We start from the raw sequence: 57,671 nt of genomic DNA, 5'->3' as shown, positions 1-57,671 counted from the left end.
CAAGACTACACGCTGACCGTCACCAGTTACATTGGCGACAGCGGTGGCAATGAATTCCTGACTATTTGCCGCAACTACAGCGAAAATGCCGACGGCTTCGACGTCGACTTAAAAAGCTGCCTATTGAAAACCTACGTCGCAGGAAACAGCGATTACACCGTGCAAGCTCGCAATACTGACGACACCTTGCTGGTAAGCATCTGGAAACTCGATACCCCGGATCAGACCCAGCATCGCGTCTGGCAGCGGCAGTACCGCGATGAGGAATTTATTGACATTCGCTAAGGCCCATCACCCCTACATGACAAAAAGTTATAGCACCGGCACTTGAAGTATTTTTACACTATGGTGTAAAAATACTTCAAGGTAGAAAAACTACTCATAACAATAATTAAACGGCGGCGTATTACTGCCCGCCAATTCGCCGGAGAGTCATCGTGGATTATTTTGCACGCCCTAGCCTCAGTGCTATCGCCGGGGGCATCGCCCTCGGCCTCAGTATTAGCCCGTTTGCCAACGCGGAGCCAGCCGCTGACAACACCGTACAAAAAGGGGTACTGGAGGAAGTGCTGGTGACAGCGCGAAAGCGCAGCGAGAGTATGCAGGACATCCCTATTGCCGTTACGGCAATTAGCGCCGACAGTCTCCGCGAGCGCGGCATCAGCAACACCAGCGAGTTAACCAAGTCGGTTCCCAGCCTCGAGATTCGCAAGGGCCAAGCCAATCAAATTTACATTCGCGGCATTGGTGAACGCACCGGTTTTGCCCGTGTTGATCCCACGGTAGGCGTGTATTTAGACGATTTATTCTTACCCCGCTCAGACGGCCAGCTACTCGATACCGTCGACATCGCCAGCATTCAGGTGTTGCGTGGCCCACAGGGAACCCTCTTCGGGAAAAACACCACCGGTGGCGCCATGGTGGTCAGCCTGCAAAAGCCCGACGCCGAGCCCGCAGCGTATGTGGAAGCAGGCGTCGGCAACTACGCCCAGCGACGTTTGAAAGCCGGTGTAAACTGGCCTATCAGTGATCACTTTTTCACCCGCGCAGCGATTAACATCACCAAAGACGATGGCTACTTCGAGAATGTCGCCACCGGCCAGAACAACCCCACCAATGACCGTCAGTCGCTGTTGCTGCAAACCCGCTGGGAAGCCAGTGAGCATTTCAGTCTGGATACCCAGGCATTTCTGGGGAAAATCCGCGAAAACCTCAGTGGTATCAACTGTTCTGTGCCCAGCCAGGAGGCCCTGTATATACAGGGCCTCTGGGTTGCCCACCCCGGCGACACGGATCCCGCAAATTTGCGGGCCTTTCAGGAAAACTGCGACGCCAACTCCCGGGAGCGCCTGGGCGACTTAAAATCGAACCAGGGTCCCAACCCGCGCTTGCAGAAGGATCTTGATACCGCGCTGCTCGCGGCGACCGCTGACTGGCAGATCAGCGACACCCTGAGCCTGAAATCCGTTATCGGCCTGCGCGGTGAGAAGGAAGGCCCGATCCAGGCCAGCGATCCCGATGGCGGCCCCGCGCTGTGGAGTAGCTACATCAATACCGAGGACAGCGACCGGCGTTCCTACAGCTTTGAACTGCAGCTCAATGGTTCAGCCTTTGAACAACGCCTGCGCTATACCGCCGGCCTATTTGCCATGCAGGAAACCAACAGCGAGAACTTCACCGTCTCCAACAGTATTCGCGGCATCGACTCGCAGACCCTGGCAGAGCTTGCCCTCAGCCAGTCACCGACACGCCCCGTGCCGGGCGGCACCGTGCCCTTGGTCGGTTTTATCGGTGCCCCGCTGGTGGTTTCGGACTTCGAGTTGGAAAACACCACCCTCGCCGCCTTTACGCAAGCCTCCTTTGATATCAGCCAACAGCTAGAGCTCACACTGGGCTACCGCATTACCGAAGAGCAGCGGCAGTCCGAACTCAGCACCACCGAGGCCGACATGGCGGCAATTGAGCAGCGCCTGCTCGGCAGCGGCCTGTTTGGTAACGGCACTAACATCGGCGTGTTTGGCCCCGGTGCCGGCGGCTTTTTCCCCTACCTCGGCCCCCTGGGTTGGCGAGACGACCCAGTGAGCATTGCCGCGGCCCTGTTCCCAGACGCCAACGGCGATGCCCTGCACGATTATCCCTTAGACCCGAATACCCGCCGCAAGGATATCGGCGACGAAACCTTTCGCCAGGCCACGCCAATGGTGTCATTGGCCTACACACTGCCGGACCATTGGCTAGACGGAGAGTTGCTCAACAGCGCAATGTTTTACGCCACGTGGAGCCGCGGCTTTAAGTCGGGCTTTTTCGAGCCGCGGGGCGTCGACGGCCTGCAGCGGATCAACCCGGAGGTCGTCACCAATAACGAGATCGGCTTTAAGATCGATGCCTTTGAGCGCAGTGTTCGTATTAACGGCGCGTTCTACCACATGGACTTTGACGACCAACAACTCATTGCCGTTGGCTCAGACTCGGCGCAGAACGTTGTTGTGGTATTCGGCAATGCCGGCCAGTCTGAAATACGCGGCGCGGAGCTGGAACTGTTATGGCTTCCCAGCTCGGCACTGCAAATTAACGCCAGCCTCAGCATCAATAACTATCGGTACATAGAATTCACCGAGCTGGACCTGCAGTCGGCCATTGTTGGCCAAGAGAAGTTCGTCGATCGCAGCAATGAGACCTTTCCTGTCTCCCCGGACAAGTCAGCCTCGCTTGGCGTGCAATACACCTGGTCCGGCGACATCGGCATAGTGACCTCTCGCCTCGACCTCAGCTACAAAAGCGACGTTTTCTACGGTTTTGACCCGGCATCCTATGCCGCCTTCAAAGACTCACCGGAAAAGGCCGGCCAGCCCGCCTATGCACTCCTAGATGGCCGCCTGACCTGGCAAAACCCGGCCGGTGACTTAAGCGTATCGGCCTGGGCGAAGAACATCACCGACGAGCGATACCGCATCGGCGTCGTCGCCGTTGCCGACTCATCCGGCACCTATAACCAGGCCTGGGGCGAACCCAGAATGTTCGGCCTGGATCTTCGACAATTGTTCTAACACTGGCAACACACTATTTATAACAAGGAGAAAACCATGCAAAGCTTCAAAGAAAAAGTCGTTGTCGTTACCGGCGGCGCCAGCGGCATTGGCCGCGCACTCGCCAATGCATTTTTAGAGGAAGGCGCCAAAGTGGTGATCTCCGACGTGGAGAAAACCGCACTGGATAAAACGGCAACCGAGTTAGCCGCCAAAGGGGGTGTGGTGCGCGCTGTTGTCACCGACGTATCCAAACCCGAGTCGGTCAATGCTCTGGCCGATGCGGTGTTCAGCGAATTTGGTGCCTGCCACGTGCTGTGCAACAACGCCGGGGTTAGCGTGCCCAACAATAATGTGTGGGACACCACGCCCAACGACTGGCAGTGGGTATTAGGCGTGAATCTGCGCGGCATCGCCCACGGCGTTCAGGCCTTTGTGCCACGCATGCTGGAGTCCGGTGAAGAAGGCATTATTATGAACACCAGCTCTGGGGACGGCGGCATTTCACCGCTGGCAGACCAATCTGTCTACGCCTCGAGCAAAGCCGGGGTGTCGATCATGACGGAGTGTCTAAACGCACAGCTTGTCGGCCAGGAAAGCAAATTGCGCGCCTGCATCTTCTATCCGTCCGGCGGTATCTTGCCAACGGGCATCTGGACCACGCGCCGCAACCGCCCCGCTGAGCTCGCACGAGAAAAGCCTGCCCCCGAAGGCGCAGAAATGACCTTCGACGAGTTTATGGAGGGCATGAAGCAAATCGGCGTAGACCTGCCAGTACAAGACCTGGACGAATTGGCACGGTTTGCTCTGGATGGGCTGCATCAGGGCGACTTTGTGATTATGATTGGCCGCGAGTCGATGGAAGACACACTGGTGGAGCGCGCGCGCAAACTCGCTCGTGGGGAATGCCCGATTGAGCACGGCTTGCACGCATAGTTACTGAAACCACGCCCACCCCAGGTGTAAGAATGCCCCATGTGGATGCGCCGCCGGTGCGCCCACATGGGTAACCACAGCAACCGGGAGGGCGCCATGTTAACGCGCGTAGAACACGATTTTGGCCGCGGCCCCGCGGCCTGGCTCCACGGCGGAAAGGGCGAGCAGCCGCTGCATTTCGCTGCCGCTAACGGCTTTCCCGTTGCCAGCTACCAGTTCTTTCTACGCCACTTTGCCGACGACTTTTCTCTGCTTGGCATGGAAAACCGCGGAGCCTGGCCGCATGCGCAGCCACCACGAGGTTTTAACTGGCAAGATCACGCCGACGACCTGATTGCCTTTCTCGAGCACCAACAAACAGCCCCGGTCGTGGCACTGGGACATTCCATTGGCGCATCGGTAAGCGCCCTTGCCGCCGCGCGTCGGCCTGATTTATTCAAGGCACTGGTGATGTACGACCCCGCCACATTGCCCGGCCGCCTACTGCCTAAGTTTCCAAAGCTGATTTCCCCGTGGGTCACGCGCCATATCGGCCTCGTCAAACGCACACGCGGGCGGCGGCAACAGTGGACTGACCACCGCGAGTTCATCGACTATCACGCGCAAAAACCTATATATAAGCGCTTCTCTGAACAGGCTTTTGTCGATTACGCCAACGCTGTACTTAGCCCCGTCGACGATGGTTACCAACTGAATTATTTACCGGCGTGGGAAGCACACAACTTCAGCCATGTTGACTCCCCCTGGCAGGCGCTGAAAACCATTAAGGTGCCAACCCTGTTGCTGCGCGCCGAACACAGCTACCTCTACCCACCCAGCGTATTTGAGTTTCACGCGCGGCGGTGCTCGCCCTGCGTCGACCACTCGGTGATCGCCGGCGTCGGCCATATGGCCCTGCAAGAGGATGACGAACAAGTTGCCGCCATAACCCGGCGCTGGTTGAGCGAGCAACAATTGCTGTAGATCAACGCTGTCCGCACTCGGCATTCATTTTATCGCACTGGCCTTGCTACACTGACCCCCTTTCCACAGCGAGGTGAACCATGACGACCATCATTCCGCAGTTCATTAACGGCGAGTACCTGCCGGGACAATCCGCCGAGTCGCAGACCATTGTCGACCCCGCCACACAGCAGCACCTTGCTACCCTTCCCTACAGCAGTGAGGCCGACATTGAACGCGCTATTGAAGGCGCCGAAAAGGCCTTTGCATCGTGGCGGAAAGTGCCAGTACCCGAACGCGCACGGCTTATGTTGCGCTATCAGCACCTGCTTAAAGCCCACCACGATGAACTGGCGGAAATTCTGGCTCAAGACAACGGCAAGACCTTTGAAGATGCCAAGGGCGATGTCTGGCGCGGCATTGAAGTTGTCGAGCAAGCCTGCAATATCCCCAGCTTACTGATGGGCGAAACCGTTGAGAATGTCGCCCGCGATGTCGATACCTACAGCATCACCCAGCCACTGGGTGTGTGCGTGGGCATTACGCCGTTTAATTTCCCGGCGATGATTCCACTGTGGATGTTCCCCATGGCAATCGCCTGCGGAAATACCTTTATCCTCAAGCCCTCTGAACAAGTGCCAATGACCGCGCTGCGACTTGTTGAACTCTTTGAGGAGGCGGGCTGCCCAGCAGGCGTATTGCAAATGGTTCACGGGGGCAAACAGCAGGTCGACGCCCTGCTTGATGCGCCACTGACCCGAGCGATTTCCTTTGTGGGATCGGTTCCCGTCGGCGAGCATATTTATCGCCGCGGTTGCCACCAGCTCAAACGCGTGCAGTGCATGGCCGGTGCGAAAAACCACATGGTGATCATGCCCGATGCCGACAAAAACACCGTGATCAATAATTTGCTGGGCGCTGCTGTCGGCGCCGCGGGTCAGCGCTGCATGGCAATAAGCGTGGCGGTATTCGTGGGCGACGCGATTCAGTGGCTGGACGAACTTACTGAGAAACTTCGGGCAATTCGCCCCGGGCATTGGAAAGACCCCGAGGCCGGCTACGGCCCCTTGATCAGCCCAGCAGCCAAACAGCGCGTGGAGACCTTAATTGCCGCAGGCGTGGATGAGGGTGCAAACCTGAAACTCGATGGCCGCCAGTGCCAGGTTGCGGGCTTCCCCGACGGCAACTGGCTTGGCCCCACGGTATTTGCCGATGTCACCACCGATATGCGTATCTATCGGGAAGAAATTTTTGGCCCGGTACTGTGCGCCATGCAGGTCGCCAACCTCGACGAAGCGCTGACATTGGTCAACAGCAGCCCCTTTGGCAACGGCACGTCGATCTTCACCGCTTCTGGCGCCGCCGCCCGACGCTATCAAAGTGAGGTTGAAGTGGGCCAAGTGGGTATCAACATTCCCATTCCAGTCCCATTGCCATTCTTTTCATTCACCGGCTGGAAAAAGTCATTCATGGGCGACCTGCACGCCTATGGCAAACAAGCTGTTCGGTTTTACACCGAGACAAAAACCATTACCGCGCGCTGGCCCGAGGATGACGCCAGTTCAGGTGCGCCGAATATGACCATTTCTCTGAAATAATTAGAGGGGTCGCCAAAAAGGCGACCCCGCTAAAACAAGATGAGCTTTACTTGATTTTCAAACTCAGCGAGCAGGCGGTCGCCGTCGCTGGGTGAGTCCCGCGACACATCGAGAATATCAGGGATCAGACTAAGGCCCAGCGAGACAATGGCAGCCACGGCGGCATACTTGCTATCGAGATCGAAACGCTCAAACAGCCCGCGTCGATGAAAGTCGGTCGCCATGTCCTCAACAATTTCACGAACCTCGTTGCGAATTGCCCCTCGCAACAGCGAAGAGCTACCGGCGCGCTCCCTCGCAATAAGAATAAACAGTGGCTCGTTACCGCGGATATACCCAAAGGCCGCTTGCACAGAAGCCTCGATAACCGCCTCTTCTGACTCAGCATCGCGAACACCCTTCAAGACTTGGCGCAGCGTGCTACCTACCTCGCTAACCAAGGCCAACCCCAGCTCCTCCACCGAGGAAAAGTGGCTGTAAAACGCCGGGGGACTCAAACCACAGGCCTTGGTGATCTGTCTCAGACTGATACCAGACAAACCACTCTGATCTTCCGCCAATAGGTTCAGGGCCGCATTCATCAACTTTTCCTTGTTCCCCTTGCGACTCTGTTTGGGCTTGCTCTCGCTCATTTTCTCCTCAACTGAGAACGCATTTTTACAAATGTTAACACCATCACACGACTACCGCCCAACAACATCCACACAAACCGTTGATAACACAACAAAAATAGAACATATCAGAGAACAGTAGCGCCTGGCATAAAATCTTGACACCCGTTAAGTTAATGGACTAAAGTCCATCTTAACACATGTTAACTTCAATAAGAGGCGATTTCGGATGTCTGCAAGCACTTCACACTGGCGCGACCCCAAGCGCTATATGTGGGCCTTGGGCCTATTGGTTCCACTGTTCCCCATTGTTGGCGCCGCCATCTACATGACAACGGGACAAATATGGGGCTGGTGGTTTGCTCCCTTCATGGTGTACCTGGTGATCCCGATGATGGATTTCGTCATTGGCACTGACCGCTCAAACCCACCAGAGAGCGCTGTTGCGCAACTCGAGGCCGACCCTTATTACCGATACATTGTTTACGCGTATATCCCGCTGCAATACGTGGGCACGTTAATCGCTGTGTGGTTTGCCTGTACTGAACTTGGCCCCTGGGGTATCGCTGGCGCCCTGTTAAGCTGTGCTTACGTAAACGGCATCGGCATCAATACCGGCCATGAGCTTGGCCATAAACGCGACGCTCTCAGCCAGTTTTTGGCGAAGCTGGCACTGGCCCCCGTCGCCTATGGCCACTTTTATGTCGAGCACAACTTCGGTCATCACCGCAACGTCGCGACTCCCAAAGACCCCGCCAGCTCAAGGATGGGAGAGAGCTTTTGGCGCTTTCTGCCCCGCACCGTCATTGGCAGCTTGCGCTCAGCATGCGAAATTGAAAAACAGCGCCTCGAGCGCAAAGGCCTCAGCTTTTGGCACTGGCGCAATGACGTGCTTCAGGCATGGTCGATGACGATTGTACTGTTCGCGGCATGCACCCTCTGGCTGGGCTGGCCTGCCCTGGCGTTTCTGGTGGTTCAAGCGGCCCTCGGCGCGTCATTGCTGGAGGTCATCAACTATGTTGAACACTATGGCCTGCTGCGCCAGCAAGATGAAAAGGGTCGCTATGAGCGCTGCCTACCCAAGCACTCGTGGAACAGCAACCACATCGTTACTAACCTGTTGCTCTATCAGCTGCAGCGCCACTCCGACCACCACGCCCATCCCAACCGAGCGTTTCAGGCCCTGCGACACTTTAGTGACAGCCCACAGCTGCCCTCTGGCTATGCGTCGATGATGATCCTCGCCTACTTTCCGCCGCTGTGGTTCCGAGTGATGGACCCGAAAGTTGTCGCTCACCATCAGGGCAATCTCAGCCAGGCGCATTTGCACCCAAGTAAGGCGCAGAAGCTGAAACGCCGTTACCCAACGTCAAGCAATCAGGGCCGAGCTGCCTAATCAACGCGAAAACACCTGTCGCCGCCGCTTAGGCGGCGCCTCAGTTTGTAATGGAGAACCATAATGATAAGAAAGACTGCACTATACAGCGCACTATCTATCGGACTCTGCCAAAGCCCGCAGCTTTTTGCCGCACAGCTGGAAGAAGTTATCGTTACCGCGCAACTGCGCGAGCAAAGCCTGCAAGACGTACCGGTTTCGGTCAGCGCAATCGGTGGTGAGAAATTAATGGAAGCCGGGCTGGCAAAAATTGAAGACCTGCAGGCCTACGTCCCCAACTTTACGATGACCGAATCCAGTATCGGTACCGACATTTATATTCGCGGTATCGGCTCCGGTGAAAACCAAGGCTTTGAGCAATCGGTTGGCATGTACGTAGATGGCGTGTACTACGGCCGCGCCCAGCTGGCGCGCGCGCCCTTCCTCGACCTAGAGCGTGTCGAAGTATTGCGTGGCCCACAAAATATCCTGCTGGGTAAAAACAGTATTGCCGGCGCCATCAATGTCGGCACAGCCTCGCCCAGCCAGGAACCCGAGCTGTTTATTCAGGGCACCTACGAGCCCGACCTCGGTGAACGAGTGATCGACTTTGTTGCCTCTGGCCCACTGACCGACGCACTGAGCATGCGCTTTGCAATGCGCCAGCGCCAGATAGACGGCTTTGTGGAAAACCAGGTTCTCGACCGCGATGAGGCCGAGCGCGACGAGGCAACCTATCGACTGAAAGTCGGCTGGGACCCAGGCGATGATTTCAAGGCCATGCTGAAACTGGAAATTGGCAGCTTCGATGTGGTGGGTCGTCAGTCGGAGATTATTAACGACACTCCCTCTGACTCAGACATCTTTATCTTCACCGGGCGCACTTATGGTGAGATTCTCAACAACACTGTATTCCCTGACTTCGGCGCCGCCAGCGGTGTTTTCGCTGCCCTGCCAGCGCCGGTGCGCAACCTGCTGCAACTGCAGGACAACGGCTCCATTCTGAATATGCAGGCCGATGACTCGGTGCTCGACACCAAGGCCGATCGCAAGCGCCACGCCAATGGCGACTTCAGCTATAACGATACGCAAAACGTCACCCTGAATATGGACTGGTATAAAGACGGGCACACCTTCTCGTCGACTACCGCCTACATGGCCTACCAGTACGATGAAGAGTGTGACTGCGACTTTACCGGCTCACCCCTTTTCCAGGTGGTCATGGAAGAGGAATACGAGCAGTTCAGCCAGGAATTTCGCTGGATATCCCCGGCGGGCGAGAACTTCGACATGATCGCCGGCACGTACTTCCAGTACAACGATGTCTACTTTTTCGACTCCATTGTGCTGCCCTCCACGCTGATTCCCCAGCTGATCAATGCTGCCGACCTGCTTGAAGGCGGCGCACGCGGCGACATCGACCCCGGCGCCAATGGCAGCAGCGGCTTTGAACTACTGGGTATTGGCGATGCGGGTAACTCGCTGATCGATATTCGCTCACCGCGCGATTTCAAAAGCGACTCGATTATTGCCTCGGCCTTTATGCAAGGCACCTGGATCATCAACCCGAGTTGGCGCCTGACTCTGGGCGGCCGCTATACCTACGAGAAGAAAAGCGGCAGCAGGAAGCTAGAGTTCGGGCTGCCGGATGGCTCTCGCCTGCCGATCGGTGAAACCGATACCGCCGCTGCGGTGACCTTTGCCGCTGAGCGCCACGACTTAAAAGGTAAGCGCACCGAGTCACAGTTTGCACCGCTGGTAAATATTCAGTGGGACATCAACGACGCGGCAATGAGCTACTTCTCCGCTCGCCGAGGCTTTAAATCGGGCGGCTACGATGCCCGCTCCAACTCTTCGCCCAGTGCCGACCCCACACCGAGCAACCCCAATGCCGTTGGGCCTAACCCGCAGGTATTAATCGGTAGCTTCGAGTATGAGGAAGAGCGCGCCACGTCCTACGAGTTAGGTTTGAAAACCACCTTGTTCGACGGTGTTGCCGAGCTGAATACCGCACTGTTTTACACCCAGTTCGACGATCTTCAGGTCAGTGTGTTTGATGGCACCCTGGGCTTCAATGTCGGCAATGCCGCCAGCGCTGTGACCCAGGGTATTGAATTCGACGGCCGTATCGCACTGAGTGAAAACCTGATGCTTGCCGGTGGCTTGGCGTTTTTGGACTTTGAGTTTCAAAATCACGAATTCGGCACCTGTATTCAGGACCAGATTCCCGACAACCCCAATGGCATCAACTGCGATTACTCCGGTAAAACCAACCAGTATGCCGCCGACTTCTCGGGCAACTTATTGCTCGCGTACGAAAGCGCACTGGGTGACAGCTTAATGCTGCGGGCAAACCTGGATGCCATCTTCAGCGACGAGTACCACCCGTCGCCAAACCTGGATGAGCGCGTAAAACAAGACGCCTTTATTCAGTACAACGGCCGGGTATCACTGTCTGCGGCAGACGGCACCTGGGAGCTGGCGCTGCTGGGTAAAAACCTCACCGACGAGCTGATAGTGCTGTACGCGGTTGACACCCCCGTGGCCAAGAAAGTCATCGCAGGCACCACCAGCCACCACGGCTTTACCAACCCACCCCGGACGCTCGCCCTGCAAGCCTCCTATCGCTGGTAAGCCGCAGACAAGCTCAACGCAAACTGTCGTTGAGCTTGTCTAATACCTTCTGACCGGGGCAAAGCTCTGCCTCGGTCAAGGCCTGCAACGGTGTCTTGCTGGTACCGATAATTTCATGCAGGTCCTGAGAATCCTCATCCATATACAACAGCCCGGTGAGAATTTGCTCTTTGGCTCGGTAATCCTTTATCAAGCGCAACGCCGAGCGCCGGCTGTTTAGGTCCAGCTCTGGATCCGCCTTGCGAAGCTGCACCACTGAGCCGTCATGCAGCGTTACCGCCTTGCTTTCACCCTCGGCATAACTGGCCGAAATTTCCTGCTTAAACGGAACATAATCCACCGTCCCCGTCGCCGCCAAGTGGTCGCGCACATACTCATACCCCTTGGTCGAAGCCGGATTATTATTAAAGGTGACACAGGGTGAGATCACATCGATAAAGGCAAAACCGCGGTGACTGATCGCTGCCTTGATCAACGGCACGAGTTGCTCGCGATCCCCCGAGAAGCTCCGCGCAACAAAGCTGGCACCGAGCTGCAGGGCGATGCTGGCCAGGTCGATGGCCTCAAAGGGATTGGGCTCACCCTTTTTACTGGCCGAGCCAACATCGGCGGTCGCGGAGTCCTGCCCCTTTGTTAAACCGTAGCAGCCGTTGTTCTCGACCACGTACATCATATTCACGTTGCGACGCACGGCGTGAGTGAACTGCCCCATACCAATGGATGCTGAATCGCCGTCACCTGAGACGCCAACGTAGATTAAGTCGCGGTTCGCCAGGTTCGCACCTGTCGCGACCGATGGCATGCGGCCGTGAACCGAGTTGAAGCCGTGAGAATTGCCGAGAAAGTAGGTGGGTGTCTTCGAGCTGCAGCCAATACCGGAAAGTTTGGCCACCTTGTGTGGGGCGATGGATAACTCGAAACAGGCCTGCACAATCGCCGCGCTAATCGAATCGTGGCCACAACCCGCACAGAGTGTCGATAGCGCGCCTTCATAATCCTTGCGGGTAAAACCCAACTCGTTAATCGGCTGCTCTGGATGGCGGAAACTCGGGCGTAAATAGGTCATTACACGGTCTCCTTGGCGGCGCGCAGCGGTTGTACTTTGTTCTCGTCAAGGTGGCGACAAATATCGCTCTCAATCTGCCGAGCGGTAATCGGCATACCGCCGTAGTTTAAAATAGGCACTAAACGACGCGGCGATACCAGGCATTCGTTGACGATTAAGCTGCGCATTTGCGCGTCACGATTTTGCTCAATAATAAAAAGTTGCTTGTGGCTATCAATAAACGCGGCCACACAATCATCGAAGGGAAAGGCCTTTAACCGCAGCGTGTCGACGGCAATCCCCGCTCGCGACAAACTGTCTACCGCCTCTCGCGCTGCCTCGTGGCTGGTTCCGTAGTAAATCACCCCTACATCTGCAGCGCCGCTCGCGTTGCACTCCTCCGCTTTGGGCACCTTGGTGGATGCCGTTTGCCATTTCTTCAGCAGGCGCTGCATATTCAATTCGTATTGCGCGCTGTCTTCGGTGTACACGGCGTACTCGTCTCGGGAGGTGCCGCGAGTGAAGAATGCGCCCTTCTCCGGATGGGCACCGGGGTAGGTGCGATAGGGAATACCGTCGCCATCGGTATCGAGATACCGGCCAAAGCGCTCCGACATCGCCTCTAGTTGCTCGCCGCTGTACACCTTGCCACGACGGTATTCGCGCTGGTCATCCCAGCTCAACGGCGGCGACATACTGTCATTCATACCCAGATCCAAATCGCTCATCACAATCACTGGGGTCTGCAACTCTTCAGCTAAATCGAAAGCCTCCGCCGTCATGGAAAAGCACTCCTGCGCCGTGGCCGGAAACAACAGCACGTGTTTGGTATCGCCGTGGGAGGCATAGGCGCAAGCCATCACATCCGACTGCTGTGTTCGCGTCGGCATACCGGTAGATGGCCCGGCTCGCTGAACATTAATAAGCACACAGGGAATTTCGGCAAAATACGCCAGCCCCAAAAACTCACTCATTAGCGAAATTCCCGGGCCACTGGTTGCCGTAAATGCGCGGGCACCGTTCCAACTGGCACCAATCACCATGCCAATTGCCGCCAGCTCATCTTCAGCCTGCACAATGGCGTAGTTCTTATTGCCGCTGGCAGGATCAATGCGCAAGCGCTTGCAGTATTTATCAAAACCATCGACGACCGAGGTCGAGGGCGTAATGGGGTACCAGGCCGCAACGCTTGCGCCACCATAGATGGCCCCCAACGCCGACGCCGTGTTGCCGTCGATAAGGATCGCGTCACCCACGGCGTCGCGACGCTCCACGCGAATACCCAGCGGGCAGTCGATGCTCTCCGCAGCGTAGTGGTAACCCAGTTCCAGGGCCCGCACATTGGAAGTAATCAGCTTTTCCTTGCCCTGAAACTGGTCGGCCACCAGGCCGGTAAGCACATCAAACTCGATATCCAGCAGCGCGGCGAGCGCCCCCACATAGACCACATTGCGAAACAGCTGCTGCTGACGCGGATCGCTAAATTCCCGACGGCACAAGTCGCGAAGCGGAATACCAATGAAGGTAACATCACTGCGCAGTAAACGCAGGTCGAGAGGCTTGCTGGAGTCATAGAGGAAGTAACCTCCGGACTCTAATTCTTTGATGTCTTTCGCCATGCTCTGCGGATTCATGCAGACCATCATATCGATGCCGCCACGGCGACCGAGAAAGCCCTTCTCGTTCACCCGCACCTCGAACCAGGTCGGTAGCCCCTGAATATTAGAAGGAAAGATGTTTTTGGGGCTTACCGGCAGACCCATACGAAACAGCGCCTTGGCAAACATATTGTTGGCACTCGCCGAGCCGGTGCCGTTAACATTGGCGAATTTGATGACAAAATCATTGACCGCTTCGATACGCTTCATGGCTGTACTTCCTCGCCGGCTTTGCTGACGCTGTAATAAAACTGCTGCATATCCCAAGCCGCAGTAGGACAGCGCTCGGCACACAAACCGCAGTGCAGGCAGACATTTTCGTCTTTAACCATGGCCCTGCCAGTTGCGAGGTTGTCGGATACATAAATGGCCTGATCAGGATTGTTCGCAGGCATCCGCAGTTTCTGACGCAGCGTGCTTTCTTCGTCGTCGTTAACAACAAAGCTCAGGCAACTGGTTGGGCAAATATCCAAGCAGGCATCACATTCAATGCACAGCTTCTCGGTGAAGACAGTTTGCGCATCGCAATTCAGGCAGCGCTGCGCTTCGTGAAAGGCTGTTTCGGCATCGAAGCCTAACTCGACCTCCAGGCTGCGATCGGACAATGCCTGATCCAGGTTGGCGTGGGGAACACGATAACGGGCGTCATCTTCAATTTGATTGTCGTAGCTCCATTCGTGAATACCCATCTTCTGGCTGACCAAGGTCACCCCCGGCGGCGGGCGCTGTGTCACCGACTCGCCGCGGCAAAACAGGTCAATAGAAATCGCCGCTTGGTGGCCATGGGCAACCGCGGTAATCACATTTTCCGGACCAAAGGCGGCATCGCCACCAAAAAACACATTGGGCAGCGTCGACTGGAAGGTGTCCTTATCAACAACGGGCAATTGCCACTGATCGAACTCAATACCAATATCGCGCTCAATCCAGGGAAACGCATTCTGCTGACCGATGGCGACCAGCACATCGTCGCAGGCCATATCGACTGGCGGCTCGCCGGTGGGTATCAGTTGCCGCTTGCCGTCTTCATACACGGCCTTCACTTTTTCAAAGCGCATACCAACCAGCTTGCCGTCTTCAACAAGAAACGCCTTGGGGACATGGTTATCGTAGATCGGAATGCCTTCCTGCTGGGCGTCTTCCTTTTCCCAGGGTGAGGCCTTCATCTCTTCAAAGGGGCTGCGCACCACCACGCGCACGTCTTCGCCTCCCAAACGTCTGGCTGTTCGGCAGCAGTCCATGGCGGTATTCCCGCCGCCGAGTACCAGCACTCTGCGCCCAACTGTCTGCACATGACCAAACGCCACACTGGCCAGCCAATTGATACCAATGTGGATATTCGCGTCGGCGGCTTCGCGACCAGAAATATCTAAATCGCGTCCCATGGGCGCGCCGCTGCCAACAAACACCGCATCGTAATCGCTCTGTTCAAGCAGCGCCTTCAAACTGTCGACATAGTGCCTAAAGTGGCTGACCACCCCCATATGTAAAATGGTATCGACCTCTTCATTCAGCACCGACTCAGGGAGCCGGAACGCCGGTATCTGGCTGCGCATGAATCCGCCGCCCGCTGGCTGCTCGTCAAATAAGTCGATGTTGTAACCAAGAGGCATGAGGTCGCGGGCAACCGTCAGCGACGCCGGCCCGGCACCCACCAAGGCTATTCGCTTACCGTTTTTCTTTTTCGGGATGACCGGCAAGCGGTCCTGAATATCCGCCTTATTATCAGCAGCAACGCGCTTTAACCGGCAAATGGCAACAGGCTCTTCTTCCACCCTGCCGCGCCTGCATGCGGGTTCACAGGGGCGGTCACAGGTGCGCCCAAGCACACCGGGAAAGACATTCGACTCCCAGTTAACCATATACGCATCGGTATAGCGCTGAGCCGCGATCAGGCGAATATATTCGGGAACGGGGGTATGGGCAGGACAGGCATATTGGCAATCCACCACCCTGTGGAAATACTCCGGGTCTTTTACATCGGTCGGTTTCAATGTTCCCCCTGAATACTATTCTTATTTGGGTTTGAGGAATCAAAAAACGTCTTGTTAGTGGCGATTACAGCATAGCGATATTAAAAATTCATTAGAAAAATGGCGCCATTCCGAGAATGCTGTCGACAGTGAGGCGCCAGCTAGAAACGGGAGCCTGCTAACACGCAACGAATTGCACCTGCTGGAGGTCATTTTTGCCTCTAACGAGGCGAAGGAAGCGAGGTTTGGCGGACCCAAATAAGCCACCGACAACAGGGCTGGAGGCAATTATGGCTATCTAAAGAGACAGGCCCCGCGAGTGCAACCCGGTCGCACTGCGGGGAAAAGATTAGCTGGATTTTTTAACAAACTTACTAATGATCACAATGCGCGTGCCATTGACACGCCCTTCAATATGCTCGGGGTTGTCGCTAAGGGAGATATTGCGAACGGCAGTGCCGCGTTTGGCGGTGAAACTGGTGCCTTTGACGTTAAGGTCTTTGATCAGGGTAACGCTATCGCCGGCCTGAAGTACCGCACCGTTGGCGTCAACAGTTGCCACCTGGTCGCTATCGGCCAGCCCTGCGTCGGCCCATTTCTGCAGGGGCTCATCAAGAAACACCATATCCAGCAGGTCTTGCGCCCAGGGCTCGCTACTCAGGCGATGTAACATTCGATAGGAAAGCACCTGAACAGCGGGTTCAGTGCTCCATACACTTTGATTCAGGCAGTGCCAGCGCGCCGCTTGCAGGGCATCGTCACCGGCAATCTGCGCAAGGCATTCATCACAAACTACCACCGACGCTGGCTGCTCTGAACCGCTAACCTCATACGCGCTGAGCCCGTCACTACTGCCACACAGCTCGCACTGTCCCTGGCTGCGCTGCATTAACGCCTGATCGATTGCCATGATTGCCTCCAAGCAAAAGCCGCGCATTATAAACGATCTGCAGCCGCTGCGGTGAAGGCGCTGACAATCAGCCAGCCGCGCGGTCGTTACTGTCTGCCTCAGCACTAGCGTCGACGGGTGTCAGTACTGGCGTGTCGTGTTTTTTAACATGGCTTGCGCCGATAAACTGGCCTCCCGACTCAATGGCCAGCTCGCGCACCCGGATATCGCCATTCACCTGCCCTGACGCCACAATTTCAATGTAGTCGGCATCAACCTTGCCATCGAGCCTGCCGCTCACTAGCACACGCTTGGCCTTTATATCGCCCTTAAAATGCCCGCTCACACCGATGGTCACGTCAGCCTGCGAGGTGATATTGCCGTCTACCGAGCCATCTAAGTGAAAGCTGTCTTTTAACTCGAAGTCCCCGACGAAATGGGTCCCCGCAGCGATAATCGTCGTTCGGGCAGGGCTGTCTGATCTCTTACTGTTTTTGCTAATGAGTCCCACTTTATCCTCTCCTCGCGCTTGAAAAGCCCGTCATAGTTTTCCAGCGACCACTCCATAAAACTTCGCGGAGCCAGACGCCGATGCAAGTGGCGAACTTCGTAGTGCAAATGGGGAGCGCTGGACAAGCCCGTATTCCCGCTGTAACCAATCAGCTCTCCCTGCTTTACATAGTCGCCAACAGCCACTGTCGACTTACTTAAATGTCCGTATACCGTGGTAAAGCCAAAGTTATGACTCAACTTCACCATCTTTCCAAAACCGCCATCGTTGTACCCCGCCCACTCCACAACACCATTGGCCGTAGCATACACCGGGGTACCGATGCGGGCGCGCAGATCGGCCCCGCCATGCAATTTCATTTTCCCCAATACCGGGTGCTTTCGCATACCGTAGAAGCTCGTGACTTTGGCCTCTTCCAGCGGGTAGCCACTGGGAATGGCAGTGAGCATATAGCGCTTCTCCTGCGCTGTTTGGCTTGCGGTATCCAAGCGAAATTCGATCTCGGCATCCGGATTAGGAGACAGGCCCATCATCGCCTCAATGCTGCCTAATTCCTCGCCCATCATAGACAGGGCTGCCACTTTTTCTTCAACGGAATTTTGCAGTCGTTGCTGCTCTTGCAGTAAAGCCGTATTCTCTGCGCGAATTTCGGATTGCTGGACATGAAGGCGAGAAAGCTCTTGGTCCATTGCATCGAGCTTATTGCTGAGTACGTAAATAGCCAGCACACCGCCGGCAAATAACAGCCCAAGCACAGCAACGAAGCCCGTGGCAAGGTGCTTAATAAATTGTGGTACGCGATAATGCCGCGTTCGCTCAAAACTCGTAACGGTTATTTGGTAGTGATCCCGCATAGCCAACCTGTCATCGCTGCACCGATTTAGGGCGCAATTAGTAGGGACGCCCCGGAGTGTGCACCCGCTCAAAACGGTGAGCGAGATGCGCAAAATGAGGCAATACTACACAAAGACTGACCAACGGGACAATCTTCGCGACCACCGCCCGACAGATCCACGGCCGTTGCGGTGCGCTTTCGCCCAACAGCAACGCACGATATGTGCCAATAATGACAGAACGATTACCTCTGCCTATGAAGCAACTGCCATTGGTCACCAACCCTGTCTACAGCTATTCCTTTGATCAAAAGCACCGCTTTCCGATGGAAAAGTTTGGCCTGCTAAATCAGTATTTAGCCGGTCAACATATTCTCTCTCCAAGCAACGTCTATCGGCCGGGAAAAGCCCGACCCGAGCTGTTGCAACTCGCTCACTGCGGTGACTACATCAAGCGCTTCACCAGCAATACCCTGGACAAACAGGCCTCGCGGCGCCTGGGACTGCCCTGGAGCGAGGGCTTGGTTACGCGCAGCTGGATCTCGCCGAATGGCAGTTTCTTGACCGCTCAGTTGGCCCTGCGCCACGGCATCGCCTGCCACCTTGCCGGGGGCACTCACCACGCCCATCGCGACTTCGGCTCTGGCTTTTGCGTATTCAACGACTTGGCTGTCGCCGCTAAAGCCCTGCTTGCTCAGGGCCGGGTGAAGCGCTTGTTGATCTTTGATTGCGACGTTCATCAGGGCGATGGCACGGCCACCATTCTCGCTGACGAGCCCGCCGCCTTTACCTGCTCCGTACACGGTGCGAAAAATTTTCCCGCGCGCAAAGCCTGCAGCGATCTGGATGTTGAGGTGGCCAGCAACTGTGAGGACGATCAATACCTGAGTATTGTCAGCGACACCCTGGAAACGGCATTGGCCAGCGCCCGCCCGGAGCTGGTGATTTACGATGCTGGCGTGGATATCTATGCCGGCGACCCACTGGGCCTGCTAAAGGTCAGTGAAAACGGCATTCGCCAGCGCGACCGCATGGTCATCGAGCGCTGTCGCTCAGCGGGCATCCCAGTTGCAACAGTCATTGGCGGTGGCTACGACGATGATCGCAAGGCACTGGCCAGACGACACGCCATCGTTGTTGAAGAAGCCCAGCGCCGCTTTTTGCAAGAGCAATAAAAAGGGCGGCTAACAAGCCGCCCTGCAGGGGGTCGCCGAAACGCTTAGGGGATCAAACCACCCAGTAGACCTTTCAGGGTATCTGTCAGCAGTGCCAGCGGGTCTGCCCCCGGCTGCTGGGAGACAGCCGACTGAAGCTGATCCACTGCCGAACAGAGTACTGCTAGCGGCGTCCCCTCTAGCGGGCACCCGCCACCACTTAACGCCGACGCAATGGGATCCAGCAGCAAGTCCAGGGGCGTGCCAGTCAACCCACCATCACTACCGCCGCCCTGCAACGCCGCAGCCAGTGACTCGAGTGGAGCAAGCAGAGCATCGAGAGGCGTACCCGTGGGGCCAGCGCCAGAACCGCCGCCATTCACACTGTCGCTCAGCACCTCACCCAATGGGGTCAAAATGGTATTCACGCCAGCGAATAACTGTGCTGCGGCACCACCAAACAACTGATCAAAGGTGGGTGCCAGCACAACCGCCAAACCACCGAGAAGCTGTGAACTTAACGCTTCGACACCGCTATTGATCTGGTCGGACACAACACCCTGCTGCCCGGCCTGCTCTTCGATAAACGTGACTGGAACAATGTCGGTCAGTACATTTTTTAGCAGGTGCTCAACGGTCTGCGACACGCGAAATGCCGTCAATACGCCGTTGCCACTGTCCAGGGCCACCACGGTATTATCAAGGTCGGCGAAGGTCACACTCAGGGTTGTCAGTGCGCCACCCAAGACCGGCGCCGACATCACCTCGGCCGGCAAATTGCTCAAACCTTCTTCGAATGCATCGCTTAACTGGCCGGTGAGTACGGTCAGTGCGGTCAGGTCGAGATCGCCATCAGCGCTGCCACCACCACCGGCATTCAGCAGCGGTGCAAGGGCTTCACCCAAGGGCGCCAGGGGTGTTCCGGCAAGTGGGTTGTCACCGCCGGGGCTAGCGCTACCGTCGCAATCGCCCTGCCCTGCAAGCGACATTAACAACCCCGGCAAATCAGCCAGTAGCTCGTTGCTCGCCAGCTGCACATTCTCCGCCGCTGCCGCAAAGGCTTGCTGCGGATCCGCCGCCGACTCGGGGTTTACGGCGGCGAGCACCGCGTCCAGAATATCGACAGTATCTTGCGCGACGACTTGATCCAGACAACTGATGCTGGCTTCTAACGGCGTGCCTTCAGCTGCCGACGCCAAGCCACCAAACACCTGCTCAGACAGGGGCTGCTGAATCACATCCAGCGGTCCTTCTACTCCCTGATAACGGCTTGTCTCATCTCCGCCATCATTTGAGCCGCCGTTGTCGGAGCCCGACCCGGACCCGCCGCCATCAGAACCACCATCATTGCCGCCATCACCGGAGCCGCCGTCATCGGCGCCATTACCGCCATCGGGAATACTGCTGGGGTTATTACTGCTACTGCTGCTCGAGCCTCCGCAGGCACTAAGTGCCAAGCTGACACTGAATGCCAGTATGAAGGCGCGATATAATGAGGATAATTTCAACATAGGCTTTACTCCCTTAAGTCGCCATTGGGTACAGAAAGGCTCTGCACCCGGCGCCGATCATCGTTTTCCCTTCCCGACGCCACACTGTATTCAACCAATACGGCACTGTTTTCGATGTACGGAAAAACCGAGTTATTCATAGTCGCGGGCAAAAAAAAGGCGACCTGTTGGCCGCCTTTTCATCACTGACGCGAAGCGCTTAGCCCAGACCGCCCAACAGGGGGCCCAGAATGGTGTCGAGCAAATCTGTCAACAGATCCAGTGGGTTACCGCCACCACCAAGACCGGATAACAGGCCATCAACCACGGTGCAAAGCGGGTTCAGAGGCGTTTCTGCCAAGGGGCAAGAACCACCGCCGCCCAATGCTGAAGCCAGCGGGTCGAGCAACAGGTCAAGCGGTGTGCCAGTCAGGCCGTCGCCACTACCGCCACCAGTCAGGGCAGCAAATACACCTTCCAGGGGTGCCAGCAAGGCATCGAGAGGTGTGCCAGTTGGGCCAGCGCCAGAGCCGCCTGAAGCCAGACCGCCAGTAATCGCCTCACCAATCGGTGTCAGCAGCATGTTCAAACCGCTAAACAGTGGATCCAGAGCGCCACCGAACAGTGCACCGAATGCAGGGTCCAGCACCGCGCCAAGACCGTTGTCCAACTGCGCCGTTACCTGACCGATACCATCTTTAATCTGGCTGCTAACCGCACCGGGCTGACCAGCTTGCTCTTCGATGAACTCGACAGGAACAACTTGAGTCAGCAGGTTGCTGAGCAAGTTATCCAGAGTCGTCGCGATAGCGCCAGCCGTCTCGTCGCCAGAGGCATCGTCGAGGGCACCAATAGTCGTGTCCAAATCGTTAAAGGTCGTTTGCAGGGTAGTCAGCAGACCACCAAGAACTGGCGCGTCGGCCACTTCTGCGGGCAGATTGGCCAGACCTTCGTTAAATGCTGAAGACAGTTGATCAGTCAGTGCTTGCAGCGCTGTCAGATCCAGGTTTTCACCATTGCCAAAACCGCTGCCGCCTGCTGCAGTTAGCAGCGGAGCCAACGCGTCACCCAGCGGGGCAAGAGGGGTACCTGCCAGCGGGTTGCTGCCCATCGGTGCGCCACTCGGGCCAGTACAGTCGCCCTGCCCTGCCAGAGAAGTCAGCAATACCGGCAAATCTGACAACAGCTCCGTTACTGCCAGCTGGGCATTCGTTGCAGCATCGGCAAACGCTTGCTGGGGATCATTGATCGAGTCGGGGTTAACCGCGGCCAGGATACTATCGAGAATATCCACTGTGTCTTGGACAACAACTTGATCCACACACTGCACAGCGCCTTCCAGCGGTGTGCCAGCGGCTGCAGAGGCAATTTGCCCCAGCACTTGCTCAGACAGCGGCTCTTGAACCATGTCTAATGGGCCTTCTACACCTTGGTAGGTCGCTTGCTCGCCCGAGCCGCCTGAGCTCGAACCGCCACCACCGCCGCCACCGCAAGCGGTAAGAAGCACCGCAGCGCTTAGGCCGAGCAGGCCAGCGCGATTAAATTTATTAAGTTTGAACATGTTCTGTAACTCCGTAAAAACAGGTATCGAGGTGCCTGCCAACAATAGGGGGAGAGCTGTGCATTCACACCGCCATGCCAACGCCGAAGCGCCTCATCCACTGATGGGGCATGTGTGTACATTGAACCAGCAGTGGGAAATAGGCGAAGTAAGGGAAAACCGAAGTAGACGCGGAAAACCCCGCGCTTTTTGAGACCTGCATCACAAAAAAACGAGTTAACTAAGCTGCCACTCTGCTCACTGTGACACAAACCCACAGTTCACACGCTTCCCTTCTTCGCGGCAGTCGCCATAATACCGTTTTGGCAAAGGGAAAGGCTATGACAATTGTAAACTCCGATTGGGACCTGCCCGCCCCGTTCACCCAAAGCCTGAGTGTCAGCCGCGAAGATATTGACGGCCTCGGCCATGTGAACAACGGTGTGTACGTGAGCTGGTGCCAGCGGGTTGGCTGGCAACATTCCGTTGAGCTGGGGCTAAATCTGGACGACTACCATCAGCTCGATGCCGCAATGGTTATTCGGCATGCGGAGTATGACTATGTCGCTGCAGCTTTTTTAGATGAAGAGTGCGAAATGGCCACGTGGTTAACGGCTAGCGACCAGCGCCTTACGATGGAGCGACGCTTTCAATTAAAACGCTCTCGCGACGGCGCTACCCTTCTTCGGGCGCGCTGGCAGCTGGTATGCATTCGGCTGAGCAACGGCAAGCCGCGCCGCATGCCGCCGGTATTTAACCAGCGCTACGGACCAGCGGTTATCGCCACAGAAACGTAATTCACAGCCTCCAGATAGCGTGTAGAATGTAGCAACCCTGTAGAATAAAGAGAGATACAAGTGAGCCAACAATACGCAGAACACCCCGCCATGTTTCGCAACAAGCCATTCGGCTTCATTCTCGCGCTGCTGTTGGTGCCGGTTGGGATTGGCATTTTGATCCTGCTTTATTGGTACCTTAAGTGCAAAGCCACTCGCCTTGAAATTAATGGCAACGAGATCGTGCTTGAGCAGGGCCTGCTGAACAAAGACCGCACCGAGCTCAACACGTCGAGTATTCGCACTGTTAAAATCAGTCAGTCTCTAATGAACCGCTTGTTCGGCGTTGGCACCCTGAGCATCTTTACGGCGGGTGACAAGGCCGAGGTACAGGCTAGCGGCATGCCCCGCCCCGAGGTATTCAGGGAACTGGTAAAAGCCAGCCAAGTTGACGAGCAATGAGCACAGACCGCCAGCAAGTCTTAAAAATTGGCGGCCTACTACTTGGATTGCTGCTCCTGCTGGGCGCTGCAACAGCTATGATGCTGCCATTGGTTGCCGGCTTCATTGACCAGCACTTCACCCCCGGCCTCGACTTGCGCAATGCCGCCGTCATCGCTTTTTTTGTCACGGTGGCCACCTTAGTCGTGTTCGCCTTTGCGGCAGGGGATGGCCTGCTCGGTGAGCTGCAGTTCATGCTTGGCGGCTTTGTGAGCTTCTTCCTGATATTTTGGCTATTCATTGCCTGGATATTTTAGTGTTGCAACTCAGCGACTTGGTCGCCCTTATTCTTCTTTGCATAGTGCTCTACCACCTCTGGGCATCGGTCGGGGTACGAGAGCACTGCCTGATCGCTGTTAAGCGACACTTGGCCGCACATCAGCTGCAGTTACTCGATGAAAATATTGCGCTCCGCGCACTGTGGTGGAAGCGCAATCGCAGGGGGCAGATTCATGTGTGGCGCCGCTATCATTTCGAGTTCAGCGCTCAAGGTGACGAGCGCTATCAGGGCCGCATTATTACTCTGGGCAAGCATATTGAAAATATTGAGCTGCAAGCACACCGGCTTCCCGACGAGAGACTTCACTAGCTATGCACGGGCACACTCCCTATTCTGAAGACCAACGGGTAAGCGCCCGTACCCTGCTAGAGCTGCTACCCTACCTCCGCCCCCATATGCCGCGCATCGGCCTGGCACTGCTGTGCCTCATCGCGGCAAAGCTGGCCAGTGTCGGCCTGCCCTTTGCCTTAAAACATATCGTCGACTACCTGGACACCAGCGGGCTGAACGCACTGACACTTGCACCGATCGGCCTGCTGCTGGCCTACGGCGGTCTGCGCTTTGCCAACGTATTATTCGGCGAGCTACGCGATACTCTGTTTGGCCGCGTTACTGAGCGTGCGATGCGGCGCATTGGTCTGTCGGTATTCAAGCACCTGCACCAACTGGACCTGGATTTTCACCTAAACCGCCGCACTGGCGGCCTGTCTCGCGATATCGAACGCGGCACCAATGGCATCAGCTTTTTACTGCGCTTTATGGTGTTTAACATCGTGCCGACATTTATTGAGATCGGCATGGTATTGGTACTACTGGGCTGGCAATACAGCGTGTATTACGCCCTGATCGTACTTCTGGCCGTGGTGAGTTATGTCGGGTTTTCCGTGGTGGCAACAGAGTGGCGCACCGGCTTTATACGCCGTGCCAATGTTGCCGAATCGCGCAGCAGCAGTCGCGCTGTCGACAGCCTGCTCAACTTCGAAACCGTGAAATACTTTGGCAATGAAGACTACGAAGCCCAGTGCTACGACAACGAGCTGGCGCAGTGGGAGCGAGCGAGACGTCAGAACCGTCTCAGCCTGTTTGCCCTGAACGCCGGCCAGGCCTTTATCATTGCAACCGCGATGACATCGGCAATGCTGCTGGCCGCCAAAGACACCCTGTCGGGCAGCATGACCATCGGCGATTTTGTGTTGATCAACGCCTTTATGATGCAGATTTTCATGCCGCTGAATTTTCTTGGCTTTGTCTACCGGGAAATGAAAGGCTCAATGGCGAATATTGAAGCGATGTTCGCCCTGCTGCGCCAACGTGCCAGCGTTACCGATAAGGCCGGCGCGCCCTCGCTATCGGTTCGTGATGCAGAACTGGAGTTCAGCCAGGTTTGCTTTGCTTACGACCGCGACCGGCAGATTCTCCGCGATATTAGTTTCCGCCTACCGCCGCGCAAAAAAGTCGCCATCGTCGGCAGCAGCGGCGCGGGCAAGTCCACCTTACTGAAACTTTTATTTCGTTTTTACGATGTCGACAGCGGGCAAATTTTAATCGATGGCCAGAACATCGCCACCGTCAGCCAACAGTCGCTGCGCAGTGTTCTCGGCATCGTCCCCCAGGATACCGTGCTATTCAACCAGAGCATCCGCGACAATATCCGCTACGGCCGGGTCGATGCCAGCGATGAGGACATCGACGAAGCCATTCGCCTTGCCCACTTGCAAGACTTTATTCAAAGCCTACCCGCTGGTGCCGACACGCTGGTGGGCGAGCGCGGCTTAAAATTATCAGGCGGCGAGAAACAGCGCGTGGCAATTGCCCGGGCGCTACTCAAGGGCGCGCCAATTATTGTCTTTGATGAAGCCACGTCCTCACTGGACAGCAAGTCAGAGCAAGCCATTCTTGCCGCCATGCGAGACATTGCCAGACAACACAGTATGCTTGTGATCGCGCACCGGCTATCGACCATTGTCGATGCCGATACCATTGTGGTGCTGCACGAGGGCCGTATTGTTGAGCAGGGTAATCATCAACAATTGCTTGCAGCCGAGGGCCACTATGCTCAACTATGGTCACTACAACAACGCCAGCGGCAAGGCGACTAAGGGCCGAGAAAAGGCTCGAGACACAACAATAAAATTCAGCAGGGGGTAGCACTATGCACCAGCTTTCCGGCCAAGATGCCATGTTCATCCATACCGAGGCAGCGGGCATACCGCAGCATATCAGTAGCCTCGGCATTTACGACCAATCCAGCGCCGACGGCGGTTTGGTTCGCTTCAAACAGATTATTGAGTTAATCAGCGCCCGGGCGCCGCTGTCACCGATCTTCACCCGCCAACTGCAGCGCGTGCCCTGGGGCCTGGACCAGCCGTGGTGGGAAGAAGTCGAAGACCCCGATGTCGAACGCCATATCCACCACATGGCACTACCCAAGCCAGGTGATTGGCGGCAGCTGTGTATTCTCGCTGCCCGTATCCACTCGCGCCCGCTCGATATGGAAAAGCCGCTGTGGGAAATGTACGTCATCGAGGGCCTGGACAACGTCCCCGGACTCCCGGAGAACTGCTTCGCAGTGCTGCTAAAAGTTCATCATGCCTCTATGGATGGCGCCACGGGGGCGCGTCTGCTTCCCCTGCTGCATGACCTCAGCCCAACCGTTGAAGATATCCCGGTGCCGGACACTGAGCATGAATCCATGCTTACTCGAAGCGACATACTGAAGAAGGCCGCAGCAAATAATCTGCGCAAACCCCTTAAGACCGCCAAACTGGTGGGCAACTTGGTGCCCGCCTGGCAGCGTATCCGCCGCGGTAGGAAAGAGAATGACTTCCGAAGCCTCGACGACAAGCAGCGCACGCGCTTTCAGGGAAAACTGTCCCCCCACCGCGTGGTCGACTCTGTGAATTTTGACTTCGCCGAGCTACGCAGCATCAAACAGCACTGCGAGGGCGCCACGATTAATGATGTGATGCTGTGCATCGTGTCTGGCGCGCTGCGTCACTACCTCAGCGCCAAGGGGGAATTACCGGAAAAAACCCTGGTTGGCGGCTGCCCCATTGATGTGCGCAGCGCCGCCGAGCAAAACAGCGGCGGAAATATGGTCGGCTTTATGACCGTGTCACTGTGCAGCACCATCGCCGACCCTATGGAGCGCCTGACCCACATTCAGCAAGCCTCGCTGGAGTCCAAAGCCTATGCCAACGCGCTGGGGCCTCGTGTTGCGGTGGATGTCACCGATGTATTACATGGCGGAGTTCTGCAGCTCGCGCTGCGCGCCGCCTCAAGTACAGGCCTGTCCGAGGCAGCGGTAATCTTTAACACCGTGATAACCAACGTTCCCGGCCCGCGCGAGCAGCTGTATTTCTGCGGCGCCCGCTTAGTTAATGGCATGAACTTTGGACCGCTGTTGCCCAACGTCGGCCTGTTCCACATTGTCTATTCCAGCGTGCAAAACAAGCGCGGCATCATCGCCCTGTCGTTTACCGCCTGTCGCGATATGATGCCCGACCCCGACTTTTACCGGGAGTGCATCCAGCGCGCTTACGACGAGCTGCACGAAAGCGCATTAGCCAGTACCGCAGAGCCGGCATAAGTTACCGCGAGTACGCATTAAAGCACTATGAATAATAGCCACGACCTGCGACTCATCATCGAGTCGCGCATCCCGATTATTGTTATCGAAACCTGGGAGGAGCGCCGAGCACTGACCCTGCTGAGCAAACTCGGCGTTCAACTCGCGAAACCGCTCTATGCCTGGTCAGCGAGCGACGGTTTGCGGCGTGCCGACCTCGTGGACTCACCATCGCTGCCGCAAACAACGTCGCCAGAGGCTGCGCTCAAACATATTCGCGCCGCCAATTCACCGGGGCTATACGCCTTGTGTGACTTCCACCCGTATTTGGTCAATGAGCCGCTGAATGTACGCTTGATTAAAGACATTGCCATGCAAGCAGAGGCGGCAAAGCAGTGTCTTATTTTTATCAGTCATGCATTGCAGATTCCCGCTGAATTCAAGCGCATGACGGCGCGCTTCACGCTGTCGATGCCCGAAGACCACAAACTGCTCGCCGCGATTCACCGCGAAGCCCAGCAATTTGCCAAGGACAAGGGGCGCAAGGTCCGCACCGACCGCCGCGCCCTGGACAAGCTGGTCAGCAATCTTCGGGGGCTGCCACTGCAAGACGCGCGAAAACTGGCGCGCGGCGCCATCTATCAGGACGGCGCCATCACCGAGTCAGATATTCAGGCCGTCAACAAAGCCAAGTTTCAACTCCTGGATATGGACGGTGTTCTGAGCTTTGAATACGACACAGAGAGTTTTGCCCATGTCGGTGGCCTGCTGAAACTGCGCGACTGGTTGCAAAAACGTGAGGCTGCGTTTCTGCAACGCCAGACGGATGCGCCCAAGGGCATTATGCTGGTTGGCGTTCAAGGCGGTGGCAAAAGCCTGGCCGCCAAGGCCGTCGCCGGTATGTGGGGCCTGCCCTTGCTGCGCATGGATATGGGGGCGCTGTTTAACAAGTATTTTGGCGAGTCGGAGCGCAATGTCCGCGAGGCGCTTGCACTTGCCGAAACCATGTCACCCTGTGTGCTGTGGATAGATGAAATTGAAAAAGGCATTGTCGCCGATAGCAATGATGGCGGCACCGCCAAACGGGTGTTGGGCACCCTGTTAACGTGGATGGCAGAGCGCCAGCAAGCTGTTTTTGTCGTTGCAACCGCCAACGCCATCCAACACCTGCCGCCCGAATTGATCCGCAAAGGGCGCCTGGATGAAATATTCTTCGTCGACTTGCCCAAACCGACAATACGCGAAGACATCTTCGCCGTTCACCTGGAAAAACGCGGCTACTCAACCGACAGTTTTTCCTTGGAGGTACTGTCTGAGGAAAGCGCAGGGTTTACCGGCGCCGAGATCGAGCAGGCTATTGTTGCCGCGGGCTACACCGCAAACGCCCGCGACGAAGCGCTAAGCACCGCCCATATCGTCGGTGAACTGGGTAACACCGTGCCGCTGTCCATTACAATGAGTGAGCGTATTGACGCCCTTCGCCAATGGTGCAAGGAACGCGCGGTACCCGCCGATTAGCCCCGGCGCTACAAGCCGGGCTCGCGCGCCGCGACCTCACGCAGCACAGGCAGCAAGCCGTAGGCTTCAAACACGGCTTTGATCTGCTCATCATTGCCGGTGCGCTTGCTCTTGTTGCGCCGCTTTAACGACACCTCCTGGCTACCTGCAATCACTGGAAAACGCTGCATCCACACCCCACGCCCTTCCAACATGGTGCACACGGTACCCGCTTTCAGGCTCATGGCTTTCAACCATACGTCGTCGGCATTGGGAGCCAGACGGGAAAAGGCCTCAACGTCGTCAATGCTGTCGTCAAAACAACCGGGGAAATACAGCACACCACCCACGCCTGTGGGGAAAATCATTAGCGAGCTGTCGCGGTCATCATTGCGCCGCCACCATTGCTTATAGGGCAGCAGCTCGCCCTTTTCGTCTAAGCGGATACGGTGGCCGCGCGTACAGTGAATCTCATTGGGCGCTTGTAAGTGAGCGCGATAGAGCTGGTCGACCATGTCCTGTGGGTAAAGAATATCGTCGTCAACCGTGAGTAATAACGCCTCGGGGTATTTCTGCAGGGCGTAGAAGAACTTGGTATAGGGGCCGAGATCTTTCTCAACAAACTCGATGTCCAGCCCGCGCGCGCATTGACGCTTCAGAATTGCCGGAATATCAGCATCGCTGAACTCCTCGGCAGACAGCCACAACACGATACGGTCCGGTTTATGGGACTGCTGAAGCAGACTCTCAATCGTTAAATACACATCGTGAATGCGCTTGCTGAAACTGGTTAGCGAAACAACGATGGGGCGCGGCGTATTTTCCGCCACACCCCGTTCTGTGCGATGCAAGGCATCGGCCTCAAAGCGCTGGGTCAAGGCCTCAACCCGGCGGTCAATCGCCTCGGCCAATGCGCGTTTTTGGCGCTTTTCCTGGCGGAGTTTTTTCAACATCGTGTAATGATTCCCGTAATCTCTGTCAGAGCGATGGCGTCGCCCAGCTGTGTCACTGTATGCTGCGCACTGTATCAAACCGTGAACAACTATGCCCTTACTTGCTCTACAACACCTTTGCTGCCCCATTGATGGCGAGGCCATGCAGCGCAGCGATCAACAGTGGCGCTGCCCGCGCGGTCACAGCTTTGATATTGCTCGCCAAGGTTACATCAACTTGCTGCCGGTACAGCACAAAAAATCCAAGGACCCCGGCGACAGCAAAGCCATGGTCAATGCGCGCAAGCAATTTTTGGATCGCGGTATATACCGGCCCATTGCCGATGCCATCACTCAGTTATTGCTCGACGAATTTGGTGAGGCAGCGTCATGCAGCGTCCTGGACGCCGGCTGCGGCGATGGCTACTACCTCAACACACTCGCACAAGCGCTGGTCGACCGGGGCGGCAACGTCACGGCAATCGGCCTGGATATTTCAAAGTGGGCGCTGCGTTGCTGCCTGCAGCGCAACCGCTCACTAAACGGCATTGTTGCCAGCAATCGCAGCGTGCCGCTGCCCACCTCCAGCCAGGACATTGTCCTCTGCGCCTTCGGTTTTCCGGTGTACAACGAATTTTCACGACTACTGCGCGACGGCGGCTACTACCTTCAGGTGGACAGCGGCCCCGACCACTTACTGGAATTGCGGGAAAAGCTGTACGCCGAATTGCGGCGCAGCGAGCCACCGAGCCTGGACAAGGCAGAACAACTTATCGGCCCCTTGCATAGGCGAGTGCGCGTCCACCAACAAACCCGCGCACTGTCACGCAGCGAGCTTGACGAGCTGCTAAGCATGACACCCCACAACTACCGCGCCCCCCACGAAGCTAGGCAAGCGCTGTTAAGCAGTGCACCGATATCACTAACCCTGGATGTAGAGCTGCGGTTATTGCGCTGCCATGGCGCTGTTGGGGAAGATCAGGGGAATGAATAGTGCCGCTCGCGGTCTATTGATCGCAGCGCACTGCTAAACCTCGCCCCAGCAGCGCTTGAAAATGGCACAAATGCCCCCACCATCGGGCACATAAGAATATTGTCACAGGTAGACCTTAAATGACCGAACACCAACACATCAGCCAGCTCCACGACTGGTTGAACAGCCAGATTATCGGCCAGCAGCAACTCACCCAACGCCTGCTTATTGCCCTGTTGGCAGACGGCCACCTGCTGGTTGAAGGCGCCCCCGGCCTGGCGAAAACCAAGGCGATCAAAACCCTCTCCGATGCCATTGAGGGCAGCTTCCAGCGTATTCAGTTCACCCCGGACCTGCTACCTGGCGATGTCACCGGTAGCGAAATCTATCGCCCCGAAACCGGCGTGTTTGAGTTCCAGCGCGGCCCCATATTCCACAATCTGTTGCTGGCCGACGAGATCAACCGGGCCCCGGCTAAAGTGCAGTCCGCACTGCTGGAAGCCATGGCGGAAAGGCAGGTCAGCGTCGGCAGCCACAGCTACGCCCTGGACTCCTTGTTCTTGGTAATGGCAACCCAAAACCCGCTTGAGCAAGAGGGTACCTACCCACTGCCAGAGGCTCAGCTCGACCGCTTCCTGATGCATGTCAATGTCGACTACCCCAGTGCAGAAGCCGAGCTGGCCATTCTGCGCAGCGTACGCAACGAGGCCCAGGGCGAGCAAAGCGCTGCGCCGCAAATCAGCCAGCAGGCGATATTCTCGGCAAGACAGCAGGCTTTGGATATTCATATGGCCGACGCCGTGGAGCAGTACATCGTGCAACTGGTCGTCGCGACGCGCAATGCCGGCCAGTGGGATCAACAGCTCGACCAGTGGCTCGATGTCGGCGCCAGCCCGCGAGCAACCATCGCCCTGGACCGCTGCTCGCGTGCCCATGCCTGGCTGGCCGGCCGAGACTACGTTAGCCCGGATGATGTCCAAGCTGTTGCCCACGACGTGCTCCGCCACCGTTTAATTATCAGCTTCGCCGCTGAGGCCGAGGGCGTTGCCCGCGACCAATTGATAGACCGACTGATTCATTGCGTACCCGTTGCCTAAACCGCTATGGCCAAAGCGACGTCTTCAACAGAATCGATGAACTACGTAGTTCGCGGCGCGAGTGTTAACCGCGCTGCGCTGATAGCCGCCAGACTGACCGCGCGGCAACTTCGCCTGCGCCAACAACGGCGCCACGTCGCCCGACAAACCGGCAATCACCCGGCGCCCTTCAAAGGTCGCGGCTTAAGCTTCCAACAACTTCGCGCTTACCAGGGCGGCGACGAGATTCGCCACATCGACTGGCGGGTAACCGCGCGCACCACCAAGCCGCACACCCGCGTGTTTGAAGAAGAGCGCGAGCGGCCGATTGTTATTTGCCTGGACCAGCGTCGGCCAATGGCCTTTGGCAGCCGCCATTGCTTTAAGTCAGTCATGGCCTGCCACGCCGCGGCGCTGCTGGCATGGAATGGTCTGGACAGCAATGACCGAGTCGGCGGCCTTATTTTTTCCGACGACCGCCACAACGAGTTCCGGCCTAAGCGCAGCAGCCGAGCAGTACTGCATTTGTTAAACAGCGCCTGCGAGTACAGCGAGCGGCTACTCCAAGCACCCGCAGAGGATAAACAACAAGCCCTGTCCTCAGCGCTGGAGGAGCTTCGGCGCATCACCAGGCCGGGCTCATCAGTGTTTATCTTGAGCGATTTTCACGACTACGATGACGAGGCCCACAAGCAATTGCTGCTGCTGTCACGTCACAACGACATTGTCGCGCTGGGCATCAACGACCCGCTCGAGCTGCGCTTGCCGCTGCAAGGTGCGCTGCCCCTCAGCGATGGCCAGCAGCGTTCGGTCATTAATATCGACCAGCGGCTACAACAGCACTACCGCGATCACATCGCACAGGCCCAGCAAACGCTTCAACAACAACTTCGTCAGCTGGGCGTTGTTTTCTTACCACTGCATACCGATGACGACCTACTGGACATCCTCAGCAGGGAGATCCGGCTAACATGACGCCAAGGCCCACAGACCCATTGGCCCAACTCGCCGACATCCACCTACCGCCACCGCCGGCTGATTTTCCCTGGGCCTGGGGCTGGTTTGCCCTGCTCGGACTGCTGTTGTTGGTCGCCCTCACCGGTGCGCTGTATTGGCGCCGCTGCTACAACCGCAACGCCTATCGCCGCGCCGCGCTGGCGGAGCTCGGAAAGCTCGCGCAGCAAAGCGATGACAGCCTTTACGCCGCAAGCGCCAATCAATTGCTGCGCCGAGTCGCTTTACAGCTTGATGGCCAACGCGCCGCTACTGCACGAGGCGACGCCTGGTGCGAGCTGTTAAATAGTTACTGCAAGCACCCTGTGTTTACTACCCAGCAGTTTGCCGAACTGGAGACCGCCGCTTATCAGGCAACGTCGCAGCTGACTGATCGCGACGGGCTGCATAGGTCAGTAAGCACATGGCTGCGCACGCACAGGAGAGCGAAGGGATGCTGAGTTTACAGTGGCCATGGCTGTTGTTGCTGCTGCCCCTACCACTCATCGTTAGGGCACTGAGCAAACCCGCAAGCGAGCAGGCCGTGCGAAGCGCCCTGCGGGTGCCGTTTTACCACCAACTGATGCAGCTTCGCGACCGCGAAAGCCTCAGCATAAATAACACCAAAAGCCCGCTTGTCATTGCACATTGGCTGCTCTGGCTCAGCCTGCTTGCCGCCGCCAGTGGTCCACAGTGGGTGGGTGAGCCTCAGGCGCTTCCCAGCACCGGCAGGGATCTAATGCTGGCAGTCGACATCTCAGGGTCGATGGCTCAGCAAGATATGAAAGTTCAAGGCAGCGCCCTGCCTCGCATTACTGTCGTAAAGGCAGTCGTCAACGAATTTGTCCGCCAGCGCCGAGGCGACAAGCTCGGACTCATCCTATTCGGCTCGCGCGCCTACATTCAATCCCCGCTCTCCTTCGACTTGGCGACTCTCGGCCAGCTAATGGATGAAGCCGAGGTTGGCTTCGCTGGCAAACAAACCGCCATCGGCGATGCCATTGGCTTTGCCATCAAGCGACTGCGCAAACGCTCGGAAAATAGCCGCGTGGTAATTTTATTAACCGATGGTGCCGACACCGCCAGCACCCTACCGCCCTTAGAGGCGGCTGCCGTAGCCCAGCGTGAGAATATCCGCATTTACACCATTGGTGTCGGGGCAACAGAAATGGAAGTACCAGGGCTTTTTGGCAGTCGGCTAGGGGCGCGAAAAATTAACCCCTCTGCCGACCTGGATGAAAAAACACTGCGCGAAATCGCCCACCAAACCGGCGGCGAATATTACCGCGCGCGCAACACAGAAGAACTGCAAGCGGCCTACAATGCCATTGCCGCGTTAGAGCCAATTGAGCAGGAACAGCAACAGATTCGGCCGCGACGCTCCCTCCTCCACTGGCCATTGACCGCTGCGCTAATAACAGCGCTGGCGATTACCCTGGCGCAAAGGAGATCGCAATGATAACGCTACATTGGTTGCGTCCCGAGTGGGTGTGGAGCGCACTGCCAATACTGCTGTGCTTATGGCTGCACCTTCGCCAGCAGCGCTCGGCGCAGCAGTGGCAACAATTTATCGACCCTGGCTTATTGCCCCACCTCCTTGAGCAGCCGCAAGGCGGCTATTCTCGGCGCCTGTGGCCAGTGTTCTTGGCGGGGTTGTTGTGCTGGCTGGCACTGATGGGGCCTAGCTGGCAACGCCTGCCAAGTCCCGTATTAGAAGACCGGGGCGGTTTGGCAATTGTGCTGGACCTGTCCCCCTCCATGCTTGCCGAAGACCTACAACCGTCGCGCCTGCAGCGGGCTAAATATGCCATACGCGATCTGCTGGCACTGCGCGCCGACGGCCAAACAGGCTTGGTGGCCAGTGCGGGCGACGCCTTTGTGGTAGCGCCGCTCACCGATGATGGCAACACCCTCAATACGCTGCTGCCCTCCCTCCATCCAGCTATGATGCCTGTGCAAGGCAGCAATCCCCTTAGCGGACTCGTCCAGGCGCAGCAGCTACTCGACAATGCGGGTAGCCCCAGCGGCCACATTCTTCTTATCGGCGATGGCTTTTCTGCACAGCAGCTAAAGGGACTGGAGGGCTTTGTCGACCAGTCCTCTTACCCGGTTTCAATTATCGGTGTGGGCAGTGAACAGGGCGCGCCTATCCCCCTGCCGGAAGGGGGCTTTTTAAGGGACTCACAAGGCAACACCATCGTCGCCAGTATGCCAGAGGCCTTGATGCAGGCCCTGGCCCGCAAGGCCGGGGGGCAGTACATTAACTTAAGCGCCCCACTGGGCGATTCCGCCCTGCGCAAACTGGCAGCGGGCAGCCAACAATTTGAAGAGAGTACACAGCAGCAAACCTTCGAGCAGTGGCAAGACGGCGGTCAGTGGTTAGCCCTGCTCCTGCTACCCTTTGCCCTGCTGGCCTTCCGGCGCGGTGCTGTGCTGATTATATTCCTCGCGATACTCACCCAGCCCGAGCACAGCTATGCGCTGGACTGGCAGCACCCGTGGAAAACCGCCGACCAACGAGCACTGCAGCGCTTTCAGGAGGCGCCCGCAGAAGCCGCCGAACTATTCCGCGACCCTATGTGGCGCGGCAGCGCCCACTATCGCGCCGGCAACTATGCCGCGGCGGCGGACGCCTTCGCAGAGCGAGACTCCGCTGACGCTCACTATAACCGCGGCAACGCACTGGCCAAGGCGGGAAAACTGGACGAAGCCTTGAAGGCCTACGATCAAGCGTTGCACCGCCAGCCCGACATGGCCGATGCCAAAACCAACAAGGCATTAGTAGAACAATTAACAGAACAACAGCAGCAAACCGGCGGCCAAGGTTCTGAAAACGAAGGTTCTGAAAATCAGGCCTCTGAAAACCAGAGCTCTCAAAATAAAGACACTGATAACAAGGAACAAGGCGACACCGGTGCGCCGAACCAGGCAAATCAAGGCGGCGACCCGCAAAGTAACAACGCCGCGGCTGACAACAATGCCACCAACGCAGGCGAAAACCCGCAACAGTCTTCGGGGGAACAGCAAGCGGCCCCATCAGAGGATCCAGGCACCGACGACTCCGACGCCGCACCTGCTTCAGAAAACACGGCGAACCAGAAGGCTCTCGCCGAGCAGCACGCGCAACAGCGCGGTGAGAATGACGATGCGCGAAACGACGCCGTCGCCCGGCAAAGCGACGGCACTACGCCCGTTGAAAATGCCAAAGCAGCGCCTGCTGCAGGTGCTGCTCAGGCGCCGCTGTCAGAGGAAGAACAGGCGCAAGAGCAGTGGCTGAGAAATATTCCTGACAGCTCGGATACGCTGCTTCGCAACAAATTCCAATACCAATATGATCAGCGCCGCCGCCAAGGCGAGCTGCCGGAGGCCGAAAACTATGCCCCGTATTAAGTATCTAGCGACCTTGTGGCTGAGCTTTTTTGCGCTTTGCTGTAGCGGCCTCGCGCAGGCCGAAACCACAGTACGTGCCTCGGTCGACCGCAATCAAGTCGCCCTGGAGGAAACCCTCAACCTCACCTTGTCGGCCGACAGCATTTTATTCAGCGGTGAGCCCGATGTAAGCGAGCTGAGCAATGATTTCCATATTCTGAACCGACAGCAGAGCAGCCGTACCAATATCGTCAACGGCAAAATCAGCAGCAGCCGTCAGTGGGACTACACGCTGGCCCCGAAGCGCGAAGGCGACCTGACCATACCCGCCATCACCATGGGCAACAAACAAACCAAGGCGATAAGCATCCGCGTCACGCCGTCAAACAGCGCGCGACGCCAGAATACTGACAATCGCCAAGTATGGTTAGAAGCGGATATCACGCCGCGTCGCGGCTATGTTCAGCAAATGCTGGAATACAGCGTCAAGCTATACAGCTCGGTGAATTTTCTCGACGCCACCCTGGATCCCCTGGAAGTCGACAATGCCCTGGTCGAATCACTCGGGGAGAGTCGTTACCGCCAACGCATTGATGGCCGCAGCTTTCAGGTTATTGAACGCCGCTACGCCGTTTTCCCTCAGCGCAGTGGCACATTGGAGATACCTGCGTTGACGCTGCAAGCGCGCGTGGAAAGCTACCGCCCTTCACTGTTAGACCCAGGCCGTTTACTGGTACGTCGCAGTCCGCCCATGGAGATTGATATTCAATCCCCACCGGCAGACTTCGACGGCGCGCTATGGCTGCCCGCAGGCAACGTAGAGATATTTGAAGAGTGGAGCAGCGACCCCGAGCAACTGCAGGTGGGCGAGTCGATTACCCGTCGCGTGGATATTCGCGCCGAGGGGCTGATGGCAGCGCAGCTACCCGCACTGCCTCGCTACGACCTGGCAGGGGCCAAGCTCTACCCTGACCAGCCAGTGCTGCAAAATAACAAAGATGAACAAATACTGGTTGGCCTGCGCAGCGAATCCACAGCGATGATCGCCAACGAAGCCGGGCGCTACACCCTGCCCGAAATAAAGCTTGCCTGGTGGAACACGCGCACTAACCGCGCCGAGCTTGCGGTATTACCCGCCCGGGAGTTAGTTGTAAGCCCCGCACCGGGCGCGTCCGGCGATGAGGCCATCGAAACCGCAGCGTCGCAAGCTGCGCCCTCGGCAACCCCGCTCAGCGGCCCGGCAACCAGCGCACACACGGCACTGACACCCTACCGGATAATTATTGCCCTATTAATTTGCACCAATCTACTTTGCCTGTGGGCGCTGCTCCGTCGTCGTGATCGCACAGAGCCTCCTCTCCGGGATGCTGAGAAGAAGAGTGACCAACACGAAAAGGCGGCTTACCAAAGGCTGAAAAAGGCCTGCAAACAGCGCGATGCCCGCGCCGCGAGAGCGGCGTTACAAGACTGGGCCTCTCACCAGCAAGACGGCTACCGCAGTTTAGCGGAGCTCGTCGCTCACGAACCCGCCTTTGCCACTCACGTTGACAATATCAACGCCGAACTTTATCGCGCCGCCGAGCCCTGTGTGGATTACGCCGCATTGCTACAGACCGCAGCGGCCTACAGAAAGCAGCAGGCCGAGAGTCCCGCCAAACCGGCCCTCGCGCCACTGTACAAGAGCCTATGAGCACCGCTTATGTTTTGGCATCGTCGCGGCCGCCGACAACCATCACACCGCCAAGAATCACCAGCGCAATGCCAATCAATGTGAGCGTATCTGGCAGCAGCCCCCAGATCAGCCAATCCAGCAGCCCGCCAAAGACCACCGCAAAATAACTGGTCGGCGCGAGCACCGATGCCGAGGCATAGCGATAAGCCCAGGTGTACAGCAGAAAGCACAAATAGATCACCACCCCCATATACAGCAACCAAGGGTAGGCCGAGAGATGCACGTCGCCGCCCTGCCAGAGAAAAAACGGCACGCTGACCATCAGGGACACGGCAAAGTAATAGAACAAGATCCGATTTGCGGGTTCAGTGGACGCCAACATACGCGTGGTAATCATAGAAATAGCCAGGCCCAAGCCCGAGCCCAGCGCAACCAAATGCCAGATGCTCAACTCCGCAAAGCCCGGCCGCAGCACCAACACCACCCCGGCAAAACCCAGCAGTAACGGTGGCAAGCTGCGACGGCTCACCGGCTCTCGCAACGCCAAAAATATTAACAGCGGCACCATCAATGGTGCGCTGTTGCGCAGCAGCGTGGCTTCTAATAGTGAGATTTTACTGAGCGCGAAAAAGTAGAAGTAGAAGCATGCAACCCCACTTAACCCCCTCAAAAAATGCATGGGCAGGCGCTCACTACGCAAGCTGGCAACGCCGCCGCGCGCAACACTGGGCAGGGTAAAAACAAAGGATATGCTGTATTGGGCAACGATCATTGCCGATACCGGCACCTGCATTCCCGACAAATGTTTACCAACCGCGGCAACGGTCGCCGACAGGAAAACGGTGAGCAGGGACAAGCCAACGCCAATGGCTAAGCGCCGCCTGTCTTGTGAAAATCGAAAAGGAAAACCTGCCACAACACCGCCCAACATACCGATAATAGGACTGCACTGTGGCGCAGCCGCCGAACACTATAAATAGCGCTGGCGACCTTTACCAGAAAAGAGGAGTGGGCGGCGCTATTGCCGCCACGAATTTAGTGGCCGCACTTACCTTCGCCACACTTGCCTTCGTCACGGGCTTTGTTGCCGCCACATTTACCCTCGCCGCACTTGCCTTCGTCACGGGCTTTGTTGCCGCCACATTTGCCTTCGCCGCACTTACCTTCGTCGCTGGCTTTTTTGCCACCGCACTTGCCCTCGCCGCATTTACCTTCGTCGCTGGCCTTTTTGCCACCACACTTGCCTTCGCCGCATTTACCCTCAGCGTGCTTACCAAAATCCACTTGTTGATAGCCACTGCTCAGCGATTGCGCACTGAAGGGGTTGCCGCTATCGCTCACCGCAGCGGAAGCAAGACTTGAAGCGAACATGGCGGCGGTCAGTGCTGTCATTTTTGATTTATTCATGGATGTACTACCTCGTTTAGAAAGTTTAATTGACGCCAGCGAAAAGCACCTGCGTTACAGCATAGATGACTCACAGAGAAAGTTGTTACAGTGAATTAATAAAATTTATTGGCATCGCTGGAATATTTCCAGACGGTGTAACAATGGCGAACGCGGTTCGTCTATGGCGCATACCTGTAAAAATAAGGATGCTCGCCATGACGTTTCTCCAGACCGCTACTGACACGGTCACTCGCCTACACAACGGACTAGGGCGCCTGCTGACACCGCTCTCTGGTCTGCCGTCACTGCTGATTCGGCTCTATCTGGTACCAATATTTTGGATGGCAGGCAGCAATAAGTACCGCCATTTCGACGATACCGTCGCCTGGTTTGGCAACCCCGAGTGGGGCCTGGGGCTACCCATGCCAACACTGATGGCAGGCTTGGCTACGGCCACTGAGCTGGCGGGCGCCGCCCTGCTGCTCGTTGGCCTCGCCACACGCTGGATAGCGGTGCCGCTCGCCGTCACCATGCTTGTGGCCGCCACCACCGTGCACTGGTCCTTTGGTTGGCAGGCGATCGCCGATGCGAGTGCCCCCTTTGCAAATGCCCGTGTTGACGCCGCAGCGGAAAAACTGGACGCTGCAAAATCCATTCTTCAGGAACACGGCCACTACGATTGGCTGACCGAGAGCGGCAACTTTGTGATCCTCAACAACGGCATCGAGTTCGCAGCCACCTATTTCATTATGTTATTGGCCCTGATCAAAATGGGCGGAGGGCGCTACGTGAGTATCGATGACGGCCTCCACCGTTACATGGCGCGACAACGCCGCTAAAGATGTCAGCAATTTTACCGCCAAGCATTGCCGCCGGGTCGCGTTATCGGGGACACTATGACCTACGTTTCGCAATAAAACGAAGGCCACTACGCGTGTCACAAGCAATGCAAGACGACGCCCTGCTCGAGCGCCTGCAAAGCGGAGATAACGCCGCATTCAGGGACCTTATTGTTCGCTACAATCAGCGCCTGCTTATTGTGGCCCGCGCCATTATTGGTGATGTTTTTGCCGAGGATGTGGTACAGGAAGCCTGGACCTCAATATTCAGGGCGATAAACCGCTTCGAGGGGCGCTCTGCACTATCGACCTGGATGATCCAGATCGTCAGTAACGAGGCCAAATCGCGACTTCGCAAGGAGAAGCGCCACATGAATGTAGCCGATACCGAGCAGCTTCCTGCGGCGCTCGCAGAGAGCCGTTTCGCCGCCGATGGCCACTGGCAAATCCCGCCCACGCATTGGGAACTGGGCACGCCGGAACGCCTGCTAGAGGAAGACCAGTTGCGCTGTTGTATCGAGCACACATTAACCTTGCTACCGGAGAACCAAAAAGCGGTGTTTATGCTGCGTGATTTAGAGCAAATGCCACTGAGTGATATTGCCGATCAATTGCTGCTAAGCGAAAGCAATGTACGCGTATTACTTCACCGAGCGCGACTCAAGCTATTAGATGTTGTCGACCACTTTCAGGAGACGGGGGAATGCTAAGCTGCAAGGAAATAAGCCATTTGGCCAGTGACCACCTCGATAACCCGCCGCGCGGTTGGGCCGGCCTGCAATTTAAAATGCACCTAATGATTTGCGGCCCCTGTCGGCGCTTTCGGCAGCACCTAGTGACAAGCCGCGACACCGCAGCGAGGTTAGCCCGTCAACTCTGGCAAGAGGACAACGACACCGCTACCCGAATTCTCGACAAAATCGACGAGTCACCGGGCAAAAAGTGAGCGGATTATAGCAGCGGGAATTCAACGCGGAACTCGCTGCCACTCTCACCGTCGCTGATAACGCTGACACGGCCACCATATTCACTAACGAGGCGGCGAATAGACGCCAGGCCAACACCCTCGCCCTCCGAATGAAATTGCTCGAAGAGCGCAAAGACACGCTTCTGCTGGGCAGCGGGAATCCCGCGGCCGTTATCCCGTACAAACAGCGCGAGGCCACCCGTCGTGGGGTCGGGTAAGCGGCCGATATCCACTCGCAATGGGCGCTGGCCACTGAAGCGTTTGGCGTTGCGCAATAATTCTCTGATAACCAAGGTCAGCGTTCCACCCGGCAGCACGGCGGTACCCAAGCCGGGCGGTTGAATGCTCACGACATCGGCCATCGCCTCGTCGTCGATAATTCGCGACACCAAGCTGTCCAGGCTCAACTCCTCAACGGGCTCATTCAAGGGCAGCTGGCTATAGCGCTGCAAGCCGGCATTCAAGCGCGACGCCTGGCTGCTTGCCTCACAGACTTTGCTTAACCACTGCCGCGATTCCTCGCTCAGCTCCTGGCCAGCGCGCTCTTGCAGGCGCTTGCTGTATACATCGATAACCCTCAAGGGCTCGACAAAACCCTCGTTACTGGCGCGCGAGAATTCTTCCAGTGCCGTATTGCTATTGCTGAGCGACTCATTGGTCTTTTCGAGTAGGGTTTTATTCAACCGCGCTTCGGCGAGCTCTTCGGTACGCTGGGTAACAAGGCTCTGCAAGTCTGCCGACAAACGCTCCACTTCTTCTTGTTTACGACGGTTCTCCGCAATTTCATTCTGTAACTGATTGTTCAGCTCGACCAACTGCGCGTTACTCGGCAACGCCAGGGCTTTGGGGATGAGGGGCCACACGAGTATTGCCGTACCGACAGAGGCGATGGCCGTTATCGCCTTTATGGTGCCGCTTAACCAATAAGCACCGTACCAAACATTCAGAATATTCACTAAGTGCGTGGTACCACACGCAAAAATAAACACCGCGAACATCAAGAACATATAATTGAACTTGAGATCGTCACGCCGTTTGACGAGGACAATCAAAGCAATGGGAATCGTGAAGTAAGACAGGGTAATTAAGGTGTCGCTAAGAACGTGCAGAAACACCAACTGCTCATTCCAAAGGTAGCAGTGACCATGGGGTGGCATTTCCGGCCCCAGGATACTGCGCCAGAACTCATTCATGACTTACCGCCTCGCTGTGGTAATGCGCTGAGTGTAGCCGTTTTACGCAAAATTACATTGTCAGCAAGCACACCGCCCAGGGTTATTGGGTAATCTACCTACCTTTGTTGGGGTGGCTGCTATCGCCGGAGGGGTGACGAGCAGTGACGCGCTCATAGCACTGCTGGATATCGACCATATCCGCATCCATATCGCCGGTAGGCATACACGGCGACGCGAAGCCAACCCGTTTTTCCGCGTAATCAAGATACACCGGCACAATGGGCACACCCGCCCCTGCAGCAATGTGGTAGAAGCCGCCCTTCCAGCGCTCTACTGCCTTGCGCGTACCTTCCGGGGCAATAATCAGCACCATGTCATCGGTATTGTGAAATTGCTCAACCATATGCTCAACGAAGTTATGTCGACTTGTGCGCTCTACCGCAATACCGCCTAACCAACGCAGCAAGCTCCCAAGCGGGCCGAGAAATAAGCTGTGCTTGCCCATAAAGCGCACCTGTCGCCCCAGCGCAGCGCCAAGCGCTACCATCAAGAAAAAGTCCCAATTACTGGTATGCGGCGCAACGACCATCACATATTTGCGCGGCGCCGGCGCAGGCATCTGAAAACGCCACCCTCGCAGCCGAAACACGCCGCCGACTAACCAGTGAATAGCTGTTAAAACCCGGGGGTAACTGCACACCGTTTTACGCTGCGCTATCTCAGAAACATAGGAAGTCATGAGCCGCTCTACATCGTTATTGTTATTTGTCGGTCATCGCCGACGCTCAGAATCATACACAAGAATCTACGCCGACGCTTGCCGCCCTGAGCTGCCCCCGCTATCCTCGCCAAAACACCATAATATGCGGCCTAGCTGTCGCGCCGCGACACCGGAGCCCCAAGTGAGCCGACTTTTTAAGCTACTGCTTATCCCCTGCTACCTGTACAGCTGTATTGCCATCGCACAGCACTCAAAACCCGTGGACCTGCGCGCACTGGACAACAATCCGGCTGACGCACAAACCAGCCGCGACCCCAAAGAAACCCTGCTCTACAGTTACGGCGAGATCTACTTCGACGACAGGGACGACCTGCTGGACAAAGCACTGGAAGTAAAAGAAGAAGGCGAAAATCTCGAAGCGAGGTCGCGAGGCCTATTGTTGATTCCGGGCGACGAACAAGATTTAGTCGACGCGCTCGAAGCCTTGGATGGCGCAACCACCAGCCTGCGCAGCCGCGGCACAATTATTCTGGCAACATCCAATGAGAGCCCGTTTCACTACCGGCTGGGCAGCGAGCTGCGCGGCACTGCGCGCTTTTACTATGACGAAGGCGATGAAAATCGCCTGCGCTTCGCCGGTGTAACCGGCTTGTTTGGCGGCCCCGACCTAGAATCCTACATGGATATCTCCGCCGTGCTGGAAAACCACGCGGGCATTAATTATCACTTCCGCCTGGACGCTCTGCCGAATACTGAGTTTGGAATTTTGGGCAAGATACAGGTCATTAGCTTGCTTGAGCGTCGCATCGATTACGATGACTACGAAAAGAATAAAGTGTTCGACTGGGACACCGACATTAAGAACCGCGTGCAACTCAATGCCGACCTCGGCATGCGACATACCATTGGCCATGTCGGCCTGCACCTAATAGTCAAAGACTTGTATACCGAATCCTTGCGCGGAGCCAGCGGTGACCTCTACCGCCAACGCAGCCGGGTGATCGCCGGGATCGACTATCGACGCCCCTGGGGAGATGTGCAGATTATGGGTGACCTCGTGCCAAGAGCACGCTTTGGCGAGGCGCCACAGCGCCGCGACGTCAACCTCTCGGCGAGCCTGAACGTTACCCGCCGATTTGCCCTCGTTATGGGTTACAACTACGCCGAGCATCGCTACGAGCGAGATACCGGCAACGCCGGCATCCGCTATACCCTCGGCCGCTCGCTGAGGGCGGAAATCAGCGTGACAGCAGCAGGCAAACGCGAGCTCGGCGGCCACGCATCACTACAACTGCCACTCTAAGCCTGGACCCTGTTTTCAGGGCGGAGGCTGCCCCTAGGCAGCAGCGCTGCTAGGGGCCGCGTTTTCGTCGGTGAGCTCCTGCTTGGCGGGAATGTGACTCATGGCATGCTCGGTCAAGGCTGTGATGGTGAGCGAGGGGTTTACACCCAGGTTCGCGCCCAGCATGGAACCGTCACAGATATACATGTTTTGGTAGCCAAACACCCGGTTGCGGTAGTCAATCACTCCCTCGTCGGCAGAGCGCCCCATCGCCGCACCGCCCATACAATGCGCGGTGGCAGGAATATTAAAGAGCACCTCTGTAAGCAAACTTCCCGCCATTCCACCCAGCTTTTCCGCCGCCCGCTGGGCGAAATCGCTGGCCTGAGGAATATACGTGGGAATGCGTTCGCCATGACTGAGCATTTTCTTGCTAAAGGGCCAGTACCAAGGGCGCCGGTAGCGCATATCGATATGCCCTTCCAGGGTTTGCATACACAGAAAAATAATCGTTTGCGAGGCCATACCAAAGGGGATCAGCATGCGAATCCCCTGCAGGGGACGGGTTAGCAGGAGCTTGAGTACGGTCTTGATCCACACAGCGATGCGCGTGGCACTTGTATCGCCGCGCGTCATTGCCGTAACCAGCATGCCCATCGCGTCGGACCCTTTTGGATAACGCGTTGCTTCGATATGCGTGTGCTCATCCAGGTACACCCCCGAACCTATCGCAATCCCCTTATCCATTTCCGGATTGCCCGGCACACGAACCCCAATCAACGACTCTGCATTGGTTCGCACCCGGCGACCCAGTTGCGACGAAATATTTGGCAGCGACCCTTTGTCGCGCAGTTTAAATAACAAGTCTTGAGTGCCCAGTGACGAGGCCGCAAACACAACCGAGCGCACTCGCCAGCGGCGGACATTTTTGCGAAATAAAGAGGTACTGCTTATCGCCGTGACCTCATAGCCCTGCGAGCCTTGGGCATCGCCGAGTGGTCGCACATCGACGACCTTGCTCTCGGCAAATACTTTTGCGCCCTGCTTTTCTGCGAAGTAAAGGTAGTTCTTATCCAGGCTATTCTTGGCATTGTGCCGGCAACCAACCATGCAACCACCACAGGCGATACAGCTGTTACGCGCCGGACCATCGCCACCAAAGTAAGGGTCGTTATAACGGGTGCCCGGCTCATCCTCTTCGTTGCCGAAAAACACGCCCACCTGTGTTCGGTAGAACGTGTCACCACAGCCCCAGTCGTCAGCAATCTCTTTCAGCGCATGATCTGCGGGCCCAAGGATGCGATTTTCTGTGACCCCTAACATCGCCCTGGCAGAATCGTAATGCCGGGGCATAACCTGCTTCCAGTTAGTCAGGCCCGCCCAGCTGCCGTCATCCCACACCGTTTCCTTGGGCACCAACAGCGTGTTGGCATAAGTCACCGACCCGCCGCCAACGGCGTTGCCCTGCAAGATCAGCACATGCCGGAACCAGCGAATATTGAAGAAACCTTTTAAGCCAAGCAGAGGGCGCCACAGCCAACGCCAAAAACGCCAGTTGCTGGCGGGCAGGTTGTCGGCATTCCAACGCTTCCCCGATTCAACCACGGCAACCGAATAGCCCTTCTGCGTGAGCCGGTGAGCCGAAACGGAACCGCCGAAACCCGACCCCACCACCAAATAATCAAAATCGTAGTCTTGTTGTTTGCTCATTGCTCTCTCAGCGCCGCTGCGCCGCTCTTTAGTAAAAGACTCTCCGTCAGAACCGATGCTATTCTGACAATGCACGTTGTCACTTTACATTTGACAACGCGCCATGTCAAAATTTTACCCATGACAAATTCAAGCCCCGCACGCCGCCGCTCTTATCGCGGCCAAAGCCCCGATGCGCGACGCGCTGAACGCCGCCAGCTTCTTCTGCAGGCGGCGCTGGAAGTGGTGTCTTCTCAGGGATACAGCAACGCAACCGTTCGCAGTCTGTGTGCGTCGGCGGGGTTAACAGAGCGTTATTTCTACGAGTCGTTTGCAAACCGCGAGGCACTGCTTGGCGAGCTGTACCAACAGCAAACCGCCCTGCTTCGCGACGCGATGCTGAACGCCATTGCCGCTCCCGGCTTATCGACTGAGCAAACCATGCGCACCGGGCTAAGTGCGTTTTTTGAAACCCTGGAGAAGCAACCGGAGCTGGCGCGGGTCATCCTGTTTGAGATCTTTGGCGTGAGCAAAGCGATGGATACGCTCTACTATCAAGCGATGGAAGAATTTGCCGAATTGATCGGCGAACTTGCTCAGGTGCTGGGTATTGCCGAGTTCAGCAAACCCGCCAATGACAGCATGGTCTATGCAGGGTTGGTGGGCGCCGTGGTGCAAATGGCGCGGCGCTGGGTATTAAATGGCTACCACGAAAGCCGCGAGTCGTTAATAGAAAGCAGCGTGCTGCTGTTCACCGCCGTGTCGGCACATCACCAGCGTCAATCAACCAGCAGCTGATCACTCAATGCATCCAGCTGTCGGCTCGCGTCTCGCCAGCCCGGCATGGCCGCATCCATCAACGCGTAAAAAGCGCTGCTGTGATTCATCTCGCGGATGTGACACAGCTCATGAACAATGACCATATCAATGCACAGTGGCGGCGCCTTCATCAGACGGGTATTCAAGCAAATACCGCGCCTTGAGCAGCTCCCCCAGCGCGAACGCATTGCCCTGACACGCAGCGGCGGCAGCGGCTGCGGCCACGGCAGGCTCGCCGACAGCTGCGTTAGGCGAGCGGCAAAATAGTCGCGGCTGCGATCGCGTAACCAGCATAAAAACAAGCGGCGAATATTTTCCGGGCTTCGATCTCTGGCTTTGATAACCAGCAAACGCTGTTCGGGAAAAATGCTCGTGCCACGCCCCGGCTCAACGCGCAATTGCCAACGCTCACCCAAATAGGAAAAATAGTCGCCACAGCGATATTGAGGAGCCGGCGCCGCCGGCACTGCCTGCTCAATACACGACCTCAGCCACCGGCCGTGACGGCGAAGCATTGCATCAATTTCGTGCTGGGGAGTATGTTGCGGCACGCGAACTTCAACATCGCCGCTCGGGGAAACGCGCAATGCCAAGCGCCTGCGGCGTTGCGACTGGCGACGCACCACGTAGCGCACCGACAGGCCCTCCAGCTCGAGCTGTCCCTGCTCAGTCGCTGGCGGAGTCACGCGAATCCGTCAACGCTGGATCTTGTGCAACGGGAAATTCGCAACAGAAAACTGCCCCGCCACCCGGGTTGGCCTCGTAGGCGATATCGCCGCCATGGCCCTGCATAATCGTCTGGGACACTGACAGACCAATCCCCATCCCTCCCTCTTTGGAAGTGACGAAGGGGCTGAATAACTGCTCTTCCACTTCCTTTGCGAGACCGAGACCAAAATCACGAACGCGAAAACCAACCCGGCCGTTGGCGAAAAACGTACTCACCTCAACCGGCCTGGTGCTTTGCGCCGCCGCGGTCGACTCCATCGCATTGCGAATCAGGTTCAGGGCGACTTGCTGAATCTGCACTTCGTCGCCATAGACTGTTGGCAGGTCATTGGCGCCCATAAACACTACGCGAGTACGGTTGACCTTCGAATCCACCTCCGCCAGCGCCAACACGTCCTCCAGTAATTCATTGAGCGACAGTGTCGCCTTCGCCCCTGAGGGTTTTTTCACGTAACTGCGCATCCGCTGAATCACCGCCGACGCGCGCTCGGCCTGCACGCCGATTTTACTCAGCACATCGTCCAGCTTACTGCGCTGCGCATCGGGTAAGTCCGCCAGCAGGCGCTGGGCAACGCGGGCGTAATTACTCACTGCGGTAAGTGGCTGATTGACCTCGTGGGCGATACCCGCTGCCATTTCGCCCCCGGTGCTTAAACGCTCAATATGCGCCAGGTGCTGACGCTGGTGGTCCACCTCGTTTCTGGCCGCCTCCAGCGCTTGTTGATTTGCCAGCCATTCGCCAATATCGCGCAATACCAGCACTGCCCCACCCTCGGCGCTGGCGCTGCCGCTCAAGGCCACCTGAACCAGCTCGCCGTCCTTGCCGGTTAGCTCAACGTGGTTCTTGCGCAAGCTCACACCGGCTTCGCAGAGCAGCGACAAGGCTTGGTTTAAGCCGTCGTCGCCGGGGAACAGTTTCAGTGCCAGCAGCGGCTCGCCCAGCGCGTCAGCCTGTGGCCAGCCGGTGAGCTCTGCGGCACGCGCGTTCATCGAGGAAACCCTTCCGGCGCTGTCGAGGCCAAAAATCCCCTCATCCACGGCGTTGAGAATACGCTGATTCTCATCCTCTAGTTCGCTATTTCGCTTGGCGAGCGCTCGCTCCAGGCGCTGCAACTTGATGTGCGTGCGCACCCTTGCGAGTACTTCATCGGCCTGGAAGGGTTTGGCGATATAGTCGACACCACCAATGGCCAGGCCGTGTACTTTGGACTGACTATCGGTCAATGCCGAGAGGAAAATAACGACGATATCTTCGGTTTCGGGGTCCGCTTTTAAGCGCTCACAAACCTCAAAGCCGTCGACCCCCGGCATCATGACATCCAGCAGTATCAGCGCGGGCTTAGCGCGCTTTGCCGTGTAGAGCGCTGACTCACCGTCGCGCGCGGCCAACAGCCGGTAGCCACTGCCTTCAAGCGTCTTAAACAATACCTGGAGATTGGTGGGATTGTCGTCGACGAGCAGTATCTGCTCTCCGCCGCGATCAGGTGCCATCGACGGCGGCTCCTTCATTTACTGACTTGAACAATTGCCCTAAGCGCTCAAAGTCGAATTCACGCAGAAGGCGCTCAGCCTCTTCACTCAATTCGCGCTGCTCTGGGTGACGCTTACGCAGCACCTCAAGCAGTTCTCGCAAACCGGTGACATCACCGAGGTCTACGGCGTGGGCTAATTTTTCCAGCAATTCCTCGGGCAGCGGCACATCCTCAGACGCTGATGCATTCGGATAAACATCGATATATCCCGCTTTTAACGCCGCCGGCGCAACGCTCGCCACCGGTGAATCGTCCGGCACGGCGGTATCGCAGAATCGCGCCATTACCTTGTACAGGTCTGCCATGCTAATCGGCTTAGGAAGGAAATCATCACAGCCGAAGGAGCGCGCTTCTTCCACCATTCCCTCGTCGGTGGTGGCCGATGCCATAATAATGGCAACATCGTGTTTCATTTCCTGCTTAATGATCCGCGTTGCTTCCATGCCGTCCATTTCCGGCATTCGCAAATCCATCAAAATAACGGCGGCGTCGCGCTCCTTCAAACGCTCTATCACTTCAAGGCCGTTCGCCGCTTCTCGAACGTCGTCGGTAATATCTTCGAGCATGCCCAGCAATACCTGGCGATTCACCGCAACGTCGTCGGCAACAATCACCGCAGGATTACCCGATATTTCGGCTTCTTCAGCGACGGGCTCCTGCGTTTCGGGCGCATCCAATAACGGCGAGCTTTGCTCTGACACAGGCATTAGCGGGATATGGAAGTAGAAACAGCTGCCAACACCTTCCTCGCTGCGCACATTCAAACTGCCACCCATCGCCTCTACCAAGCGCCGACAGATCGACAGGCCGAGCCCCGTTCCCTTACCGTCTTGAGGATTCACTTGGCGGAAGGGCTCAAAAACATCTCGCAGCTTGTCGGCGGGAATACCAATACCGGAGTCGCGAACCTCAAACTGCAAGCTATCGTCAACTTCGTTAACACCAACCTTCAGGCCCACCTGTCCACTGTTGGTGAACTTGACGGCGTTATCGAGCAGGTTAACCAATACCTGCCGCAGTTTTACGGCGTCGAATTGCAGCTTGCGCTCAACATCGTCGGCAACCTCAATGATGAACTCCAGGCCTTTCGACTTCGCGCGATGGCCGACAATGTCGCCAACACTGGCGATAACATCATCGAGGTCATTCGCTTCGCATACGATATTGATATTGCCACTTTCAATTTTTGCCAGATCGAGCACATCGTTAATCAAGTTCAACAAGTGCTTGCCGCAGCTTTCGATCGCGCGTAAATACTCTTTGCTGTCTGGCGGGAAGCCCTGCTCTTTTTGCAATAATTGCGCGTAGCCCAGTACGCCGTTAAGTGGTGTCCGCAGCTCGTGGCTCACACTTGAAAGGAACTGACTCTTGGCGTGAAGCGCATCTTCGGCGGCAATGCGTGCATCCACCAGATCCTGCTCCATGCGCTTGCGCTCGGTGATATCGGTCATGATACCCATGGCGCGCAGGGGCTGGTCGCGCTCGTCGTTTTCGACAACGTCGCCGCGACTGTATATCCAGTGATAATTTCCGTCGCTGTCGCGAACCCGAAACTCGACGCTATTGCCAGTTGCCAAACCCAACCAACTATCAACGGCAGAAGCGATAATCTGCAGATCATCCGGGTAGGCAATTTCTTTGAATGCCGCCACGGCATAGGGCTTGCTCGGTGGGGTGTAGCCCAGCGAGCGAAAGAAGCTGGCACCCACGGTCACTAAGCCAGTGCTTAAGTCGAGATCCCAGAGGTGGTTTTGGGCGGCATCCAAGGCTAATTGGAAGCGCCGTTCACTGAGTTTAAGCGCGCGCTCCGTTTGGGTGCGCTTCTCGACCATGAAGTTGGCATCTTCCGCCAAGTGTTGAAACTCGGCAAACGGCAGCCGCTCCACGTCGATAAATGTTGAACGCTTGCTGGCGTCGGCAAAAAACTGCTGAAAGATATTGAAGCCGTGCGCACTGCGCCGGGCCAACCAGCGCGCCGCGATCATCGAGAACAGCATCAGGCCGAAGGCGATGACCAAGATGAATAAAATATGTTCTTCTACACGGCTCTGCAGGGCGGAGCGCTCAGCCAACAGTTTGGCATTGAGCTCGTCCAAAAACACAGCCGAGCCCAGGGTCCAGCCCCAGGGCTGGTAGCGACGGATATAGGAAACCACCGGCTGCTGACCGCCTTCCCGGTCTCGCCAATTCAGCTCGGTAAACAAGCTGTTGTTTTCGGCGTCCAACCCCTGAGTAACGGCAAGCACGTCCGGCATTGGCTGGCCCACTGCCTCGGGGTCATAGCCATTGACCAACTGCCGCCCATCGCCGTCCACCATAAACAGGATTGAGTTTTCGGTATCGACGGGCACAGCGGCTATACGCTCAACAACTTCTTTCTGAACGCGCGCAATCTCGTCATGCAGGTAAACACTCGCCCCCATGTACAAGCCAAGCGGCTCAAAGTAGTACACAAAGCTGAAGTTGCGCTCACTGGTGCCAGGGCGACTGCTGTCAGTGACTCGGTATTCTACAAAGTCGTAATTTTTCTTTTGTGTGACCGAGCGTATCTGTTCGGCAAAGGCATTAAGTACCTTGCCGTCGCTCAGGCGTTTATCACCAGCGGGATGCATGGGCGGCAAAATTGCCCGCCCGGCGGAATCGAAAAGAAAGAAAAAGCCGTTGTTGTCGTGAAAGCTGAGCGAGCTCATTGTTGTGCGCAAGCGGCTCAGCTGTTCCTTACGGCTCTCACCCACATATTCCTTGTGCGTGTTCTCTATGAGAGACAGACCAATGGCCACTTGGTGGCGCAGGTCGTTGTAAAGCTGACGGTTGAGCTGAGTGCGCCTAAACTCTAAGTACTCAACGGCCTTGTCGACCTCTCGACGCAGCAGTTCACGGCGCGACTCGATATAACTGTCGCGCCAATCCTCACTCTGCTGAGTGTAGCGCTCGTACTCTTTGGCGATCCAGATGTAACCCAGCACAGCCAGCGGAATTGCCGACAAGGCAACCAGGCTGAGGAGGTATATCTGTACTAAACTGCGCTTCGATTTCATGCGCACCCTTTCTTCTTCATATTGGTGGCCCGAAGGCATATAAACCAGAAGCTTATCGGCTCAGATCGCGCTTCGCCAGTATCGCAGTGAGGAATTTCTGCATGAAGCTGGCAAAACCCCATAGATTTCGGCTAATCTGGGCGAAAGACGCCTGACAAAGCAAGGACGGAATAATGACAAAAGAAGCAACTGTCTACTTGGTTGAAGACGATGACGCCGTTCGCGACTCACTGCAAATGGTCTTGGAATCGGTAGGCTACCACGTTGCCGCGTACTCTCGCGCAGATGCCTTTTTAGAGGATTTCTCCACTGATATGGCCGGCTGTATGGTACTGGACATCCGTATGCCCGGCATGAACGGCATGGAGCTTCAACGCCAGCTGAACATGCGAAACTCCATTTTGCCGATTATCTTCGTTACCGGCCACGGCGATGTTCCGATGGCCGTTGAAGCCATGCAGCGCGGCGCTGTTGACTTCGTGCAGAAGCCCTACCGAGAGGAAGAGCTACTGGGCAAGATTCAACAGGCGATCGCCGCGGACGCTGAAAACCGCGCCGACCTGGAAGAAAAGCACAAGATTATTGAGCGTCTCGCCGAGCTAACCCCCCGCGAGAAACAGGTTATGGAGCTGATGATTGAAGGCAAGGCCAATAAGGTGATTGCCTATGACCTGGATATCAGCCAACGCACCGTGGAAATTCACCGCGCCCGGGTGATGGAAAAAATGGGCGTGCGCTCACTGGCCCATTTGGTGCGCATGGTAATGGCCGCCGAAGACAACAGCAGCGCAAGCTAAGCAGCCCCTTCCTCTGCGCGCCGGAGCGATGAGTTATCGCGTCGGCGCGTCGCCGCCATCACTTAATAAGCTGTCGATATGTCGCAGCGCAGCCAGCAACTCCGCCACGGGCAGATTCTGCCCTCGATAAAACTCCTCCGCCATTGGCGAAATATTACACGCCCCCGGCAGGCTCTGCTTCTGCTCAGCAAGAAAGCGCATTCGCGGAATAAAGATAAACTGCAACCACTGGTTGAACGACAAGGTATCCACGGCAAAGGGTTGCTCGCTGCGCAGTGCCTGCTCGGGCGGCCGTTGGCTTTCCCAGTGCCCGATGCGACGCAGCTCAGCTTCAATATCAATCAGCGTTGCGGACACGCGATAATACACACTCACAGCTTTACTCTATTACTTGTTGGTAGGGCGGCATTGAGTCGAGCATTTTGCGGCCGTACTGACGGGTGACTATACGCCGGTCCAGAATACTGATTTTCCCCCGATCAGACTCACTGCGCAGCAAGCGCCCACTAGCCTGAATAAGGCGAACCGCCGCATCCGGCACGGTAATTTCCATAAAGGGGTTGCCGTTATTGGCGCTTATCCACTCTGCCAGCGCCTCTTCTACTGGGTCCTCCGGCACGGCAAAGGGGATTTTCGCGATCACCACGTGCGAGCAGTATTTACCCGGCAAATCGACCCCTTCTGCGAAACTGGCTAAACCAAAAATAACGCTGCCCTTTCCGGCATCCAGACGCTCGCGATGCTGCCGCAGAATGTCATGTTTCGGCAATTCTCCCTGCGCCAGTATCAAGCTGCGCAGCGACAAAGGCACTCCCTCATAGACCGCGTTCAGCTGTTTTCGCGATGCGAACAACACCAGGCTTCCCGCCGCCTTGTCCAGCAGCTGTGGCAACATCTCAATTAATGCGTCGGTATGCGCCTGGGCATCGCCGGCATCGCAGCTCATCGCAGGCACATGCAATTGCCCCGCATCGGCGTGATTGAAAGGGCTGGGTACCACCTCAAAGCTGGCGTCTTCGTATAAACCAGCGCGCATACTAAAGCGCTTAAAACTGCCGAGCGCCGTAAGCGTAGCCGATGTCAATACCGCGCCATAACAGCGCGACCACAGTGACGACTGAAGGGTTTTTGCCGCCAAAATAGGGCTACTGTTGAGCTCCATATCCCTGAGCCCCTGACCGGCATCAACCAGCGTCAGCCAACGGGCGATAGGCGGCTTTTCCGTGCGGCTATCGCTGGCGTAGGACTGCCACAGGGCCAGCATATTCTGGCAGCGAAAGCGCATCGCCGACACATCACCCAACCACTGTTCCAACTCGTCGCGGCGCTGCTCTAATGTGCCCTTATCCAAACCGTCCTGGAGGGTGTCGCTCATGGCCTCGCAATGCTGCACCAGTGCAGCAAAGGCAACGCGCAACTCGCGCGCTCGCTCAGCCAGTCGCTCGGGCACCCTGCCCTCTTCAAAGCGCAGCTGCTTATTGCCCTGCCGCTCAACGGCCCCCTCTAGCAATTCCACCAATATCGGCCTGAGCGGATTCAGCGCCTCTCGCGCGGCAACGAGCAAGTTCAATAGGGAGTCAAACTGCCCCCTGAGTGACTTTTGCATGGCCGGTATGGCCAGAATAGGCGCAATACTGCGCTCCGCTTGTTCCAGCCATCGCTCACTGGCGCCGAGGCGAAAGTTTGCACTGAAATGATTGATCACCTTGTCGGGAAGGTGATGGGCTTCGTCGAAAATATAAATGCACTCTTCCGGCGGCGGCAGTATTGCGCCGCCACCCAAGGCTAAGTCGGCCAGCACGAGGTCGTGGTTTGCCACAACCACCTCGGCTTGAGCCATCGACTCCCGCGCTTTAAAGAAGCTGCACTGCTTCACATGACTACAACGCCGACCGCTGCACTGCGCGTGGTCGGTAGTGACCCGCTGCCACTGCTCCTCGGGCAAGACGCTGTCCCAGTTATCGCGATCACCGTCCCAATGGCCACTCGCCAAGGTATCGGCAAAACGCGTATACAGCGCCAACGCGCTGTTGTCCGGCGCGGCGCTGCGCTCATCAGGATAAAGCGGTAGGGTCGCGGCATCGCCACCACTGAGAATCTGGTCAAGCTTAGAGAGACACAAATAACGGCGGCGCCCTTTGGACAAACTCAAGGTGAAAGACAGGCCGCTGTGCTGAAGAATATCCGGCAAGTCTCGCTGCAGAATCTGCTCCTGCAAAGCCACGGTCGCGGTGGCAATCACCAGTGTTTTGTCGCATTCCCGTGCAATGGGTATCGCTGCCAATGCATAGGCCAGGGTCTTGCCCGTGCCCGTGCCAGCTTCCACCACACACAGGTGGTCCCCGCCGCTGCGTTTGTGGTCTTGATTGCGCTTAATCCCACCCAGCACGCGCGCAATATGGGCAATCATTAAGCGCTGCCCGAGCCGCGGCCGCAGCGATTTGCTATCAAGAAACTGGCGGTACGCGCCCTGAATCTGCTGTTTTAGCGCATCACTCAGCACTATTGGCTCCCGACAACCTCACGCAGAGGTGCTCTCTTGTAATGCCAATTGGTTAATCAGCGGTCGCGCATAGATCTCCAACGCCTTGCGCCGATAGTCGGGCGGCATATTGGCGAAGTGCTCGTCAAAGTGCGCCACCTCGGCGGCGGGCACATCGGCGGTGGTGACCGAGCGCCAGCGCTCGTCGTTAAACAGGCGCATATAGGCCAACAGGTTGCTGCCGTGTAAGCGGTAGTTGCCAATGATCTGGGCATCGATAGCCTGGGCAAGCTCGCTGGCATCGCTGTAGTCGCCACTCATTGGCGTACCGAAATGCACATGCACATGCCCCTTTTGCCCAACAATCCCTGTCGCGATGCTTTTCAGATCCTCGTGTTCGGCCTTTTCATAACGGCCATCCATTTCTATCTGCGCCAGCTCATGGGCCTTGGCCGCATCCAGCGGGTCCCATTCATAGCTGATGCTCACCGGCACAATATTCATCGCCGCAATAAATTCGGCGTAGCTCTCGTCAGCCTTACGCTGCGACATACCGATCATCTTTAGCAGCGCAACTTCGGTCGCGTCGTTGCCGTCCTTTGCGCGCCCTTCCCGCTGAGCGATCCATATCGAGGAGCGCTCTTGATGCAGAGAATGGCGAATGTAGCTGGACAGCTTCTTAAATGCGGCCAGCATCTGCCTCGGCCCCTTGGCACTGCGCTGCACGATGAAGCTCTTATTAATACGCATCAAATCGGCAGCAAAAGCCTTGGACAACAAGTTATCGCCAATCGCGATACGCACAGTGTCCATGCCATTGGTATGGAGCGCATAGTTCACAAATGCGGGGTCGAGAGCGATATCTCGATGGTTACTGATAAACAGGTATGCCTTGTCCGCCGAGAGGTTTTCCAGCCCCGATACCGTGAATGCACTGGTGGAACGAGCGATCATGCTATCCATATAGCTTTTCACCCGCTGCTGAAAATCTGCCACAGACACAACGCGCTTAAACTGCCGGCGCAAAATTGCGCTGATCAGCGGTCGCAGCAACTTTGGGAACCAACGGCTGGCTTTTGGCATGCGCAGCGCAGCAACGGCGTTGAGTAATTCATCGTCAACTAACAGGCGATCCAGCACCTCCCGCACCTCACTGTCGCGGTAGGGCCGAATATCGGCAAATTCATCCATCGTATTCACTCATCGCAGACCTCGGCGGCTGCGTCGTCGCGCCGAAGCAGTATCGCCCCATCGGGGGAGAGGTATTATTTGAGGGCAGAATTCTACCTCAATTGCTGAAAAGATGCGCAGCCGCGCCACGACGGTCCTAACGCGACATCGCCGCCGTGCAATGACACACCAGGGCATGAAAAGAGCTTCCTATCGGCGCCGAAAGCCGCTTTAATCGGGCACACTTTCAATAACTAAACAGCGAAGGATAAGCGAATGAGCCTGCAACGTTTCTCTCTGCAAAACCGTCGAGTACTTATTACCGGGGCCTCATCGGGCCTGGGCCACGGCATCGCCAAAGGGCTGGCCGAGGCTGGCGCGGAAATCATTGCCTGTGCCCGCCGCGAAGAGAAACTGCACGCACTGGTGGAAGAAATTCGCGCCGCAGGGGGCGTTGCCCATGCAGTCGCCATGGACGTCGCCGACCGCAGCAGCGTCAATGCCGCCTATGACCGCGCCGAAGCGCTGTCGGGAACCCCTGACATCATCATTAACAACGCCGGTGTTGCCGACCCGAAGAACTTCCTTAAAATTGACGACGCGTCTCGCGATTTCGTTATGGGCACCAACTTCAATGGGGTTTGGAATGTAGCGCAGGAAGGCGCCGCACGCATGGTTGCCGCCGGACTACAGGGCAGCATTATCAACATCGCCTCGGTACTAGCGATTATGGCGCAGAGTGGCCAAACCACGTACTGCGCCTCAAAAGCAGCAGTCGCCCACCTCACTCAGGCAATGTCACTCGACCTAATGCGTCACGGCATTCGCGTAAACGCCATCGCACCCGGCTGGTTCCTAACCGAAATGAACCAAGACTTCTTCGCCACCGACGCCGGCAAAGCCTATATTCAGCGCATGCCTGCTAAACGCCTGGGCAATATCGACGAGCTTGTCGGCCCGGTCATCTTGCTCGCGAGTGACGCGGGGTCCTTCATCAACGGCACCGTGCTACCTGTCGATGGCTCCATTCGCCACAGCGGTTAATGTGCTTTAAATACCGGCATTTTCAAAAATTTGAAACAAAACGCACATAAGGCTTGCAAGCCCCCAAAGCCATCCCTATAATGCGCGACCTGTCTTAGAGAACAAGACAACCAGTCAATTGCGGGGTGGAGCAGTCTGGTAGCTCG

General features: G+C 56.8%; 50 protein-coding genes (1 of these 50 running past the window's edge). 29 read left to right on the top strand and 21 right to left on the bottom strand.

Annotated features, from left to right (window positions below; all coding sequences use genetic code 11):
* The 5 genes from B3K78_RS03885 to B3K78_RS03865 all read left to right on the top strand — a co-directional run.
* On the top strand, window positions 1-285 hold the 3' portion of the coding sequence (locus tag B3K78_RS03885) for a hypothetical protein (protein ID WP_286694375.1). It extends 228 nt beyond the left edge of the window; 285 of the gene's 513 nt are visible here — the last part of the coding sequence; the start codon falls outside the window, past its left edge; the stop codon is at window positions 283-285.
* Between the two features lie 152 nt (window positions 286-437).
* Window positions 438-3,047 carry a TonB-dependent receptor gene (locus B3K78_RS03880; protein WP_286694374.1) on the top strand — a complete coding sequence of 870 codons (2,610 nt, stop codon included), beginning with the start codon at window positions 438-440 and terminating at the stop codon, window positions 3,045-3,047.
* A 36-nt stretch (window positions 3,048-3,083) separates the two neighbouring features.
* Complete coding sequence (locus B3K78_RS03875; RefSeq protein WP_204995139.1) at window positions 3,084-3,962, top strand: SDR family NAD(P)-dependent oxidoreductase; 879 nt, start codon at window positions 3,084-3,086, stop codon at window positions 3,960-3,962.
* A 96-nt stretch (window positions 3,963-4,058) separates the two neighbouring features.
* A complete protein-coding gene (locus B3K78_RS03870) occupies window positions 4,059-4,925 on the top strand; it encodes an alpha/beta fold hydrolase (RefSeq protein ID WP_286694373.1) in 867 nt (288 codons plus the stop codon).
* 80 nt (window positions 4,926-5,005) lie between these two features.
* Entirely contained in the window at window positions 5,006-6,502 is a 1,497-nt protein-coding gene (locus B3K78_RS03865; protein ID WP_286694372.1) for a CoA-acylating methylmalonate-semialdehyde dehydrogenase, read from the top strand.
* A gap of 29 nt (window positions 6,503-6,531) precedes the next feature.
* Here B3K78_RS03865 and B3K78_RS03860 read toward each other — a convergent pair whose 3' ends face one another.
* Window positions 6,532-7,134 (bottom strand): TetR family transcriptional regulator, encoded by a 603-nt coding sequence (locus tag B3K78_RS03860; protein ID WP_051171230.1) that lies wholly within the window; start codon window positions 7,132-7,134, stop codon window positions 6,532-6,534.
* 208 nt (window positions 7,135-7,342) lie between these two features.
* Between B3K78_RS03860 and B3K78_RS03855 the strand changes: the two genes are divergently transcribed.
* Window positions 7,343-8,509, top strand: a complete 1,167-nt coding sequence (locus B3K78_RS03855; RefSeq protein WP_286694371.1) for an alkane 1-monooxygenase — start codon at window positions 7,343-7,345, stop codon at window positions 8,507-8,509.
* Between the two features lie 63 nt (window positions 8,510-8,572).
* Entirely contained in the window at window positions 8,573-11,122 is a 2,550-nt protein-coding gene (locus B3K78_RS03850; RefSeq protein ID WP_286694370.1) for a TonB-dependent receptor, read from the top strand.
* 13 nt (window positions 11,123-11,135) lie between these two features.
* Here the strand turns inward: B3K78_RS03850 and B3K78_RS03845 are convergent, their stop codons facing one another.
* From B3K78_RS03845 to B3K78_RS03820, 6 genes are all read right to left on the bottom strand, one after another.
* Window positions 11,136-12,188, bottom strand: coding sequence for a 2-oxoacid:ferredoxin oxidoreductase subunit beta (locus tag B3K78_RS03845; protein WP_204995133.1), 1,053 nt, complete (start codon window positions 12,186-12,188; stop codon window positions 11,136-11,138).
* Entirely contained in the window at window positions 12,188-14,035 is a 1,848-nt protein-coding gene (locus B3K78_RS03840) for a 2-oxoacid:acceptor oxidoreductase subunit alpha (RefSeq protein ID WP_286694369.1), read from the bottom strand. Before B3K78_RS03840 ends, B3K78_RS03845 begins: the two co-directional genes overlap by 1 nt.
* A complete protein-coding gene (locus tag B3K78_RS03835; protein ID WP_286694368.1) occupies window positions 14,032-15,819 on the bottom strand; it encodes an FAD-dependent oxidoreductase in 1,788 nt (595 codons plus the stop codon). Before B3K78_RS03835 ends, B3K78_RS03840 begins: the two co-directional genes overlap by 4 nt.
* Before the next feature lie 328 nt (window positions 15,820-16,147).
* A complete protein-coding gene (locus B3K78_RS03830) occupies window positions 16,148-16,708 on the bottom strand; it encodes a PhnA domain-containing protein (RefSeq protein ID WP_286694367.1) in 561 nt (186 codons plus the stop codon).
* Between the two features lie 67 nt (window positions 16,709-16,775).
* Window positions 16,776-17,198 (bottom strand): bactofilin family protein, encoded by a 423-nt coding sequence (locus B3K78_RS03825; protein ID WP_286694366.1) that lies wholly within the window; start codon window positions 17,196-17,198, stop codon window positions 16,776-16,778.
* The gene (locus B3K78_RS03820) at window positions 17,102-18,052 is read right to left on the bottom strand and encodes a M23 family metallopeptidase (protein WP_286694365.1); all 951 of its coding nucleotides are present in this window, start codon (window positions 18,050-18,052) and stop codon (window positions 17,102-17,104) included. Before B3K78_RS03820 ends, B3K78_RS03825 begins: the two co-directional genes overlap by 97 nt.
* Before the next feature lie 212 nt (window positions 18,053-18,264).
* On the opposite strand from B3K78_RS03820, the gene B3K78_RS03815 reads away from it, so the two are divergent.
* Window positions 18,265-19,206 (top strand): histone deacetylase family protein, encoded by a 942-nt coding sequence (locus B3K78_RS03815; protein ID WP_286694364.1) that lies wholly within the window; start codon window positions 18,265-18,267, stop codon window positions 19,204-19,206.
* Between the two features lie 44 nt (window positions 19,207-19,250).
* On the opposite strand, the gene B3K78_RS03810 is transcribed toward B3K78_RS03815, so the two are convergent.
* Together B3K78_RS03810 and B3K78_RS03805 are read right to left on the bottom strand one after the other, a co-directional pair.
* Window positions 19,251-20,696 carry a hypothetical protein gene (locus B3K78_RS03810; RefSeq protein ID WP_286694363.1) on the bottom strand — a complete coding sequence of 482 codons (1,446 nt, stop codon included), beginning with the start codon at window positions 20,694-20,696 and terminating at the stop codon, window positions 19,251-19,253.
* A 199-nt stretch (window positions 20,697-20,895) separates the two neighbouring features.
* Complete coding sequence (locus B3K78_RS03805) at window positions 20,896-22,236, bottom strand: hypothetical protein (protein ID WP_286694362.1); 1,341 nt, start codon at window positions 22,234-22,236, stop codon at window positions 20,896-20,898.
* Between the two features lie 320 nt (window positions 22,237-22,556).
* On the opposite strand from B3K78_RS03805, the gene B3K78_RS03800 reads away from it, so the two are divergent.
* From B3K78_RS03800 to B3K78_RS03770, 7 genes are read left to right on the top strand one after another with little or no spacing between them, the layout of a single operon-like run.
* Window positions 22,557-23,012 (top strand): acyl-CoA thioesterase, encoded by a 456-nt coding sequence (locus B3K78_RS03800; RefSeq protein WP_286694361.1) that lies wholly within the window; start codon window positions 22,557-22,559, stop codon window positions 23,010-23,012.
* A gap of 60 nt (window positions 23,013-23,072) precedes the next feature.
* Window positions 23,073-23,453 carry a PH domain-containing protein gene (locus B3K78_RS03795; RefSeq protein ID WP_286694360.1) on the top strand — a complete coding sequence of 127 codons (381 nt, stop codon included), beginning with the start codon at window positions 23,073-23,075 and terminating at the stop codon, window positions 23,451-23,453.
* Window positions 23,450-23,749, top strand: coding sequence for a hypothetical protein (locus B3K78_RS03790; RefSeq protein ID WP_286694359.1), 300 nt, complete (start codon window positions 23,450-23,452; stop codon window positions 23,747-23,749). The genes B3K78_RS03795 and B3K78_RS03790 overlap by 4 nt, the downstream gene beginning before the upstream one ends.
* Window positions 23,749-24,081, top strand: a complete 333-nt coding sequence (locus B3K78_RS03785; RefSeq protein ID WP_286694358.1) for a DUF3301 domain-containing protein — start codon at window positions 23,749-23,751, stop codon at window positions 24,079-24,081. The genes B3K78_RS03790 and B3K78_RS03785 overlap by 1 nt, the downstream gene beginning before the upstream one ends.
* Window positions 24,082-24,083: 2 nt before the next feature.
* Window positions 24,084-25,871, top strand: coding sequence for an ABCB family ABC transporter ATP-binding protein/permease (locus B3K78_RS03780; RefSeq protein WP_286694357.1), 1,788 nt, complete (start codon window positions 24,084-24,086; stop codon window positions 25,869-25,871).
* Window positions 25,872-25,924: 53 nt separating this feature from the next.
* On the top strand, window positions 25,925-27,361 hold the full coding sequence (locus B3K78_RS03775) for a wax ester/triacylglycerol synthase family O-acyltransferase (RefSeq protein WP_286694356.1): 1,437 nt from the start codon (window positions 25,925-25,927) through the stop codon (window positions 27,359-27,361).
* A 27-nt stretch (window positions 27,362-27,388) separates the two neighbouring features.
* Window positions 27,389-28,858 carry an AAA family ATPase gene (locus B3K78_RS03770; protein ID WP_286694355.1) on the top strand — a complete coding sequence of 490 codons (1,470 nt, stop codon included), beginning with the start codon at window positions 27,389-27,391 and terminating at the stop codon, window positions 28,856-28,858.
* An 8-nt stretch (window positions 28,859-28,866) separates the two neighbouring features.
* On the opposite strand, the gene B3K78_RS03765 is transcribed toward B3K78_RS03770, so the two are convergent.
* Entirely contained in the window at window positions 28,867-29,790 is a 924-nt protein-coding gene (locus B3K78_RS03765) for a glycosyltransferase family A protein (RefSeq protein WP_036256621.1), read from the bottom strand.
* A gap of 91 nt (window positions 29,791-29,881) precedes the next feature.
* Between B3K78_RS03765 and B3K78_RS03760 the strand changes: the two genes are divergently transcribed.
* The 7 genes from B3K78_RS03760 to B3K78_RS03730 all read left to right on the top strand — a co-directional run bounded on the left by B3K78_RS03760 (window position 29,882) and on the right by B3K78_RS03730 (window position 37,870).
* Window positions 29,882-30,763 (top strand): putative RNA methyltransferase, encoded by an 882-nt coding sequence (locus B3K78_RS03760; protein WP_286694354.1) that lies wholly within the window; start codon window positions 29,882-29,884, stop codon window positions 30,761-30,763.
* A 119-nt stretch (window positions 30,764-30,882) separates the two neighbouring features.
* Window positions 30,883-31,839 carry an AAA family ATPase gene (locus B3K78_RS03755; RefSeq protein ID WP_286694353.1) on the top strand — a complete coding sequence of 319 codons (957 nt, stop codon included), beginning with the start codon at window positions 30,883-30,885 and terminating at the stop codon, window positions 31,837-31,839.
* Between the two features lie 36 nt (window positions 31,840-31,875).
* Complete coding sequence (locus B3K78_RS03750; RefSeq protein WP_286694352.1) at window positions 31,876-32,793, top strand: DUF58 domain-containing protein; 918 nt, start codon at window positions 31,876-31,878, stop codon at window positions 32,791-32,793.
* Entirely contained in the window at window positions 32,790-33,272 is a 483-nt protein-coding gene (locus B3K78_RS03745; protein WP_286694351.1) for a DUF4381 domain-containing protein, read from the top strand. The genes B3K78_RS03750 and B3K78_RS03745 overlap by 4 nt, the downstream gene beginning before the upstream one ends.
* Complete coding sequence (locus tag B3K78_RS03740; RefSeq protein WP_286694350.1) at window positions 33,266-34,270, top strand: VWA domain-containing protein; 1,005 nt, start codon at window positions 33,266-33,268, stop codon at window positions 34,268-34,270. The genes B3K78_RS03745 and B3K78_RS03740 overlap by 7 nt, the downstream gene beginning before the upstream one ends.
* Window positions 34,267-36,201 (top strand): vWA domain-containing protein, encoded by a 1,935-nt coding sequence (locus tag B3K78_RS03735; RefSeq protein WP_286694349.1) that lies wholly within the window; start codon window positions 34,267-34,269, stop codon window positions 36,199-36,201. Before B3K78_RS03740 ends, B3K78_RS03735 begins: the two co-directional genes overlap by 4 nt.
* Complete coding sequence (locus B3K78_RS03730; RefSeq protein WP_286694348.1) at window positions 36,188-37,870, top strand: BatD family protein; 1,683 nt, start codon at window positions 36,188-36,190, stop codon at window positions 37,868-37,870. The genes B3K78_RS03735 and B3K78_RS03730 overlap by 14 nt, the downstream gene beginning before the upstream one ends.
* Before the next feature lie 7 nt (window positions 37,871-37,877).
* On the opposite strand, the gene B3K78_RS03725 is transcribed toward B3K78_RS03730, so the two are convergent.
* Together B3K78_RS03725 and B3K78_RS03720 are read right to left on the bottom strand one after the other, a co-directional pair.
* Window positions 37,878-38,768, bottom strand: coding sequence for a DMT family transporter (locus B3K78_RS03725; RefSeq protein ID WP_286694347.1), 891 nt, complete (start codon window positions 38,766-38,768; stop codon window positions 37,878-37,880).
* A gap of 119 nt (window positions 38,769-38,887) precedes the next feature.
* Entirely contained in the window at window positions 38,888-39,259 is a 372-nt protein-coding gene (locus B3K78_RS03720; protein WP_204995108.1) for an HvfA family oxazolone/thioamide-modified RiPP metallophore, read from the bottom strand.
* Between the two features lie 197 nt (window positions 39,260-39,456).
* Here B3K78_RS03720 and B3K78_RS03715 point away from each other — a divergent pair, with 197 nt between their 5' ends.
* The 3 genes from B3K78_RS03715 (at window position 39,457) to B3K78_RS03705 (ending at window position 41,026) form a co-directional block, all read left to right on the top strand.
* Window positions 39,457-40,080, top strand: coding sequence for an HvfX family Cu-binding RiPP maturation protein (locus B3K78_RS03715; RefSeq protein ID WP_286694346.1), 624 nt, complete (start codon window positions 39,457-39,459; stop codon window positions 40,078-40,080).
* 95 nt (window positions 40,081-40,175) lie between these two features.
* Window positions 40,176-40,790 (top strand): sigma-70 family RNA polymerase sigma factor, encoded by a 615-nt coding sequence (locus B3K78_RS03710; protein ID WP_286694345.1) that lies wholly within the window; start codon window positions 40,176-40,178, stop codon window positions 40,788-40,790.
* Entirely contained in the window at window positions 40,784-41,026 is a 243-nt protein-coding gene (locus B3K78_RS03705; RefSeq protein WP_286694344.1) for a zf-HC2 domain-containing protein, read from the top strand. The genes B3K78_RS03710 and B3K78_RS03705 overlap by 7 nt, the downstream gene beginning before the upstream one ends.
* A gap of 5 nt (window positions 41,027-41,031) precedes the next feature.
* Here the strand turns inward: B3K78_RS03705 and B3K78_RS03700 are convergent, their stop codons facing one another.
* A complete protein-coding gene (locus tag B3K78_RS03700; protein WP_286694343.1) occupies window positions 41,032-42,240 on the bottom strand; it encodes a sensor histidine kinase in 1,209 nt (402 codons plus the stop codon).
* Window positions 42,241-42,334: 94 nt separating this feature from the next.
* Window positions 42,335-42,961, bottom strand: coding sequence for a lysophospholipid acyltransferase family protein (locus tag B3K78_RS03695; RefSeq protein ID WP_286694342.1), 627 nt, complete (start codon window positions 42,959-42,961; stop codon window positions 42,335-42,337).
* Window positions 42,962-43,124: 163 nt separating this feature from the next.
* Between B3K78_RS03695 and traF the strand changes: the two genes are divergently transcribed.
* Window positions 43,125-44,246 (top strand): conjugal transfer protein TraF, encoded by a 1,122-nt coding sequence (gene traF / locus B3K78_RS03690; RefSeq protein WP_286694341.1) that lies wholly within the window; start codon window positions 43,125-43,127, stop codon window positions 44,244-44,246.
* Window positions 44,247-44,279: 33 nt separating this feature from the next.
* On the opposite strand, the gene choxAB is transcribed toward traF, so the two are convergent.
* A complete protein-coding gene (gene choxAB / locus B3K78_RS03685; protein WP_286694340.1) occupies window positions 44,280-45,935 on the bottom strand; it encodes a cholesterol oxidase in 1,656 nt (551 codons plus the stop codon).
* Between the two features lie 120 nt (window positions 45,936-46,055).
* Here choxAB and B3K78_RS03680 point away from each other — a divergent pair, with 120 nt between their 5' ends.
* Window positions 46,056-46,712: a TetR/AcrR family transcriptional regulator gene (locus B3K78_RS03680; protein ID WP_286694339.1), complete on the top strand. Its 657-nt coding sequence runs from the start codon at window positions 46,056-46,058 to the stop codon at window positions 46,710-46,712.
* Here B3K78_RS03680 and B3K78_RS03675 read toward each other — a convergent pair.
* Genes B3K78_RS03675 through B3K78_RS03665 form a run of 3 tightly spaced genes read right to left on the bottom strand, consistent with a single transcriptional unit; the run spans window position 46,694 to window position 52,032 of the window.
* The gene (locus B3K78_RS03675; protein ID WP_286694338.1) at window positions 46,694-47,419 is read right to left on the bottom strand and encodes a M48 family metallopeptidase; all 726 of its coding nucleotides are present in this window, start codon (window positions 47,417-47,419) and stop codon (window positions 46,694-46,696) included. The genes B3K78_RS03680 and B3K78_RS03675 overlap by 19 nt on opposite strands.
* Complete coding sequence (locus tag B3K78_RS03670) at window positions 47,400-48,953, bottom strand: ATP-binding response regulator (RefSeq protein ID WP_204995098.1); 1,554 nt, start codon at window positions 48,951-48,953, stop codon at window positions 47,400-47,402. The genes B3K78_RS03675 and B3K78_RS03670 overlap by 20 nt, the downstream gene beginning before the upstream one ends.
* Complete coding sequence (locus B3K78_RS03665) at window positions 48,943-52,032, bottom strand: cache domain-containing protein (protein WP_286694337.1); 3,090 nt, start codon at window positions 52,030-52,032, stop codon at window positions 48,943-48,945. The genes B3K78_RS03670 and B3K78_RS03665 overlap by 11 nt, the downstream gene beginning before the upstream one ends.
* A 173-nt stretch (window positions 52,033-52,205) precedes the next feature.
* On the opposite strand from B3K78_RS03665, the gene fixJ reads away from it, so the two are divergent.
* Window positions 52,206-52,829, top strand: a complete 624-nt coding sequence (gene fixJ / locus B3K78_RS03660) for a response regulator FixJ (protein WP_204995096.1) — start codon at window positions 52,206-52,208, stop codon at window positions 52,827-52,829.
* Window positions 52,830-52,862: 33 nt separating this feature from the next.
* Here fixJ and B3K78_RS03655 read toward each other — a convergent pair whose 3' ends face one another.
* Genes B3K78_RS03655 through B3K78_RS03645 form a run of 3 tightly spaced genes read right to left on the bottom strand, consistent with a single transcriptional unit; the run spans window position 52,863 to window position 56,502 of the window.
* A complete protein-coding gene (locus tag B3K78_RS03655; RefSeq protein WP_286694336.1) occupies window positions 52,863-53,204 on the bottom strand; it encodes a YqcC family protein in 342 nt (113 codons plus the stop codon).
* 4 nt (window positions 53,205-53,208) lie between these two features.
* Window positions 53,209-55,332: an ATP-dependent DNA helicase DinG gene (gene dinG / locus B3K78_RS03650; RefSeq protein ID WP_286694335.1), complete on the bottom strand. Its 2,124-nt coding sequence runs from the start codon at window positions 55,330-55,332 to the stop codon at window positions 53,209-53,211.
* Window positions 55,333-55,350: 18 nt separating this feature from the next.
* A complete protein-coding gene (locus tag B3K78_RS03645; RefSeq protein ID WP_204995357.1) occupies window positions 55,351-56,502 on the bottom strand; it encodes a 1-acyl-sn-glycerol-3-phosphate acyltransferase in 1,152 nt (383 codons plus the stop codon).
* Between the two features lie 255 nt (window positions 56,503-56,757).
* Between B3K78_RS03645 and B3K78_RS03640 the strand changes: the two genes are divergently transcribed.
* Window positions 56,758-57,525, top strand: a complete 768-nt coding sequence (locus B3K78_RS03640) for an SDR family NAD(P)-dependent oxidoreductase (RefSeq protein ID WP_204995093.1) — start codon at window positions 56,758-56,760, stop codon at window positions 57,523-57,525.
* The last annotated feature ends 146 nt before the right edge of the window (window positions 57,526-57,671 follow it).

Origin of the sequence: Spongiibacter sp. UBA1325 (assembly GCF_002306875.1) — a bacterium.
GTDB classification, from domain to species: Bacteria; Pseudomonadota; Gammaproteobacteria; order Pseudomonadales; family Spongiibacteraceae; genus Spongiibacter; species Spongiibacter marinus.
The sequence above is the reverse complement of the archived record's forward strand: the minus strand, read 5'-3'. Positions and strand labels throughout refer to the sequence as shown.

Bases quoted from the DNA above. Each gene is read 5' to 3' on its own strand.
- B3K78_RS03875 (WP_204995139.1), top strand. From the start codon at position 3,084: ATGCAAAGCTTCAAAGAAAAAGTCGTTGTCGTTACCGGCGGCGCCAGC.
- B3K78_RS03870 (WP_286694373.1), top strand. From the start codon at position 4,059: ATGTTAACGCGCGTAGAACACGATTTTGGCCGCGGCCCCGCGGCCTGG.
- B3K78_RS03865 (WP_286694372.1), top strand. From the start codon at position 5,006: ATGACGACCATCATTCCGCAGTTCATTAACGGCGAGTACCTGCCGGGA.
- B3K78_RS03860 (WP_051171230.1), bottom strand. From the start codon at position 7,134: ATGAGCGAGAGCAAGCCCAAACAGAGTCGCAAGGGGAACAAGGAAAAG.
- B3K78_RS03855 (WP_286694371.1), top strand. From the start codon at position 7,343: ATGTCTGCAAGCACTTCACACTGGCGCGACCCCAAGCGCTATATGTGG.
- B3K78_RS03850 (WP_286694370.1), top strand. From the start codon at position 8,573: ATGATAAGAAAGACTGCACTATACAGCGCACTATCTATCGGACTCTGC.
- B3K78_RS03845 (WP_204995133.1), bottom strand. From the start codon at position 12,188: ATGACCTATTTACGCCCGAGTTTCCGCCATCCAGAGCAGCCGATTAAC.
- B3K78_RS03840 (WP_286694369.1), bottom strand. From the start codon at position 14,035: ATGAAGCGTATCGAAGCGGTCAATGATTTTGTCATCAAATTCGCCAAT.
- B3K78_RS03830 (WP_286694367.1), bottom strand. From the start codon at position 16,708: ATGGCAATCGATCAGGCGTTAATGCAGCGCAGCCAGGGACAGTGCGAG.
- B3K78_RS03820 (WP_286694365.1), bottom strand. From the start codon at position 18,052: ATGCGGGATCACTACCAAATAACCGTTACGAGTTTTGAGCGAACGCGG.
- B3K78_RS03815 (WP_286694364.1), top strand. From the start codon at position 18,265: ATGACAGAACGATTACCTCTGCCTATGAAGCAACTGCCATTGGTCACC.
- B3K78_RS03810 (WP_286694363.1), bottom strand. From the start codon at position 20,696: ATGTTGAAATTATCCTCATTATATCGCGCCTTCATACTGGCATTCAGT.
- B3K78_RS03805 (WP_286694362.1), bottom strand. From the start codon at position 22,236: ATGTTCAAACTTAATAAATTTAATCGCGCTGGCCTGCTCGGCCTAAGC.
- B3K78_RS03800 (WP_286694361.1), top strand. From the start codon at position 22,557: ATGACAATTGTAAACTCCGATTGGGACCTGCCCGCCCCGTTCACCCAA.
- B3K78_RS03790 (WP_286694359.1), top strand. From the start codon at position 23,450: ATGAGCACAGACCGCCAGCAAGTCTTAAAAATTGGCGGCCTACTACTT.
- B3K78_RS03780 (WP_286694357.1), top strand. From the start codon at position 24,084: ATGCACGGGCACACTCCCTATTCTGAAGACCAACGGGTAAGCGCCCGT.
- B3K78_RS03775 (WP_286694356.1), top strand. From the start codon at position 25,925: ATGCACCAGCTTTCCGGCCAAGATGCCATGTTCATCCATACCGAGGCA.
- B3K78_RS03770 (WP_286694355.1), top strand. From the start codon at position 27,389: ATGAATAATAGCCACGACCTGCGACTCATCATCGAGTCGCGCATCCCG.
- B3K78_RS03765 (WP_036256621.1), bottom strand. From the start codon at position 29,790: ATGTTGAAAAAACTCCGCCAGGAAAAGCGCCAAAAACGCGCATTGGCC.
- B3K78_RS03760 (WP_286694354.1), top strand. From the start codon at position 29,882: ATGCCCTTACTTGCTCTACAACACCTTTGCTGCCCCATTGATGGCGAG.
- B3K78_RS03755 (WP_286694353.1), top strand. From the start codon at position 30,883: ATGACCGAACACCAACACATCAGCCAGCTCCACGACTGGTTGAACAGC.
- B3K78_RS03750 (WP_286694352.1), top strand. From the start codon at position 31,876: ATGAACTACGTAGTTCGCGGCGCGAGTGTTAACCGCGCTGCGCTGATA.
- B3K78_RS03745 (WP_286694351.1), top strand. From the start codon at position 32,790: ATGACGCCAAGGCCCACAGACCCATTGGCCCAACTCGCCGACATCCAC.
- B3K78_RS03740 (WP_286694350.1), top strand. From the start codon at position 33,266: ATGCTGAGTTTACAGTGGCCATGGCTGTTGTTGCTGCTGCCCCTACCA.
- B3K78_RS03735 (WP_286694349.1), top strand. From the start codon at position 34,267: ATGATAACGCTACATTGGTTGCGTCCCGAGTGGGTGTGGAGCGCACTG.
- B3K78_RS03730 (WP_286694348.1), top strand. From the start codon at position 36,188: ATGCCCCGTATTAAGTATCTAGCGACCTTGTGGCTGAGCTTTTTTGCG.
- B3K78_RS03720 (WP_204995108.1), bottom strand. From the start codon at position 39,259: ATGAATAAATCAAAAATGACAGCACTGACCGCCGCCATGTTCGCTTCA.
- B3K78_RS03715 (WP_286694346.1), top strand. From the start codon at position 39,457: ATGACGTTTCTCCAGACCGCTACTGACACGGTCACTCGCCTACACAAC.
- B3K78_RS03705 (WP_286694344.1), top strand. From the start codon at position 40,784: ATGCTAAGCTGCAAGGAAATAAGCCATTTGGCCAGTGACCACCTCGAT.
- B3K78_RS03700 (WP_286694343.1), bottom strand. From the start codon at position 42,240: ATGAATGAGTTCTGGCGCAGTATCCTGGGGCCGGAAATGCCACCCCAT.
- B3K78_RS03695 (WP_286694342.1), bottom strand. From the start codon at position 42,961: ATGACTTCCTATGTTTCTGAGATAGCGCAGCGTAAAACGGTGTGCAGT.
- choxAB (WP_286694340.1), bottom strand. From the start codon at position 45,935: ATGAGCAAACAACAAGACTACGATTTTGATTATTTGGTGGTGGGGTCG.
- B3K78_RS03680 (WP_286694339.1), top strand. From the start codon at position 46,056: ATGACAAATTCAAGCCCCGCACGCCGCCGCTCTTATCGCGGCCAAAGC.
- B3K78_RS03670 (WP_204995098.1), bottom strand. From the start codon at position 48,953: ATGGCACCTGATCGCGGCGGAGAGCAGATACTGCTCGTCGACGACAAT.
- B3K78_RS03665 (WP_286694337.1), bottom strand. From the start codon at position 52,032: ATGAAATCGAAGCGCAGTTTAGTACAGATATACCTCCTCAGCCTGGTT.
- fixJ (WP_204995096.1), top strand. From the start codon at position 52,206: ATGACAAAAGAAGCAACTGTCTACTTGGTTGAAGACGATGACGCCGTT.
- B3K78_RS03645 (WP_204995357.1), bottom strand. From the start codon at position 56,502: ATGGATGAATTTGCCGATATTCGGCCCTACCGCGACAGTGAGGTGCGG.
- B3K78_RS03640 (WP_204995093.1), top strand. From the start codon at position 56,758: ATGAGCCTGCAACGTTTCTCTCTGCAAAACCGTCGAGTACTTATTACC.